Origin of the sequence: Streptomyces sp. NPDC048514 (assembly GCF_043199955.1) — a bacterium.
Classification (GTDB): Bacteria; Actinomycetota; Actinomycetes; order Streptomycetales; family Streptomycetaceae; genus Streptomyces.
In genome coordinates, this window is record NZ_JBICWT010000004.1 from 171,852 (window position 1) to 227,967 (window position 56,116).

Genomic DNA, 56,116 nt, shown 5'->3' on the forward strand with positions numbered 1-56,116 from the left:
GCAGGACGCCGACGCCGCCCTGGCGGGCCATCGCGATCGCCATGCGGGACTCGGTCACCTTGTCCATGGCGGCGGACAGCAGCGGGATGTTGACCCGCACGTTCTTGGAGACGTACGAGGCGGTGTCGATCTCGTCGGGTGCCATGTCCGACGAGCCCGGCAGCAGCAGCACGTCGTCGTAGGTCAGCCCGAGTGTCGCGAATTTTCCGGGCACTCCGTCGACGTTGGCAGTCATGACACCTTCCCCAAATGGCCTTGATCGGTGCGGATGTCCATGCTAACGGGAAGCGCCGCCAGCAAATTCCACGGTAGTGGTCGGCTTCAGGCTTCGTATGTTCGTACGGAACCGTGCGCGAGCTTGTTCATCCGAGAGCGGCGCCGAAGGCGCCGTGGCGGGCCGGCGCGGGGCGCGCCGCCGATGTGCGCCGGTGCGGCGGGGCGCCGCCACGGCGGGAAGCGGTGCGCCTACTGCTCGGCGAGGGCGCGCAGGCGGCTGAGCGCCCGATGCTGTGCGACCCGGACCGCCCCGGGTGACATTCCCAACATCTGCCCCGTCTCCTCCGCGGTCAAGCCCACGGCGATGCGCAGCAGGAGCAGCTCGCGCTGGTTCTCGGGAAGGTTGGCCAGCAGTTTCTTGGCCCACTCGGCGTCGCTGCTGAGCAGGGCGCGCTCCTCGGGGCCGAGGGAGTCGTCCGGGCGCTCGGGCATCTCGTCCGAGGGGACGGCCGTGGAGCCCGGATGGCGCATCGCGGCGCGCTGCAGGTCGGCGACCTTGTGCGAGGCGATGGCGAAGACGAACGCCTCGAAGGGGCGGCCGGTGTCCCGATAGCGGGGCAGGGCGAGCAGAACCGCCACACAGACCTCCTGGGCGAGGTCCTCGACGAAATGGCGCGCGTCGCCGGGAAGCCGCGACAGCCGGGTGCGGCAGTAGCGCAGCGCCAGCGGGTGGACGCGGGCGAGCAGATCGTGAGTCGCCTGCTCGTCCCCGTCGACGGCGCGATGCACGAGCGAACCGATCACCCCATGGGCCGTGCCCGCCTCGTCGTCGCGCATCGGTCCATGGTGCCTTGCGGCCGTCCGGTCCGTCGCATCGTGCTCGTGGTTGTGCACCGAAGCGTTATGAGCAGGTGCGCCGGCACTCATCCCCTGCGCCCTCCCCTTCCGCTCGATCGACTCGTCCCCGAGAGACTCCACACCTCCAAGGATGCGGCATCCGCGCCGAAACGAGCAGCGCGCGTGCGGCGGGTCGCCTTGCGCATCGACCGCCGGCGCATTCGACCAGGTCGTACGCCCGGCCCGCGCACGGCCGGATCGGACCCGCCCCGGCCCCGCCGGGCGGCCCCGTCACGCGGGCCTCCACCGGTGCCCGGTACGGGACTTGGGCGGCGCGGCGACCGCGACGGTGCCCGGCCGCGCCAGGGCACGCGCCGTGCCCGGGCGGCCGGGACACCCGTCGCCGAAGTGATTCACGCCTCGTCGCGAGCCGGGCCGGACCCGGCCCGGCGGCGCGGGCACGCAGTGCGACCCCGGTCCCGCACGGGACCGGGGGACCTGCCGACGGCCCACCGCGCGTGCCCTCTTGGGCGGGCCGGGCGCGCCGCCGGTGGGCCACCGATGCCGGGTGGCCCCGCGTCCGCGAGGGACGAACCGCAAGCCGCCCGGGTCGCGGCGCGCCGCCCGGTCTCCGCCGGGGGAGGCGGAGCCGGCCCCGCTCCCGGGGGTGGGCCCCCGCGAGGTCCGGTCGCGCCTGCCCCGCAGGGCCGCACATGGCCTACCGGACCAGTCCCCAGCGGAAACCGAGCGCCACCGCGTGGGCCCGGTCCGAGGCGCCGAGCTTCTTGAACAGACGCCGGGCGTGGGTCTTCACCGTGTCCTCGGAGAGGAACAGCTCGCGGCCGATCTCGGCGTTGGAGCGGCCGTGGCTCATGCCCTCCAGGACCTGGATCTCGCGCGCGGTGAGCGTGGGCGCGGCGCCCATCTCGGCCGACCGGAGCCGGCGCGGTGCGAGCCGCCAGGTGGGGTCGGCCAGCGCCTGCGTCACCGTGGCGCGCAGCTCCGCGCGCGAGGCGTCCTTGTGCAGATAGCCCCGGGCGCCGGCGGCGACCGCGAGCGCCACACCGTCGAGGTCCTCGGCGACGGTGAGCATGATGATGCGGGCGCCGGGGTCTGCGGACAGCAGCCGGCGCACGGTCTCGACGCCGCCCAGGCCGGGCATGCGTACGTCCATCAGGATGAGGTCGGAGCGGTCGGCGCCCCAGCGGCGGAGGACTTCCTCGCCGTTGGCCGCCGTCGTCACACGCTCGACGCCGGGCACGGTCGCGACCGCGCGGCGGAGCGCCTCTCGGGCAAGCGGGGAGTCGTCGCAGACGAGGACGGATGTCATGACCGCCCTCCGCAGCTGATGCGCGTCACCTTGAGCCTCCAGGCTGGTACGGAATCGTCACCTGTGCGGTCGACCGTCTCGGACGCCTGCCCGAGCGCTTGTGTTTTCAACCGCCTCCGCACTCTCAACGACGGTCACTCGAAAGAGTTACGGGGCTGCGTGCCGTCTTCGGCACTCTACGTGAGGGCGCCGACACGGTGCAGACATGCCCAACGGACTCTCAACTTTTCATCACGACCAATGCCCCATTTAGCCCTTTTTCTTCCCGTTTCGCAGTGTCCGGGGCTAGATTCGCAATGAGTCATATTTTCATCTCCTTAGACCGGAGATGTACGGTCGATGGCACCGTATCCGCCCAGAACGGCTACAAGGGGTCACGTAATGGCAGATTTCTCCCGCCTTCCCGGACCGAACGCGGACCTATGGGACTGGCAGCTGCTGGCTGCCTGCCGCGGTGTGGACAGCTCGCTCTTCTTTCACCCTGAGGGCGAGCGCGGGGCGGCTCGGAGCGCTCGCGAGAACTCGGCCAAGGAGGTCTGCATGAGGTGCCCGGTCCGTGCGGAGTGCGCGGCACACGCTCTGGCGGTACGCGAGCCGTACGGAGTGTGGGGCGGCCTGACCGAGGATGAGCGTGAGGAGTTGATGGGACGGGCCCGCAATCGCCTGGTGTCGGCATCGACCACCAGCGGCGGCGCCGCCCCTAACCACTGAAGGAACGTTTTTGCACCCGCGGCCCCCCGGGTGCACCCGATCCCCCGTCCATGGGCACGTTCGCGCGTGCCCATGACTCTGCCGGCGGACCCCTACGAGCGCCCGGCGGACCGAGCCGCCCTGGCGAGGTGTTCCAGCGTCGCGCCCACGGTCGGCACCTGTGCCAGATCGGGCAGGGTGAGGGCGACGATCTCCCGCCGTACCGCCGGTTCCAGCCGTACCGCCCGCACGCCCCTCGGCCGGACCGACTCCACCGCCAGCTGCGGCAGTACAGCCACCCCGAGGCCCGCGCCGACCAGGCCGACCACCGCCGGGTAGTCGTCGGTCGCGAAGTCGATGCGGGGGGCGAACCCCGCGCCCTCGCAGACCTGCACGAGCTGGCCGCGGCAGCGCGGGCAGCCCGCGATCCAGGGCTCCTGGGCCAGCTCGCCGATGGCCACGCTCTCGGCGCGCGCGAGCCGGTGCCGCTCGGGCACGAGGGCCACCAGCCGGTCCGTCAGCAGCGGCCGGACCACCAGGTCGTCCCAGTCCTCGGCGACCGCCGCGCCCTCGTAGCGGAAGGCCAGGGCCAGGTCGCAGTCGCCCTCGCGCAGCAGTTCCACGGACTTCGGGGGCTCGGCCTCCTCCAGGGAGACGCGGGTGCCCGGGTGGGCGGCGCGCAGGGCGGCCAGGGCGGTGGGGACCAGGGCGGAGCTGCCGCTGGGGAAGGAGACCAGCCGGACCCGGCCGGCCCTGAGGCCCGCGATGGCCGCGACCTCCTCCTCGGCGGCGGTGAGCCCGGCGAGGATGCCCGAGGCGTGCCGGACCAGCGCCTCGCCGGCCTGGGTGAGGCGCATCTCGCGTCCGGTGCGGACCAGCAGCGGGGTGCCGACGGAGGCCTCCAGGGCCTTCATCTGCTGGCTGACGGCGGGCTGGGTGCAGCCCAGCTCGCGCCCCGCCGCCGAGAAGGAGCCGGTGGTGGCGACGGCGCGCAGGACGCGGAGATGACGGGCCTCGATCACCCTTCGAGCATAAGGCCCGCTTGGAGAAGGTGCCGCATATTCGCTCGACGCTTTGAGATGGGCTGCCGTACGGTTCGGGCATGAAGCTTCTCTCCGTCAATCTGGGACGCCCGCTGGCGGTGCCGTACACGGACCAGCCGGAAGGCCTGACCGGCATCGACAAGCGACCGGCCGACGGGCCGGTCCTGGTGGCGGCGCCGGGACCCGCGGGGAGCGCCGGGAGCGGGGTCGCCGGGGACACCGTGTGCGACCTGCGGCACCACGGCGGCGACGACCAGGCGGTGTACGCGTTCGCGCGCGAGGACCTCGACGAGTGGGAGCGCGAACTGGGCCGATCGTTGGCCAACGGCTGTTTCGGGGAGAACCTGACGACGGACGGGCTGGACGTCTCCGGCGCGCTGGTCGGCGAGCGCTGGCGGATCGGTCCCGAGCTGGTGCTGGAGGTGACCTCGGGGCGGATTCCGTGCCGCACGTTCCAGGGCCATCTGGGCGAGCGGGGATGGGTGAAGAGATTCACCCGGAAGGGCGCGACCGGCGCCTATCTGCGGGTGATCGAACCGGGTGGGATCCGCGCGGGCGACGCGATCGAGATCGTGCACCGGCCGGCGCACGGGGTGACGGCGGCGATGCAGTTCCGCGCCGTCACCACCGAGCGGGAGCTGCTGCCGCGGCTGCTGGCCGCGGGCGAGGCACTGCACGCGCAGACGCTGGCGGCGGCCCGCAAGTACGTGGAGCGCCACGGCGGCTGAGGGGGCGTCGGTGAAGCCGTCCCGGCGTCCGCCGTGGCCGGCGGGCGCCGTCGGTCCCGGTCACTACCCTTGGGCCATGACAACGGCTCTGATTACGGGATCGACCGCGGGGATCGGCGCCGCGTTCGCGCGGCGGCTGGCGGCTGACGGGCATGACCTCGTCCTGGTGGCGCGGGACACCAAGCGGATGCGCGAGCAGGCGACCGAACTGCACGACCGGCACGGCATCGAGGTGGAGGTGCTGACCGCCGACCTCTCCGGGGACACGGGCATCGAGGCGGTCGCCGACCGGCTCGGCGACCGGAGGAAACCGGTCGACCTGCTGATCAACAACGCCGGCTTCGGCCACAAGGGCCGCTATCTGGACGTCCCCATCGCGGACGAGCTGAGGATGCTCAAGGTGCACTGCGAGGCGGTGCTCCGGCTGACGTCCGCGGCCTCCTCGGCGATGCGCGAGCGCGGCCGGGGCGGGGTCGTCAACGTCGCCTCGGTGGCCGCCTTCGTGCCCCGGGGCACGTACGGGGCGTCCAAGGCGTGGGTCGTGCAGTTCACCCAGGGCGCCGCGAAGGACCTGGCGGGCACCGGGGTGCGGCTGATGGCGCTGTGCCCGGGCTTCGTGCGCACCGAGTTCCACCAGCGGGCCGGAATGGGCACGGACGGCATCCCGGGGTGGATGTGGCTGGACGCCGACAAGCTGGTCTCGGCCGCGCTGGCGGACCTGGCGCGGGGCAAGTCGCTGTCCGTCCCGGACCCCCGGTACAAGGCCCTGATGGGTCTGGTGAAGGTGACGCCCCGTGGGCTGGTGGGAGGCATCTCCACCAGGACCGGCCGCAAGTACGGGCCGCGGTAGCGGGACCGGTGGCGCCGCCGTCCCGGTGGGCGGACGGGGACGACGGGGCGGACGGGGACGCGGGAAGGACGGGGACGGAAGCGCACGAGGGCGACGCGGACAGGGCCGGACGGACCGGCTGGCTGGACGTCCGCGGCCGCGGCCGCGTTCACGTTCACGGGCGACGTCCGCGGCCACGTCCACGGTCACGGGCGACGTCCGCGGCCACGTCCACGGTCACGGCCACGTCCGGGGCCGCGTTCACGGTCATGGCCACGGTCCGGAAGGCCCGGAGCGATGGCGGCGGACAGGGCGAAGGCCCGGCACCGTGTCGGTGCCGGGCCTTCGCCGAAGAGCGTCCGGATCAGTGGCTGTGGCCGTGGCCGTGGCCCGCGTCGGCCGGCTCCTCTTCCTTCTTCTCGACGACCAGGGTCTCGGTCGTGAGCAGCAGGGAGGCGATGGAGGCGGCGTTCTCCAGGGCGGAGCGGGTGACCTTGACCGGGTCGATGACGCCGGCCTTGATCAGGTCGCCGTACTCGCCGGTGGCGGCGTTGTAGCCCTGCCCCTTCTCCAGGTCCTTGACCTTGGAGACGATGACGTAGCCCTCCTGGCCGGCGTTCTCGCCGATCCAGCGCAGCGGCTCGACCACGGCGTTGCGGACGACCGCGACACCGGTGGCCTCGTCGCCGGTCTTGTCGAGGTTGCCCTCGAGGACCTTGGAGGCGTGCACCAGAGCGGAGCCACCACCGGAGACGATGCCCTCCTCGACCGCGGCGCGGGTCGCGGAGATGGCGTCCTCCAGACGGTGCTTCTTCTCCTTCAGCTCCACCTCGGTGGCGGCGCCGACCTTGATCACGCACACGCCGCCGGCCAGCTTCGCGAGGCGCTCCTGGAGCTTCTCGCGGTCCCAGTCGGAGTCGGTGTTCTCGATCTCGGCCTTGATCTGCGCGACGCGGCCGTGCACGTCCTCGGTCTTGCCGGCGCCGTCGACGATCGTGGTGTCGTCCTTGGTGACGGTGACGCGGCGGGCGGAGCCGAGCACGTCGAGACCGACCTGGTCGAGCTTGAGGCCGACCTCCTCGGAGATGACGGTGGCGCCGGTGAGGGTGGCCATGTCCTGGAGCATCGCCTTGCGGCGGTCACCGAAGCCGGGGGCCTTCACCGCGACGGCGTTGAAGGTGCCGCGGATCTTGTTGACGACCAGCGTCGACAGGGCCTCGCCCTCGACGTCCTCGGCGATGATCAGCAGCGGCTTGGAGGCGCCGGCCTGGATGACCTTCTCCAGCAGCGGCAGCAGGTCCGCGATGGCGCCGATCTTGCCCTGGGTGATCAGGATGTACGGGTCGTCGAGGACGGCCTCCATACGCTCCTGGTCGGTGACGAAGTACGGGGACAGGTAGCCCTTGTCGAAGGCCATGCCCTCGGTGAAGTCCAGCTCCAGCCCGAAGGTGTTGGACTCCTCGACGGTGATGACACCGTCCTTGCCGACCTTGTCCATCGCCTCGGCGATCAGCTCGCCGACCTGCTGGTCCTGGGCGGACAGCGCGGCGACGGCGGCGATGTCGGACTTCTCGTCGATCGGGCGGGCCGTGGCGAGCAGGTCCTCGGAGACGGCCTTGACGGCGGCGTCGATGCCCTTCTTCAGGGCGGCCGGGGAGGCACCGGCGGCGACGTTGCGCAGGCCCTCGCGGACCAGCGCCTGGGCCAGCACGGTGGCGGTGGTGGTGCCGTCACCAGCGATGTCGTTGGTCTTGGTGGCCACCTCCTTCACCAGCTGCGCGCCGAGGTTCTCGTACGGGTCCTCGATCTCGACCTCGCGGGCGATCGTGACACCGTCGTTGGTGATGGTCGGGGCGCCGAACTTCTTGTCGATGACGACGTTGCGGCCACGGGGGCCGATCGTCACCTTCACCGTGTCGGCCAGCTTGTTGACGCCGCGCTCGAGGGCGCGACGGGCGTCCTCGTCGAACTTCAGGATCTTCGCCATGACAGCGGGAGCCCTCTCACAAATCTGTGGGTTAAAAAGACACTGCGCCCCGGGCGCCCGGCTTCGTAATCGGTTGCGGGGGCCAGGGGCGCAGCTTCAGAGCAAAGGTCTGCTCGAGGTGGTGGCTACTTCTCGATGATCGCGAGCACGTCGCGAGCCGAGAGGACGAGGTACTCGTCGCCGTTGTACTTCACCTCGGTGCCGCCGTACTTGCTGTAGAGGACGACGTCGCCGACCTTGACGTCGAGCGGCAGGCGCTCGCCGTTCTCGAATCGGCCCGGGCCCACGGCGAGGACGGCGCCCTCCTGGGGCTTCTCCTTCGCGGTGTCCGGGATGACCAGGCCAGAGGCCGTGGTCTGCTCGGCGTCCAGCGGCTGGACCACAATGCGGTCCTCGAGCGGCTTGATGGCAACCTTGGAGCTGGCGGTCGTCACGATCCGACCTCCCCCTTCGGAGATCTCACGGGGTTAACTGTCTGAGGTGGCGACCAGGTCGATCCGTCGTCGCGGGTGCCGGACCTGCCCGTCGCTTATTGGCACTCTCCGGTGGGGAGTGCCAGAGCCGAGACTATGACTGCGATTAGCACTCGGTCAAGCGGAGTGCCAATGCGGTGCGGCGCGTCGGCCGGGTTTCGGGTGTGCGCGAGTGATTTGCGCCGGTGGGCGGCCCTGCCTCACCCACGGGCGGTCGCCTACAGGTAGTCCTCCAGCCGGCCCACCGTCAGGCCCCGCTGCTGCACCCCCCGCAGGATCCGCGTCGTGCGTTCCCGCAGGGTCGGGCCGGTGGACTCGTCCGGGCCGACCAGGACGATGTCGCCGGGGCGGAGGCGGTCGCCGCCCCGGCCGAAGACGAGGTCGCCCGGGGTCATCGCGGCGCGCCAGAGCACGACCGCGGAGATCCCGCAGTCGGCCGCCGCACGCAGGGTGGTGGTGTCGTACGTGCCGTAGGGCGGCCGGAAGAGGCGGGGGCGGACGCCCAGGCGGGACCTGAGCCGGTCCTGCTGGCCGCAGATCTCGGCACGCTGCGCGCCGTAGGGCCGCCCGGCGAGCGCGCGGTGGTCGAGCGTGTGGTTCTGGATGCCGGCGCCGAGCCCGCGCAGCCGCGCGAAGTGGCCGTAGCCGGGCCCGGCCACGCTGTCCGTGAGGAACATGCTGACCGGCAGCCGGAGTTCACGGACCATGTCGACGAAGCGGGGGTCCTGCTCGGCGCCGTCGTCGTAGGTGAGGAAGACGACCCGGTCGCGGGTGGAGACGCGGTCCAGGACGGGGGGCCGGGCGCGGCCCGCCGGGTCCGGCGCGAGGGTGAGGGGCCGGGCGGCGGGCCGGGGCGGGCGGCGCAGGGGCTCGGTCAGGCCCCAGCGGCGGTAGGACAGGTCGGGGGCGGGGCCGTGCGGGCGCACCCCTTCGGCCGCCTTCTTGCCGAGGCGTTCGATGGGGTCGACGGACTGGGCGCAGCCCGCGAGGAGGAGGGCCGCGGCGAGTGCCGCGGCCGGGCCCCGCGCCCGCCTCACAGGTAGTCCTCCAGGCGGGCCACGGCGTAGCCCTCGCGCGTGACCTTGTTCAGGAAGCGGCGCATGTCGTCGACCATCGTGCCGTCCCAGTCGTCCCGGCCCCGGAAGTGGGTGAGGACGATGTCGCCGCGGCGCAGCCGCTGGTCGTCCTCGCGGTACTCCCAGTGGTCGACGAAGACCTCCTCGTTCCAGATCGGCGCGTACTTGATCCCGCAGGACTTGGCGGCGACCAGGGTGTCCTGGTTGTAGTTGCCGTAGGGCGGCCGGAAGACGGTGGGCGCCTTGCCGAACTGCCGCTTCATGATGTCCTGCATGCCGCAGATCTCGTCCTTCTGCTCCTCGTAGGACAGGCCCGGCAGGTAGGGGTGGTGCAGCGTGTGGTTGTTGAGGGTGTTGCCGTAGGACCGCATGGTGCGGAAGTAGGCGTAGTCGTCCTTCACCAGGTAGTTGCTGAGGAAGGCGGTGTACGGGATCTTCAGGTCCCGCATCATGGCGAGGAACTTCGGGTCCTTCTCCGCGCCGTCGTCGATCGTGAGGAAGACGACCTTCTGCTCGGTGGGGACCGTGGTGAAGACCGGCGGCAGGTCCCAGTCCTCCTGGTGGTCCACCTCGAACCCGTCGCGGGCGTGGATCTTCGGCCTGGTCGCGGGCGGCGCCGGAGGCGTGAGCGGGACCTGCTCCAGTCTCCAGCGCCGGGCCGCGGCGACCATGCGGGTGTGTTCGGCGGCCTGGCGGGCCTCGGGGCCCAGGGCCTGGGCGGGCTCTCCCTCGCCGCGCACGGCGCGCACGGAGTCGGGCCCGGCGCAGCCGGACAGGAGGGCGGCGGAGGCAAGCGCGGTGGCTCCGCAGGCGAGGGCCAGCTTCCGGCGTACACCGAAAGGTGCCCTGCTTTTGTCATTTTGTACTACTTCTCGCATGGTGCCGGATCCTCCCAGGCCGGGGCCCGGATCCCGGCCCGACACCGCCGCCGGAGGCGGACCATCCACCGACTGGCCGACAATGACCGGGTGAACGACCTCACCCTCCTCCTCACCCCCGAAGGCCGCGCCCTCCTCGACGAGGTGCGCGACACCGAGCCGGCGCGGGAACTGGCCGTGGCCACCCGGCTGCGCCGCGACCACCCGGCCGAGCTGGTGTCGGCCGCGCTCGGCCAGGCCCGGCTGCGGCAGCGGGCGGCGGCGAAGTTCGGCGCCGGGGACGCCGGGCGGATGTTCTTCACGCCGAACGGGGTCGAGCAGTCGACGCGGGCCGCCGTGGCCGCCTACCGGGCGCGGCGGCTGACCGGCCTGGGCGTGACCTCGGTGGCCGACCTGTGCTGCGGGATCGGCGGCGACGCGATCGCGCTGGCCCGGGCCGGGATCCGGGTACTGGCCGTGGACCGGGACCCGCTGACGGCGGCCGTGGCGCGGGCGAACGCCGAGGCGCTGGGGCTCGCGGACCTGATCGAGGTGCGCGAGGCCGACGTCACCGAGGTGGACACCGCCGGCTACGACGCCGTGTTCGTGGACCCTGCCCGGCGGGGCGGACGGGGCCGGATCTTCGACCCCGAGGCGTATTCGCCGCCCCTGTCCTGGGCGGTCGGCGCGGCCCGTACGGCACCGCGCGCGGCCCTGAAGATCGCCCCGGGTGTCCCGCACGAGGCGGTGCCCGCCGAGGCCGAGGCCGAGTGGATCTCCGACGGCGGGGACGTGAAGGAGGCGGTGCTGTGGTTCGGCACCGGGGCGCCGGGCGCCGTACGGGCCACGCTGCTGCCCGGCCCGCGCACCCTGCTCGGACGGGGGCTGCCCGATCCCGGAGTGCGGCCGGTGGGCCGGTACCTGTACGAACCCGACGGTGCCGTGATCCGCGCGCACCTGGTCGCGGAGGTGGCCGAGGAGGTCGGCGGCGGACTCCTCGACGCGACGATCGCCTACGTCACCGCCGACGAACTGCGGCCCACCCCTTTCGCCACGGCCTACGAGATCACCGACCGGCTGCCCTTCAACGTCAAGAAGCTGAAGGCGCTGCTGCGGGAGCGGCAGGTGGGCACGCTGACCGTGAAGAAGCGCGGCTCCGCGGTCGAGCCGGAGGAACTGCGCCGGAAGGTCCGGCCGCAGGGACCGAACGCGGCGACCGTGTTCCTCACGCGGGTGGCGGGGGCCCCGACGATGCTGATCGGCGCACCCGCACAACCACCGCGCCGAGACCCGCGGACCTGACACCCGGTCCGGGCGGCGCCGGGTCCGGGCTATCGCAGTGAGGCCCACAGGTCGTCGGCCGACGGCTGCTTCGCCACCACACGGTTGGGGTCGGAGGGAGCCGGGACGACCGGCATCATCACCGTCTCCACCCGGTCGGCCGTCAGGCCCTTCAGGCTCCGGCCGAGGCTCATCAGCCCGGTCAGGGAGCCGAGTCCGGTGTCGGTGGTCAGGCTCGCGGTGGCCGTGTTCGCCACCCGGTACAGCTCGACCGGGTCGGAGAGCAGGTCGGTGGCGGCGATCTGCTCCAGCACCGCTCTGACCAGTTTCTGCTGCAGGCCTATGCGGCCGAGGTCGCTGCCGTCGCCTATGCCGTGCCGGGTGCGGGCGAGAGCCAGCGCCCGGGTGCCGTCGAGATGGTGCGGGCCGGCCCCGAGGTGCAGGTGGGACTTGTCGTCGTCGATGTCCTGGTCGATGGTGACGTCGACACCGCCGAGCGCGTCCACCAGCTCGGCGAAGCCGGAGAAGTCGATCTCGATGTAGTGGTCCATGCGGACGTCCGTGAGCGACTCGACGGTCTTCACCGCGCACACCGGCCCGCCCACCGAATAGGCGCTGTTGAACATGGCCCCGTACGCCGTCGCCGTCGAACCGCCGGAGGCGAGCGGGCAGGAGGGACGGGTGACGAGGGTGTCGCGCGGGATGCTGACGACGGTGGCCCGCGTCCGGCCCGCGTCGATGTGCACCACCATCGCGGTGTCGGAGCGGGCGCCGGAACCGTCACCGCCGCCGAGCGCCTGGTTGCCCTCGCCGCTGCGGGAGTCGGAGCCGAGGACCAGGATGTTCAGGGAACCGGTCGGCAGCGGGGAAGGGGCTGCCGAGCCGCTCGCGGGCGGGGTGGTCACCGCCCGGGCGGGCCGGTCGTCGCCGAGCGCGCTGTTGATGTCGACGCTTGTGATGTTGCCGTCGAGGTGCCAGTACGCCCAGCCGCCGGCAACCGCCGCCGGCAGCAGGGCCCCTGCCAGGGCGAGGCCGGCGATCCGCACTGCTCTCGGCCGCCTGCCCACCGGACCGCCCGCGCCGCCCTGCTTCTCGTGTCCCGTCACGGCAGGAAGGTAAGTCCGGATTATTAGCAGACTGTTAGCGGAAGCGCCGGAACGGCTTTCTTCGGGAATTCTCAGGTACGGATGCCCGTGAACGACGAGAACCCCGCCCTCGGCGAACCGGGGGCGGGGTCTTCATGGAGCGCCGGGCAGGCCTTGCACCTGCATCTCCCCGCAGGAAGCGGGACGTCTTTCCTTGGACCACCAACGCATCGTGTCCGGACCGGATTTCCGGCCGTTCACGTGTGATGATCATAGCGCAGCCGGAGCGGATCCTCCAAGCTCAGTCGTCCGCCACCGCCTCGAACCGCCACCGGTGCACCGGACGTGCCACCAACTGCGCTTCGGGATCGGGCAGTTCGGGCAGCGAGGCCTCGTACGGCGCATCCCACCAGGTGATGACCAGTACCCGGTCGCCCGGCGCGCGGAAGGTCTCCCGCCGCACCGGCTGCCCGGGGAGGTCCTGCGTGCGCGCCCAGCCCAGCAGTTCCTCCCCCCGGCCCTCGGCGGCCCGCGCCTCCCACATCAGCGCGACCGTCATGAGTAGAGGTTCTCCTTGCTGACCTCGTGCACATGGTCGTGCCCGGGCACGTGCGGATCGGTGACCGGCAGGGAGGAGTCGGCCGACAGGTCCCAGTCGGAGGCGGCCCGGTTGCGGGCGACCATCTCGGCGCCGAGCGCGGCCACCATCGCGCCGTTGTCCGTGCACAGCTTGGGGCGCGGGACGCGCAGCCGGATGCCGGCCGCCTCGCAGCGCTCCTGGGCCAGGGCGCGCAGCCGGGAGTTGGCGGCCACGCCCCCGCCGATCATCAGGTGGTCGACGCCCTCGTCCTTGCAGGCGCGGACCGCCTTGCGGGTCAGGACGTCGACGACGGCCTCCTGGAAGGAGGCGGCCACATCGCGGACCGGGACTTCCTCGCCGGCCGCGCGCCGGGCCTCGATCCAGCGGGCCACGGCCGTCTTCAGGCCGGAGAAGGAGAAGTCGTATGCGGGGTCGCGCGGGCCGGTCAGACCGCGCGGGAAGGCGATCGCCGCCGGGTCGCCCTCCTTGGCGTACCGGTCGATGACCGGGCCGCCCGGGAAGCCCAGGTTCAGCACGCGGGCGATCTTGTCGAAGGCCTCGCCGGCCGCGTCGTCGATGGTCGCGCCCATCGGGCGGACGTCGGAGGTGATGTCCTCGGACAGCAGCAGGGAGGAGTGGCCGCCGGACACCAGCAGGGCCATCGTGGGCTCGGGCAGCGGCCCGTGCTCCAGCTGGTCCACGCAGATGTGGGAGGCGAGGTGATTGACGCCGTACAGCGGCTTGCCGAGGGCGTAGGCGTACGCCTTCGCCGCCGAGACGCCGACCAGCAGGGCACCCGCGAGGCCGGGTCCCGCGGTGACCGCGATGCCGTCGAGGTCCTTCGCCGTGACGCCCGCCTGCTTCAGGGCGCGGTCGATGGTCGGGACCATCGCCTCCAGGTGCGCCCGGGACGCCACCTCGGGCACGACACCGCCGAAGCGGGCGTGTTCGTCGACGCTGGAGGCGATGGCGTCCGCCAGCAGGGTGGTGCCGCGGACGATGCCGACGCCGGTCTCGTCGCAGGAGGTCTCGATGCCGAGGACGAGGGGTTCGTCAGTCATTGGTCTCGGTTCCTTGTACTGGGGAGGAGGCCGTGGCGGAGCCGCCGTCGGAGGCTGTGTCCAGGCGCATGACCAGGGCGTCCACGTTGCCCGGCTGGTAGTAGCCGCGCCGGAAGCCGATGGGCTCGAAGCCGAAGCGCTCGTAGAGCTTCTGGGCGCGGACGTTGTCGACCCGGCATTCGAGCAGCACCTCGTGGCACTCGAAGGCGGTGGCGGCGCGCAGCAGATCGGCGAGCAGGCGCCCGCCGAGGCCGGTTCCCTGCTGGTCACGGGAGACCGCGATGGTCTGCACGTCACCCTGATCGCCGGAGGCGACGAGGCCCGCGTAGCCGACGATGCGGCCGCCGGACTCGGCCACGAGGTAGCGCCGGCTGGCCGCGGGGCCCCGGGAGTGGGCCAGCTCGGACCAGAACATGCCCCGGGACCAGGCGTCCTCGGGGAACAGGTCCTTCTCCAGCTCCAGGACCGGGTCGATGTCCCACCAGCGCATCTCGCGCAGTCGGGGGGTTGCCGGCTGAGTCACTTGGGGGTGACCACCTTGTAGTTCTTGGGAACCTGGGCGTCCGGGCGGCGCAGGTACAGCGGCCGGGCCGGCGACAGTTCCCCACCCGCGGCCAGCCGCTCGGCGGCGAGCGAGGCGAGGGCGGCGGCGGACACGTGCTCGGGCTCGTGGACGCTTTCGAACGTGTCCGGGTAGAGCAGAGCGCCCGCGCCGACCGCGGGCAGCCCCGCGACCTGCTCGGCGATGTCGGCCGGCCGGCTCACGGCCGGGTCGGTCAGCCGGGTGCGCGAGTCGGCGTACTTGGCCCAGTAGACCTCCTTGCGCCGGGCGTCGGTCGCGACGACGAAGGGGCCCTCGGCGATGTCGGCGGCGTGGGCGAGGCCGTCCAGCGTGCACACGCCGTGCACCGGGACGCCCAGCGCGAGGCCGAAGGTGTCGGCGGTCATCAGACCGACCCGCAGACCGGTGTAGGGCCCGGGGCCGATGCCGACGACGATGCCGGTGACCGCCTCCAGCTTGAGCCCGGCCGCGGCGAGGGTCCGGTCGACGGCCGGCAGCAGCAGCTCTCCGTGCCGGCGCGCGTCCACCTGGCTCGACGAGGCGATGACGTCCGTGCCGTCGTGCAGTGCGACGGTGACGGCGGGTGTTGCGGTATCCAGAGCGAGCAAGAGCACGCGAACAGCCTACGGCGCCCGCGCCGCCCGCATGGCCCTCCGGGGCACACGGTCACTGGCTGCTACGGTCTGTACGAAGTACGACATATCGCACGAGGCAGAGGTGGGAGCACGTGGCAGGGACCAGCGCGGGGATCGTGGCCGGCCTCACCGCGGCGGCCGTCGCAACGGTCGGCTTCCTCGCCTACCAGGCCCAGGCGACGGCCCCGGCGGGTCCCGGCGGCAGGCCCGGGCCGAGCGCGTCGGCCGCGGCGGCCGCCTCCAAGGCGCCCCGGGACCGGCGCAACCCGACCGCCCTGCCGAGCGGCTCCGGTGCGGGTGAACGGGTCGTGTACTCGGTGGACGACGACCGGGTGTGGCTGGTCGACGAGCGCAACCGGGTACAGCACACCTTCCGGGTGAACCCGGGCACCCTCGACCCGCTGCCCGGCACGTACTGGGTGTCGTCCCGCTCGAACGCGGTGACCGGCACCGACGGCCTCCCCATCGAGCATGTCGTGCGGTTCACCAGCATGGACGACGTGGCGATCGGTTTCAGCGCGGTGGTGGGCGACGGCTCGCCCACGGTGGCCGACCCCGGCGTGAAGACGGGCGGCATCCGGGAGACCCGGGCGAACGGCAACCTGATGTGGCAGTTCGCGACGATCGGCGTGCCGGTGGTCGTGATCCGCTAGGCGGCCTGCTGGGACTCCCGGCCGCGCTCCGCGCCCGCTTAGGCGGCCTCGCGGCGTTCCCCGGCGGGCTCGGGGGCGCTGTGCAGCGGTTCCGGGGCGCGCGGCGGCCGGGAGACCGCGTCCGCGGCCGCGCACGACGCCAGCAGCTCGCGCATGCACGTCCCGGCGGGCAGGCCCGGGCGGGGCCGCGGCGCGGGGCGGGGAGCGGTCATGAACGCCTCCTGAGGTGCGGGGGCGAGCGAAGTTAGGCACACCTAACTACGGCCTGGCCTCCATGTCACCACGCCCGGGTCGTCCCGCGCAATACGGTGCCGACGACTTGTCGGAAAGCCGGTGCCTCAGACCGTGAGGGGTTCCAGAGCGGCGTCCGACCAGCGCTCCCCGAGGCCGGTCAGCGTGACGTGCCGGACCTCGTCGGTGGTGTCCCCCACGGCCCGGTGGATGACCACCTGGAGCCGCTCCTCGGTCAGGTCCTCCACCTTGCCCTCGCCCCACTCCACGACGATCACCGAGTCGGGCAGGGAGACGTCGAGGTCCAGGTCCTCCATCTCGTCCAGGCCGCCGCCGAGCCGGTAGGCGTCCACGTGGACCAGGGGCGGGCCGTCCCCCAGGGAGGGATGCACCCGGGCGATCACGAAGGTCGGCGAGGTGACCGCCCCGCGCACGCCCAGCCCCTCGCCGAGGCCGCGGGTCAGGGTGGTCTTGCCCGCGCCGAGTTCCCCGGAGAGCATCACCAGGTCGCCCGCGCGCAGCAGCCCGGCCAGCCGCCGGCCCAGCTCCCGCATCTGCTCGGGCGAGGTGATCGTCAGCCGGGTCTCAGCGCGGTTGCGCGGTGCCGCTGGTACTGCTGCCGGATGTTCCATAGCCACTTACGGTAGCTCCTGCCGGCACGGCGCCCGCGCGGGTGAGCAGGTCGGCGAGGCGGTCGGTGACCACCTCGGGGTGTTCCAGCATCACCAGGTGCCCGGCGTCCGGCACGAGCACCAGCTCGGCGTCCGGGAGCAGGTCGGCGATGGCCTCGCTGTGCTCGCTGGGCGTGACCAGATCCTGCACGCCGGCCAGCACGAGCACGGGCATGTCCCGGAAGCAGTCGAGGGCCTCCGTCTTGTCGTGGTCGGTGAAGGCCGGGTAGAACTCGGCGACCACGTCGATCGGCGTGGACTCGATCATCCGTTCGGCGAACCGCTCGACGGCCGGGTCGACGTCACGTCCCGCGAACGAGTACCGCTTGATGATCCCGGCGAACAGGTCCGCGGTGGCCCGGCGCCCCTTCTCCACCAGCTCCGCCTGCTGCCCGAGCGCCCTCAGCACTCCGGGCAGGATGCGGCGCACCGCGTTGACGCCGGCCACCGGAAGGCCGAAGTTGACCTCGCCGAGCCGGCCGGACGAGGTGCCCACGAGGGCGGTGGCGACGACCCGGTCCCGGATCAGTTCCGGGTACTGGGCGGCCAGGGCCATCATGGTCATCCCGCCCATGGAGTGACCGACCAGCACGATCGGCCCGTCCGGTACGGCCGCGTCCAGGACGGCCTTCAGATCGCGGCCGAGCTGGTCGATGGTGAGCGGCACCCGGTTCTGCGTCTGGTCCACGCCCCGCCCGGAGCGCCCGTGGCTGCGCTGGTCCCAGTGCACGGTGCGGACGACCCCGCGCAGGGCGGCCCGCTGGAAGTGCCAGGAGTCCTGGCTGAGGCAGTAGCCGTGGCAGAAGACGACGGTGACCGGGGCGGGCGCCTTGCGTCCGAAGAGCCGGCGCCGGCGCGGCGAGACGTTCGGGCCCGGGTCGGGCTCGGCCTCGTCGACCTCGTAGTACAGCTCCGTGCCGTCGTCGGCGTACGCCTTCTCGGGGCGGCCGCGCAGGGCGCCGTAGGGGCCGGCCGAGTCCAGCGCGAGCCGGGCCCTGCGGCGCATCCCGCGCCCCACCGTCATCCGCTCGATGGCGACGCCGGCCGCCGCGCCGGCGGCCAGCACGCCTATCGCGGCACCGGCGATGCCGGTCGCCCTGCGCCAGCTCGCGGCCGCCTCCGCGGCGGAGGCTGCGGCCGCCGAGGCGACGATCTCCGCCACGGCCTCCGCGCTGCTCTCGCTCACGTACCGCTCCTCTTCGCCGTACTGCAGTTCGCCTGTGTGGGTGACATGGATGATGCCGGTGTGTTGCTCGAGCGCGGCCTGAGTGCGCCGTCGGAGGCGACCCGGCCGTCCCCTGGACGGGTTACCCGGGTTCTTCCTCGTTCACATGGACGCGCGGGACCCGGGTTCCGATGCGCGTGACGATCTCGTACGCGATCGTGCCGCACGCCTGCGCCCAGTCCTCTGCGGTGGGCTCGCCCCGGTCGCCGGGCCCGAACAGCACGGCCTCGGCGCCCGCCTCGGGCTCGTCCCCGCCCAGGTCGACCACGAACTGGTCCATGGCGACCCGGCCGGCGACCGTCCGCCACTTGCCGTCGACCAGCACGGGACCGGTTCCGGACGCGTGCCGCGGGATGCCGTCCGCGTAGCCGACCGGCACCAGGCCGAGGGTGGTGTCGCCGGCGGTGACGTAGTGGTGGCCGTAGCTCACGCCGTGCCCGCCCGGCACGTGCTTGACCAGGGCCAGCGAGGCGCTCAGCGTCATCACCGGGCGCAGCCCGAGGTCGGCCGGGGTGCCCAGCTCCGGGCTGGGCGAGATGCCGTACACGGCGATGCCCGTGCGGACGAGGTCGAAGTGGGTCTCGGGCAGGGTGAGCGTGGCCGGCGAGTTGGCGATGTGCCGCACCTCGGGGCGCACGCCCTGGCCCTCGGCGTACGCCACCATCTCCCGGAACCGGTCGAGCTGGGCGGCGATGGACGGGTGCCCGGGTTCGTCGGCGCAGGCGAAGTGGGACCACAGTCCGGTGATCCGGACCAGCCCGTCGGCCTCGGCGCGCAGGGCCCCGGCGACCAGCCCGGGCCAGTCGGCGGGCTGGCAGCCGTTGCGCCCGAGCCCGGTGTCGGCCTTGAGCTGCACCCGCGCGGTCCGGCCGGCCGCGCGGGCGGCCGCGACGGCCTCCCGCAGCGCCCACGGCCCGCTCAGCGAGACGTCGATGTCGGCCTCGATCGCCTGCCGCCAGGGGCCGCCGGGCACCCAGAGCCAGCACAGCATGCGGCCCGGCAGGCCGGCCGCGCGCAGCGCCAGGGCCTCCTCGGGCGTCGCCGTGCCGAGCCAGTCCGCGCCCGCGGCGCGGGCCGCGCGGGCGCAGGGCACCGCCCCGTGTCCGTAGCCGTCGGACTTCACGACGGCCATCAGGGCCGCGCCCGGGGTGCGGGCGCGCAGGGCCCGCACGTTGGCGCGCAGGGCACCCAGGTCGATCTCGGCGCGGGCGCGCAGGGGGGCGGTCGGCACAGTTGCAGTCTCACTCATGGCGCCCCCAGTGTCTCAGAGGGCCGTACGGGCCTCCGGTGCCGTGTCAGGTACCCGGCCGCCGCCCCCACACGTAGACGTGGTCGCCCTTCTTCAGCACGCCCCACAACTTGCGCGCGTCGCCCAGCTTCAGGTTGACGCAGCCGTAGGAGCCGACGGTGGTGTAGATGCTGCCGTACACGGCGTGGAAGGCCTGGCCGCCGTCGAAGAACTGGGCGTACGGCATGGGCTGGCCGTACAGCGTGGAAACGTGGTTCTTGTGCCGCCAGTAGACGGTGTGCCAGCCCTTGCGGGTGACGAGCCCCTTGCGCCCGCTGCGCATCGGCACCGGCCCGAACACCACCTTGGCGCCCTTCTGCACCCAGGTGAGCTGCCGGTCCAGATCGACGCAGGCGACCCGGTACGACTTCACCGGGCACTTCCCGGCCGCGTTCGGGTTCTTCCGGGCCGAGATCAGCATCATCGTCGACCAGGTGACGGGCCCGGCGAAACCGATGGCGGGCTTGATCTTGTGCTGGAGCTGGAAGGCACGGACGGCCTTGCAGTCGGCGGCGGACTGCTTCCCGTCCACCTTCCGCTTCAGCCACCGCTCCACCTGCCGCTGGTACGGCCCGGTCTGCTTGCTGCAGGTCACCTTGGCGACGGCGTCCGCGAGCGGCACGTACTCGACCAGGTCGTACGTCCCCGGCGCCGCCGCCCTGGGCTCGACGGCGTCCTCCTGCGCGCTCGGCCGGTACGGCTTCGGCGGCAGCGCCTGGTCGGGGGTGTCGAACTGCCAGGGCTGCCCGGGCCGGGGCGCCACACCGGGCACCAGCCCGGAGCCGGGAGCGGACGGTGCGGGAGTGGCCCACGGGGCGGCCGCCGGAGACACGCCCGCCTCGGCGCCGCCGTGCGCCGGTACGGCGGTGGCCGCGGCGGTCCCGGTGAGCGGGAGGGCCGTGGCGGTGGCGAGCAGCACCGCGGCGCCCCGGTGCGCGATTCGTCTGCTGATCATGCGATCAGCCAAACGCGTGGTCCCACCGGATCGGTGACGCCGCGCGGCCGGGTCACCCGAGGGGGTGGACCCGGGTGCAGGGGGGCACCGCCGTCCACCGCGGGTGCGTGGGGGCCGGTCGCGCCGTTCCCCGGGTCCTCGGGCGCGGGAGTGCGGGGCGTGGGACTTCGGGTCGGGGTGTTTCGGGGCGGGGTGTCTCGGGATGGTCAGTCGGTGGTGCTGCGCCAGGCCTGGGGGATGTGCGCCGCTACGTCGTGTGCTCCCGTCGGGGCGTCCCGGGCCGCGAAGCGGCCGGCCAGGCCGTGCAGGTACGCGGCCGCGCTGCCCGCGTCCAGGGCCGGCAGTCCCGTCGCCAGCAGTGATCCGGCGAGGCCCGACAGCACGTCCCCGCTGCCCGCCGTGGCCAGCCAGGGGGTGCCCGTGGCGTTCACCCGCACCGGGCCGCCCCCGGCGTCGGCCACCACGGTCGTCGAGCCCTTCAGCAGCACGGTCGCCCGGTACACCGCCGCCAGTTCCCGTACCGCGGCCAGCCGTGCGCCCTCGACCTCCTCCCGGCGCACGCCCAGCAGTGCGGCGGCCTCCCCCGCGTGCGGGGTCATCAGCGTCGGCGCCGTACGCGCCCGCACCGCGTCCCGCTCGGCCAGCCGCAGCCCGTCGGCGTCGAGGAGCACCGGCACCTCCGACTCCAGGACCTGCGCCACGGTCGCCGCGTCCTCCCCGGCCCCCGGGCCGACCACCCAGGCCTGCACCCGCCCGGCCTTGGCGGGCCCCGTGTCGGACACGAGCGTCTCCGGGAAGCGCGCGAGGACCGCCTCCCCCGCCGGCCCGACGTACCGCACCGCTCCCGCACCGCCGCGCAGGGCTCCGGAGACGGCGAGCACCGCGGCGCCCGGGTACCTCGCCGACCCGGCGGCGATCCCGACCACCCCCCGCCGGTACTTGTCGCTCTCGGCGGCCGGCACCGGCAGCAGCCGCGCCACGTCCGTGTGCTGCAACGCCTCCAGCTCGCCCTCGGGGGGCAGTTCCAGCCCGATGCCGACGAGCCGCACCACTCCGGCGTGCTCCCGTGCGGGGTCGACCAGCAAACCGGGCTTGTACGCGCCGAAGGTGACCGTGAGATCCACCCGGACGGCGGCCCCGCGCACCTGCCCGGTGTCCGCCTCGACCCCGCTGGGCAGATCCACCGCCACCACGGCGGCGCCCGAGCCCGACACGGTCTCGACGAGCCGCGCGGCTTCGGGCCGCAGGCCGCCCTTGCCGCCGATCCCGACGATCCCGTCGACCACGAGGTCGGCCCGCCGGATCAGCTCCTCGACGGCCGCCGCCGCGGCGACGGTGCCGCCGGCCCGCCGCAGGGCGGCGAGTCCCCCGGCGTGTACCCGCTCCGGCGAGAGCAGGACGGCCGTGACCCCCGCCCCCCGCCGTGCCAGCCGCGCGCCCGCGTACAGCGCGTCGCCGCCGTTGTCCCCGCTGCCCACGAGCAGCACCACCCGACTTCCGTACACCCGTCCGAGCAACTCCGCGCAGGCGGCGGCGAGACCCGCGGCCGCCCGCTGCATCAGGGCGCCCTCCGGCAGCCGTGCCATCAGTGCCCGTTCGGCCGCTCTGACCGTCTCCACGCTGTACGCAGTACGCATGGCACCGAGTCTGCCCCCGATCTCCCGGCCGCCACACCCGGGCCGGTCAGCTCTCGGCGACCACCACCGCCGAGGCCACGCCCGCGTCATGGCTCAGCGACACGTGCCAGGACCGCACGCCCAGTTCGGCCGCCCGGGCGGCGACGGTCCCCTGCACCCGCAGCCGCGGCCGCCCGCTGTCCTCGACGTAGACCTCGGCGTCGGTCCAGTGCAGCCCGGGCGGCGCGCCCAGCGCCTTGGCCAGTGCCTCCTTGGCGGCGAAGCGGGCCGCGAGCGAGGCGATGCCCCGCCGCTCCCCGCTGGGCAGCAGCAGTTCCCGTTCCACGAACAACCGGTCCGCCAGTCCCGGCGTCCGCTCCAGCGACGCCCGGAACCGATCGATCTCGGCGACGTCGATCCCGACTCCGATGATGCTCATGCGCGGCAGCCTACGGTCGTGGCCGGGTGCCCGGCGGCGGGTCGGCACGGCCCGTCTACGCTCCGGGCATGGCATCGCAGACCTATCTCTCCGACCTTTTCTCGCTGGAGGGCCGTGTGGCCCTCGTGACCGGGGGCAGTTCCGGCATCGGCCGGGCCGTCACCGGGGCGCTGGCGCGGGCCGGCGCGCGGGTGGTGATCGTGGCCAGGGGCGAGGGCAGACTGGCGGAGACGGTCGACGAGTTGCTCGCCGACGGGTGCCGGGCCGCCTGGGTGAGCGGGGATCTGAGCACCCGTGAGGGGGTGCGCGCGGCGGCCGAGGAGGCGGCCGGCGTGTTCGGGGAGCCCGACATCCTCGTCAACTGCGCCGGGGTCAACCTCAGGCCCCCGATGGGCGAGCTGGGCGACGACGTCTGGGACACCACCATGGCGGTGAACCTGGAGGCCCCGTTCCTGCTGGGACAGCGGTTCGGACCGGGGATGGCCGAGCGCGGCTTCGGCCGGATCATCCACGTCACCTCCCAGCAGGCGCACCGTGCCTTCGTGCAGAGCGGCGCCTACGGCGTCTCGAAGGGGGCGCTGGAGTCGCTGGCCCGTTCCCAGGCCGAGGCGTGGTCGCGGCACGGCGTCACGTGCAACACCCTTGTGCCGGGGTTCGTGATGACGCCGCTGAACGCGCGTCTGTCGTCCGACCCCGAGCGGGTGGCGGCGCTCGCCGCTCGGACGATGACCGGGCGCAACGGGCTCGCCGAGGACTTCGAGGGGGCGGCGGTGTTCCTCGCCGGGCCGGCGTCCGCGTACGTCACCGGTCAGTCGGTCTTCGTGGACGGCGGCTTCTCGGTCCACTGAGCCGGGCCGTACGGCACGGGGGCGACCGGTACGGGGCCGGCCGGGCCCGGCGGCGGGGGCCGGCAGCCCGGTGCGACGACGTAGGCCGGCTTGCCGGTTCCCGCCGCCTGCGCGGAGGCCGGGCACCGGGGGGCCGACCGGTACGGGGGCCGACCGGGCCCTGCGGGGAAGGGGGTTGCGCGGGGACCGCCGCACCCCCGTTTCCGGGGGGCGGGACGACGGCGGTCCCCGCGAGGGACGCGGGCCGGGTCAGGGCCGGGCTTGCGCGTCCATGGCGTCCAGGGAGGTCCGGGAGCCGCTCCGGAGGTCCTTGACGCCGTTCGCCGCCGGCCCGGGCGAGGAGCCTGCCCAGTGCTCAACGCCTGGGTGGTGCTCCCACTGCCCTGCCGACACCCACCAATGTGCCGGACCCGTGTTAAGCGGGTGCTGCGCGCACGTGACGCCCTCGTAGCACTTCCGAATCGGCCCGATCGGCCGCGGTCACCACAAGTTCGCCCGGCTCACGCGCAGTTCACCGGAGGTTCCTCACTTGTTGCCGCCCTTGGCCAGGAAGGCCAGCAGGTCCTGACGGCTGACCACGCCGGTCGGCTTGCCCTCGACCAGGACGATCGCGGCGTCCGCCGAGCCCAGCACCGTCATCAGGTCGCCGACCGCCTCACCGGAGCCGACCTGGGGCAGCGGGCCGCACATGTGCTTCTCCAGCGGGTCGTCGAGGAAGGCCCGCTTGCTGAACAGGGCGTCCAGCAGCTCCCGCTCCACCACCGAGCCGACGACCTCGGCGGCCATGACGTCCGGGTGACCGGCGCCCGGCTTGACGACCGGCATCTGCGAGACGCCGTACTCGCGCAGCACCTCGATGGCCTGGCCGACGGTCTCCTCGGGGTGCATGTGCACCAGGGAGGGGATGGAGCCGTGCGCCTTGTCGCTCAGCACGTCGCCGACGCGGGCGCTCGGGCCCTCGTCCTCCAGGAAGCCGTAGTCGGCCATCCATTCGTCGTTGAAGATCTTGCTGAGGTAGCCGCGGCCGCTGTCCGGGAGCAGCACGACCACGACGTCGTCCGGGCCGAGCCGCTCGGCGACGCGCAGCGCCGCGACGACGGCCATGCCGCAGGAGCCGCCGACCAGCAGGCCCTCCTCCTTGGCGAGGCGGCGGGTCATCTGGAAGGCGTCCTTGTCGGAGACCGCGACGATCTCGTCGGCGACGGTGCGGTCGTAGGCCGTCGGCCAGAAGTCCTCACCGACGCCCTCGATCAGGTACGGCCGTCCCGAACCGCCGGAGTAGACCGACCCCTCCGGGTCGGCGCCGATCACCTTGACGCCGCCGTCGGAGGCGTCCTTCAGGTAGCGGCCGGTACCGGAGATGGTGCCGCCGGTGCCGACGCCCGCCACGAAGTGGGTGATCTTGCCTTCGGTCTGCTCCCACAGCTCGGGGCCGGTCGAGTGATAGTGCGAGAGCGGGTTGTTGGGGTTCGAGTACTGGTCGGGCTTCCAGGCGCCGGGGGTCTCCCGCACCAGCCGGTCGGAGACGTTGTAGTACGAGTCCGGGTGCTCGGGGTCCACGGCGGTCGGGCAGACGACGACCTCGGCGCCGTAGGCGCGCAGCACGTTGATCTTGTCGGTGCTCACCTTGTCGGGGCACACGAAGATGCACTTGTACCCCTTCTGCTGGGCGACGATGGCCAGCCCCACGCCGGTGTTCCCACTGGTCGGCTCGACGATCGTGCCGCCCGGCTCCAGTTCCCCGCTCCGCTCGGCGGCCTCGATCATGCGCAGGGCGATGCGGTCCTTCACGGATCCGCCCGGGTTGAAGTACTCCACCTTGGCCAGGACGGTCGCCTGGATGCCCCTGGTCACGTTGTTGAGCCTCACCAGCGGGGTGTTGCCGACGAGGCTGATCATCGAGTCGTGGAATCGCACCGTTGTCTCCGGTTGCTTGCAAAAAACAGTGTCGTAGTGGTGCCGCCAGCCTAAGGCCCCCGGGTGACGGGGAAACGGTCGTTCACTCCTTGTGGAGATTGGCACACGGTCTGTACGGGGCAAGGAGTGGATGTACGGCTACGAGGAGGTGGCGGCGGCGCATGACGAGCATGTCGAGGGCGAGAGTGGCCCGGCGGATCGCGGCCGGAGCGGCGTACGGCGGTGGCGGCGCCGGACTGGTCGGGGCGGCGGCCGTCGGTCTGGTGCTGGCGGAGCTGCGGCTGGCCCGGCGCCATGTGGGCAACGGCGGCGCGGGCCGGGTCCCGGTCGCCGAGGGCGTGTACGGGCACGCGTACGACATTCCCGGTGAGCCGCCGCTGCGGCTGGCGATGCTCGGGGACTCCACGGCCGCGGGGCAGGGCGTGCACCGGGCGGGCCAGACGCCGGGGGCGCTGCTGGCGTCGGGGCTGGCGGCGGTGGCGGAGAGGCCGGTGGAACTGCGCAACGTCGCCCAGCCCGGGGCCCGGTCCGACGACCTGGACCGTCAGGTGGCGCTGGTGCTCGCCTCGTCGTCCCCGGTCCCCGACATCTGCGTGATCATGATCGGGGCGAACGACGTGACGCACCGGATGCCGCCGACCCGTTCGGTACGGCACCTGTCGTCGGCGGTACGGCGGCTGCGCACGGCCGGCGCGGAGGTGGTGGTCGGCACGTGCCCCGACCTCGGCACCATCGAGCCGGTTCAGCAGCCGCTGCGGTGGCTGGCGCGGCGGGCCTCGAGGCAGCTGGCGGCGGCCCAGACGATCGGGGCGGTGGAGCAGGGCGGTCGCACGGTCTCGCTCGGGGATCTGCTGGGCCCGGAGTTCGAGGCGAATCCGCGGGAGCTGTTCGGGCCGGACAACTACCACCCCTCGGCGGAGGGGTACGCGACGGCGGCCATGGCCGTCCTGCCGACGGTGTGTGCGGCGCTGGGGCTGTGGCCGGCGGCGGAGGAACGGCCGGACGTGTCGCGCCGCGAGGGGTTCCTGCCGGTCGCCCAGGCCGCGGCGGAGGCCGCGTCGGAGGCCGGTACGGAGGTCACGGCGGCGATGCCGACGGGGCCGCGGGGGCCGTGGGCACTGCTCAAGCGGAGGCGGCGGCGCCGGGTACCGGAGGCCGAGCCCGCGCGCCCGTCGGTGTGACGGCCACGGTGCTCCGATCCGGGGGGGAGGCGGCCTCGGGGCGGAGCACCGCGGTGCGACGGCGAGGTGAGGGGGGCGAGGTGAGGGGTGGGGCCCGGGGGGTGGGGCCAGGGGGGCGACGGGGCGGGGCGAGGGGGCGGGGGGCACGCCGGGCAAGCAAGCGCTTAGTAAATTGCGGCCAGTGTCACACCGCGACACCAGTGACCTGGACCATACGTACGGGTAACTTCCCAACCGGCCCTGCCCAACTCCGTCCACTGGAGCCGTGATGCCCGAAGCCGTCATCGTCTCGACCGCCCGCTCCCCCATCGGCCGCGCCGTGAAGGGCTCTCTCAAGGACCTGCGCCCCGACGACCTGACGGCCACGATCATCCAGGCCGCCCTCGCCAAGGTTCCCGAGCTGGACCCGAGGGACATCGACGACCTGATGCTCGGCTGCGGCCTGCCCGGCGGCGAGCAGGGGCACAACCTCGGCCGGATCGTCGCCGTGCAGATGGGCATGGACCACCTGCCGGGCTGCACGATCACCCGCTACTGCTCCTCCTCCCTGCAGACCTCCCGCATGGCGCTGCACGCCATCAAGGCCGGCGAGGGCGACGTCTTCATCTCCGCCGGCGTCGAGACGGTCTCCCGTTTCGCCAAGGGCAGCTCCGACGGGCTCCCGGACACGCACAACCCGCTGTTCGCCGAGGCCGAGGCCCGGACCGCCGCCGTCGCCGGGTCCGAGGGCTCCACCTGGCACGACCCGCGCGAGGACGGCCTGCTGCCCGACCCGTACATCGCGATGGGCCAGACCGCCGAGAACCTGGCCCGCGCCAAGGGCGTCACCCGCCAGGAGATGGACGAGTTCGGCGTCCGCTCACAGAACCTCGCCGAGGAAGCCGTCAAGAACGGCTTCTGGGAGCGCGAGATCACCCCGGTGACCCTGCCCGACGGCACCGTGGTCAGCAAGGACGACGGCCCCCGCGCCGGCGTCACCCTGGAGGGCGTCCAGGGCCTCAAGCCGGTCTTCCGCCCGGACGGACTGGTCACCGCCGCCAACTGCTGCCCGCTCAACGACGGTGCCGCGGCCGTCGTCATCATGTCCGACACCAAGGCCCGCGAGCTGGGCCTGACCCCGCTCGCGCGCATCGTCTCCACCGGCGTCTCCGGCCTCTCCCCGGAGATCATGGGCCTCGGCCCGGTCGAGGCGAGCAAGCAGGCGCTGCGGCGGGCCGGCCTGACCGTCGGCGACATCGACCTGGTCGAGATCAACGAGGCCTTCGCCGCCCAGGTGATCCCCTCCTACCAGGAGCTGGGCATCGACCTCGACAGGCTCAACGTCAACGGCGGCGCCATCGCCGTCGGCCACCCCTTCGGCATGACGGGCGCCCGGATCACCGGCACGCTCATCAACTCGCTGCAGTGGCACGACAAGCAGTTCGGCCTGGAGACGATGTGCGTCGGCGGCGGCCAGGGCATGGCCATGGTCATCGAGCGCCTCAGCTGACCCACCGTCCGTAGCGAATCGGCCACGTTGCGTCGGCCGACGGCCCGGACCCCGGGGACCACCCGGGCTCCGGGCCTTTCCGTGATCCAATCTCCCCCATGATGTGACCTATCTCCCTCGCCGGAGCCATCTGTGCAGGTCAGGGCAGTTCCAGTCGAAACCTCACGACCAATGTCCTGTCCGTTTCGTGACGTTACGCACTGACAGCTGGTTAGTCCGCCCTTCAAGCTGATGTAGGAAGTCGGGGGGTCGACTTTGAACCGGGAGTACGTCAGTGAGCGCCATGCCGATCGCCTTGCTGCTCACCACGGCCGCCACGGGCGCCGTGGGCGTCGCCGTCCTGCGCACCGTCCTGAAGCTGCGCCGCCAGATCGCCGAGCTGCACGCCCAGCTCGCCGAGAACCACGCCGCCGCCACGCGCGCCCTGCTGCCGAACGCCCGCAGTCACGCGGAGGCCGAGCAGATACGCGTCGCCGTGGCCGAGGCGCTGGCGGAGGAGCGGGAGCGGGAGCTGGCCGAGGCGCGTGCCTTCTGGGCCGCGCAGGAGGCCCGTGACGCCTCCGACGCGCCGTCGCTGCTCGGCCTGCCGGACGCCGACCTGTTCCTGCCCCGGCAGTCCGACTTCGCCGGCCTGGAGCCGGTGTCCGAGCCGACCACCGACGCCGACGAGTTCTCCGGGGAGTCCCCGGAACTGGCCGCGGCCCGCCGCCGGCACCCTTCCCACCCGGACTTCGTCCCGGTGCAGTCGCCTGTCGTGAACGACCACGAGCGGACGGTGTCCTCGCTGGAGCAGCTGGCCGCCGACCGCGTCGGGCTGTCCGACGTACGCCCGGGTCCGCTCGGCACCCTCGACGTCTACGTCTTCGCCGACGGCACCACCCTGTGCATGACGCCGGGCCATCGCGAGACGGCGGACCGGCTGGCCTCGGCCCTGGATGCGGGTGAGATGCCGTACCTGCTCGGCGGCTCCGGCGTCTCCGGCGCCTACACCCTCACGTTCGCGTGCGGCGAGGAGACGGTCTACATCCTGGCCGACCGGGTCATCGCGTCCCTCTGACGCACACCCCGGCGCGCCCCTGTCGCCGCCAGGCCCCGGCGCCCGGCGCTGATGCACACCCCCCTGGCGCCCCCGGCGCTGAGTCACACCCCGGCGCCCTGGCGCTGATTCACACCCTGGCGCCCTGGCGCTGATTCACACCCTGGCGCCCTGGCGCTGATTCAGGCACTCAGTCACACCCCGGCGCGTTTGCGCGCCTCCTCCACCCGGCGCACCGCGTCGGCCACCTCGCCCTCGTCGCGCAGCACCAGCGCCAAGTCGTGCGCGGCGACGAGGACCTGGTCGGCGGCCGCGAACATCCCCGCGTCGGGCATCTCCCGGGGATCGGCGCCCGGCTCCTCCACGCTCTGCGCCCAGCGGGCGAACTCCCGGGCCAGCGCCAGCGCCTCGGCCGCCGCGCTGCGCTGCAGCCGGCTCTGCGGTGCCGCCCGCAGCCGGTCGGCGAAGTGATCCACTGCTTGGGTCAGGGGCGTCGTATCAACCACGCGCCGAGCGTAACGTGCCGCACTGTTGCCAATACGCGAACGCTCAGGCACGGTGTCGTGAAGGACCGGCTTACATCCCCTTTGCGTTCGGAGGCGCCGATGTCCCAAGTCTTCTCCGAGGAGACCCATCGCAATCTGCTCGCCCGCATCCCGCACTGCACCGGTCGTGAAGTCTCCGACTGGCTGCGCACCGTCGAAGAAGGCCCCGCTCTCTTCCGCTTCGAGGAAAAGGTCAGCTGGCTCCGGCACGAGTACGACCTGGCGTACGGCCACGCCAAAGCGCTCGTGCACGAGTACGACCTGAGGAGGGCAGCGCGCAAGCTGCTCTGAACGCCGAAGGGCCCCGGGCGGATCGCCCGGGGCCCTGGGTACGACCGGCGAACCCGCTAGTCGCTGCTGCTGAAGATCGCCACCAGGCGCAGCATCTCCACGTAGATCCACACCAGGGTGAGGGTGAGGCCGAACGCGGCGAGCCAGGACTCGTTGCGCGGAGCGCCGTAGGCGATGCCGTCCTCGATCTGCTTGAAGTCGAGGGTCAGGAAGAACGCGCCGAGCAGGATCGCGAAGATGCCGACGAGCGCGCCGAGCGGGCCGAAGCTGCGCAGACCGCCGCCGTCGGCGACGCCGAAGACGACCAGCAGCAGGTTGACCGCCATGACGACCACGAAGGCCATCGCGATGGCGAGACCGATGCGGGCGTAGCGGGCGGTGACGCGGATCCAGCCGGCCTTGTAGATCAGCAGGGTCGCGCCGGAGACCGCCATCGTGCCGAGCACCGCCTGGAACGGGGCACCGCTCCAGCGGCTGTTGTACATCTCGCTGATGACTCCGAGGAAGACGCCCTCGAAGGCGGCGTACCCGAGGATCAGCGCGGGCGACGGGGTGCGCTTGAAGCTCTGGACCATGGCCAGGACGAACGCGATCAGCGCGGAGCCGATGGCGAGGCCGTAGCTGGTCGTCGAGACCGGCAGCAGCGCCCAGGCGAGGGCGGCGCCGACGGCGACCGTGCCGAGCGTGATCGCCGAGCGCGTGACGACGTCGTCCATCGTCATCCGGTCGGTGGTGGCCGGGGCCTGCGGCGGGGCACCTGCCTGCACGCCCTGCTGGGCGTACGGGTTCTGCGCGTACGGGTTCTGCGCGTAGGGGTTGCCCTGTGCGTACCCGGCCTGCGGTGCGGTGTTGAAGCCGGCGTAGCCGTTGTCGCGGCTGAACCCCCGTCGCGAGAAGACCGGGTTACTGCTCCTCATTTCACTCCTCCATGGCCACCCTGCGTGGCCTTGGCTCAAGAGTAATGGATTGGCAAAGGATCGTCCGTACTACTTGGGGAGGATCTTTCCCTCGCCTTGCTGGGCAACACGCTACGCGGACGGGTGATTCCCGGCCACGGAGATCCGCACTCCGTGACGAATCCGCAGCACTGCGGCGATGCGGCGGCATCGCGGAGGCCCTGCCGGCGGAGCCCTCACCCCGGCGGGAAGCCTGTGCAGGCGTGCCGCCGGCCCCCGACTCTCCGGCCGTACCCGTACCCGTATCCGTATCCGTACCGGTGTCGGCGGTCGACGTCGGACGGGTGGGCGCCGTGTGCCATCCGGCTGAAGTCGGCGATCCGCTCGGTTGCCGCGGGCCCGCCGCAGGGGACGTCACTACCGTCGCGCCGCCCGGCGTGCACAAGCCACTCACGACGACCGTTCGCGTCACTTTGCGTCGACAGGTTGTTCATGACGGCCCTGCGAACGGGTCACAGCCGCAGGAGGACGTAATCCATGAGGCACCTTCTCCGGGGTTCCGCGATCATCGTCGGCCTGCTCTCGGGCGCGGCCGCCGTGCCACTTCCCGCGTACGCCGCGCCGGACGTCACCGTCGCGTGCGGCGACACGGCCGGCCTGATCCGGGCCGTCACCGCTCTCGACGGTCCGGGTGGCACGATCCGGCTGGCCGACGACTGCGTCTACGCGTTCGAGGGCGCGTACGGCACCAGCTCCGACGCGCTGCCGCCGGTCACGGGGAACGTCACGATCGAGGGCGGGAACAGCACCCTCATGCGCTCGACCGACTCCGCGACGCGCTTCCGCGTCCTCGAGGTGTCCGCCACGGGCACCCTGCGGCTCCACGCCGTCCAGGTCCGCGCCGGGGACGCGGCCTTCGGCGGCGGCATCCAGGTGCATGCCGGCGGACGGCTGACCCTGGAGGACAGCACGGTCGGCGGCAACCGGGCGGCCGGCTACGGCGGCGGCATCTACAACCAGGGGACGACCACGCTCCGTCGCAGCAGCGTCTCCGGCAACGTCGCCGACTTCGGCGCGGGCATCGAGAACGCGGACGGCGCCCGGCTGACCGTCGGGTACAGCACGATCGACGGCAACCAGGCCACCACCGAGGGCGGCGGAATCGACAACAGCGCCGGCACCCTGACGGTCGAGGCCAGCACCCTCGCCCACAACCGCGCACGTGACGAGGGCGGCGGCGCCGTCTCCAGCCATGGGGCCTCGCACGTGACCCTGACCGACAGCGTGCTGTCGGACAACACCGCGGGCCTCGACGGCGGCGCCGTCGAGAACGGCGCCGGCGCGGCGCTGAAGGGCACCCGCACCACCCTCCAGGAGAACCGGGCGGGCCGCGACGGCGGTGGCGTCAGCAACGAGGGGACCGCGGACCTCGACCAGGTCCAGGTCACGCAGAACTCCGCCGGACGTGACGGGGGCGGCATCAACAACGAGACCGGTGCGGCCGGCGGCACCACCGCGGCCCTCGCCCTCGGCCACAGCACGATCGCCGGCAACCGGGCCGTACGCCACGGCGGCGGGGTCAACGACCGGACCGGCTCCGGCACGGCCCTCCAGGACGGCGGCGTCGCCGGAAACCGCCCCGGCAACTGCTTCCCCCTGAACACCGTCCCGGGCTGCCGGGACTGAGAGCGGCCTCTCGGGACGGAGGCCGGTTTTCCGGAACGGAGAGGCCGAAGGACGGGGAGGAAGCGATCGGCGGGCCGCTGCCGGAACCCTCCCGGAGGTGGCCCGCGGCCCGTACGAAAGTCATCGGTAGTGCCCGGAGCCGGACTTGAACCGGCACGCCCGCGAAGGGGCAGCGAGGTTTAAGCTCGCCGTGTCTGCATTCCACCATCCGGGCAGGCCATGGGCTCCGCATCGAGGTTCCGAGCCTATCGGGAGGCATCCCCCGGACAGCGGAACAGCGGACCGATGTTGTCTTATTTTATTGGCGCCTGAGGGTGCATCAGCCCCCGGTACAGGCCATCCGCACTTGCCAATAGCGTGACGTGGCCCAGGTACGCGCGCACGCGAAATGACGGAATTTCACCTACCGAACGAGGGCGCTCCACCTGTTATGAGTGCGACCCGAGGTCAGGGTCACCCGTCCTCCCCAGGTATGACACGGGCCCGCTCCATCCGACCGGAGTCGCCCCCTGGAACCGGAACAGCGACTGACTACACGGGCGCTCGCGGCCGGGACGATGAATGAGTCCCCACGAACAGACGCCGTCCCGACAGGAGCACTCCCCCGTGACCACCACACCCACCGCCGGCCGGGCCACCGCCGTGGCCGCACGCGCCACGGAGCTGTCGAAGATCTACGGGCAGGGTGAGACCCGGGTGGTCGCCCTGGACCGGGTCTCCGTCGACTTCCGGCAGGCCGAGTTCACCGCGATCATGGGCCCCTCCGGCTCCGGAAAGTCCACGCTGATGCACTGCGTGGCCGGCCTGGACACCTTCTCCGAGGGGTCGGTGCGCATCGGTGACACCGAGCTGGGGAAGCTGAAGGACAAGCAGCTCACCAAGTTGCGCCGGGACAAGATCGGCTTCATCTTCCAGGCCTTCAACCTGCTGCCCACGCTGACCGCGCTGGAGAACATCACCCTGCCCATGGACATCGCCGGGCGGAAACCGGACAAGGCGTGGCTGGACCGGGTCATCCAGATGGTCGGGCTGTCCGGGCGGCTGAGCCACCGGCCCTCCCAGCTCTCCGGGGGCCAGCAGCAGAGGGTGGCCGTCGCCCGCGCCCTCGCCTCCAGGCCCCAGATCGTCTTCGGTGACGAGCCGACCGGCAACCTCGACTCCCGCTCCGGCGCCGAGGTGCTCGGCTTCCTGCGCAACTCCGTGCGGGAGATGGGCCAGACGGTGGTCATGGTGACCCACGACCCGGTCGCCGCCGCCTACGCGGACCGCGTGGTCTTCCTCGCCGACGGGCGGATCGTCGACGAGATGTACGCGCCCACCGCCGACTCCGTCCTCGACCTCATGCGCAGTTTTCCGGGGAGCAAGCCCCAGACCCCCGAGTTCGACGTGAAGGGCCGTGCCAGCTGATGTTCCGCACCGCCCTGCGCAACGTCCTCGCGCACAAGGCCCGGCTCCTGATGACCGTCCTCGCCGTCATGCTCGGCGTGGCCTTCGTCTCCGGGACGCTGGTCTTCACCAACACCATCTCCGACGCCTACCAGAAGAGTTCCGCCAAGGGCTTCGACCACGTCGACGTCGCCGTCCGGCCGGAGTACCAGGACTCCGAGGGCGACAAGGTCGGCAAGGCCCCCGAACTGACCCGCGCGCTGCTGGACAAGGCCGGGAAGGTCCCGGGCGCCGCCTCGGCGACCGGGATCGTCAGCGGCTTCACCGCCGTCGCCGACCGGGACGGCAAGCTGGTCGGCGGCGACTGGCAGTCCGCGGGCGGCAACTACTGGGGCACGAAGGACGCCCGGTACCCGCTGGTCGGCGGGCACGCCCCGCACGGCAGGGACGAGGTACTGCTCGACTCCAGGACCGCCGAGCGCGCCGGCTACAAGGTCGGCGACACCGTGCGGCTCTCGGTCGACGGTCCCGTCCTCACCCCGCGCGTCGCCGGCGTCTTCACCACCGACGACGGCAACGTGGCGGCGGGCGGCAGCCTCGCCCTGTTCGACACGCCGACCGCGCAGCAGCTGTTCGGCAAGAAGGGCACGTACGACGAGATCGACGTGCGGGCCGCCGCCGGGACCGGCCAGTCGGCGCTCAAGGCCGAGCTGGACAAGGCCCTGCCCGCACACCTGGTGGAGACCACCACGGGCAGGCAGCTCGCCGACGACCAGGCGCAGACCATCTCCGCGTCGATGAGCGGCCTGAAGCAGACCCTGCTGGTGTTCGCCGGTATCGCGCTGTTCGTCGGCACGTTCATCATCGCCAACACCTTCACCATGCTGGTCGCCCAGCGCACCAGGGAGCTCGCCCTCATGCGAGCGGTCGGCGCCTCCCGCCGCCAGGTCACCCGGTCGGTGCTCATCGAGGCGTTCGCGGTCGGCGCAGTCGCCGGTGTGACCGGTCTGGCCGCGGGTGTCGGCATCGGCGCCGGTCTGCGCGGCCTGCTGGGCTCCTTCGGCGCGAGCATGCCCGACGGGCCCCTGGTGATCAGTGCGGGCACCGTGGCGACCGCTCTCGCGGTGGGCGTCTGCATCACCGTGCTCGCCGCCTGGCTGCCCGGCCGCCGGGCCGCGAAGATCCCGCCGGTGGCGGCCATGAGCAGCGTGCACGCCAAGGCCACCACGAAGTCGCTGGTGCTGCGCAACACGCTGGGCGCGCTGTTCGCCGCGGCCGGTGTCGCAGTGGTCCTCACGGGCACCACGATGGACGCCGACTCCGGCCAGGGGGCGATGGGCCTCGGCGCGGTCCTGCTCATCGTCGGTGTGTTCGTGCTGACCCCGCTGCTGTCCCGCCCGCTGATCGCGGCCACCGCCCCGGTGCTGCGCGTGTTCGGTGTCTCGGGCAAGCTGGCCCGCCAGAACTCGGTGCGCAACCCGCGCCGTACCGCGGCCACCGCCTCCGCGCTGATGATCGGCCTGACCCTGATCACCGGCATGACGGTGATGGCGGGCAGCCTGCAGACGGCGATCGACAAGATGGCCAGTTCGGCGATCCGCGCGGACTACGTCGTCTCGATGGCCAACAGCAGCTCGCTCTCCCCGGACGTGGCGGGCAAGCTCGCCGCCGCCGACGGCGTCACCGCGAGCAGCCCGCTGCGCAACGCCGAGTCCCGCATCGACGGCAAGACCGAGTACCTGACCGGCGTTAACGGCGCCTCGATCGGCAAGCTGACGGACCTGAAGGTGGACGACGGCTCGTTCACGGTGGCCGGTACCCGTGCGGTCGTGGACAAGGACCGGGCCGAGGAGTACGGCTGGAAGGCCGGTTCCCGGTTCACCGTCCACTTCGAGGACGGCAAGGCGCGCAGGCTGACGGTCGCCGGCGTCTACGAGGGCAACGACATGATCAACGGGATCATGCTCGACAACAAGGTCCTCACCCCGCACGTGAGCGACCCGTCCGACATGCAGGTCATGGTCAAGACGGCGGGCGGCGCCACGGACGCGGCCAAGGACAGGCTGGTGAAGGCCCTCGGCGCCAACCCGGCCATCAAGATCCAGGACAAGCAGGACATCTCCAACGAGATCGCCAAGATGTTCACGCTGATGCTGAACATGGTCTACGGCCTGCTCGGCATGGCGGTGATCGTCGCGGTCCTCGGTGTCATCAACACGCTGGCGATGTCGGTCTTCGAGCGCTCCCAGGAGATCGGCATGCTCCGCGCCGTCGGTCTGGACCGCAAGGCGGTCAAGCGGATGGTGCGCCTGGAGTCCCTGGTGATCTCCCTGTTCGGCGGGGTGCTCGGGATCGGCCTGGGCGTGTTCTTCGGCTGGGCGGCCGGCGAGCTGCTGGGCACGAAACTGCCGACCTACGAACTGGTCCTGCCCTGGGGCCGGATGGCCGTCTTCCTGCTGCTGGCGGGGACGGTCGGCGTGCTGGCCGCGCTGTGGCCGGCCCGGCGGGCGGCCCGGCTGAACATGCTGGCGGCCATCAAGGCCGAGTAGCCGGACAGCGGTACGAGGACGGGCCCCGCTCCAACCCATGGAGCGGGGCCCGTGCCGTGTCAGCCGTGCCAGACGCGGGGGCGCAGCGGCAGCCCGGAACTGCCGGACTCCGGGGAGCGGACCGCCAGGACCTGGTTGACGCCGATGCGGTTGCGTTCGAAGGCGAGCGCGCAGGCGGCCATGTACAGCAGCCAGACGCGGGTGCGGCCGGGGCCGGCGAGCCGGACCGCACGGCCGTGGCCGGCCGTCAGGTTGCCGACCCACTGGCGCAGGGTGCGGGCGTAGTGCTCGCGGATGGACTCCACGTCCCGCACCTCGAAGCCGGCGCGTTCCAGCTGGGTGACGGTGGTGCCGAGCGGGGCGAGTTCGCCGTCGGGGAAGACGTAGGCGTCGATGAACGGATCCACCTCGTACGCCGACTCGTCCCGCTGGGGACGGCGGGCGATCTGGTGGTTGAGCAGCCGGCCGCCGGGCCGGAGCAGCGCGTACAGCTGGTTCGCGTACTCCAGATAGCGTTCGGCACCGACGTGTTCGGCCATGCCGATGGAGGAGATCGCGTCGAAGGGGCCGTCCACGAGGTCCCGGTAGTCCTGGACGCGGATCTCCACCCGGTCCGTGAGGCCCTCGTCGGCGACGCGCTTACGGGCGTAGGCGGCCTGCTCCTGGGAGAGGGTGATCCCGACGACGCTCACGCCGTGCTCGCGGGCCGCGTGGACGGCCATGGAGCCCCAGCCGCAGCCGACGTCCAGCAGCCGCCGGCCCGCCGTCAGGCCGAGCTTGGCGCAGACGAGTTCGAGCTTGTCGCGCTGGGCCGTCTCCAGGGTGCCGCCGTCCTCCCAGTAGGCGCACGAGTACACCATGGAGGGGCCGAGGACGATCTCGTAGAAGTCGTTCCCGACGTCGTAGTGGTGGCTGATGGCCCGCTTGTCGGAGCGCCGGGTGTGCAGCCGCCGGTGGGGTCTGCGGATCTCCTCCCGGGGCGGCGCCGGCGGGAAGGGGGGCCCGGCGAGCTTCAGCAGTCCGCGGGCGGCGGTGCGTACTTCGGGGTCGCGCACCGCCTGGACCAGGGTGCGGGCGTCCTCTCCGCGCTCCCACACCAGCCCGGCCATCATGTCCAGCGCGGTGTAGAGGTCTCCCTCGATGTCCAGGTCTCCGGCCACCCAGGCGCGGGCCAGGCCCAGTTCCCCCGGTTTGAACAGCATGCGGCGCAGTGCCCGGCGGTTGCGGATGACGAGTGCCGGCGCGTCCGGCGGCCCGTCCAGGGACCCGTCCCACGCCCGCACCCGCATGGGCAGCGGCGTTCCCAGCATCTGCTCGGCAAGACTCCTCAGCCGCGACGCGGCGTCGGCCATGGCGCACACCTCCAAGACGACGATCCCGGATGTCCGTTCACCACGTAAACACCGCGCGGCGCCCGGCGCAGTCCCGCAAAGGAGTTACAACTGGGCAAAACAGCTGTAGTGGGCACGCAGATCGGCCGCGGCACAACGCCGAAGGACCTCCCGCACCACGGATGGCGGGAGGTCCTTCGGGTGGCTCGACGACCGGTCACCGACCGGCGGCCGTGCGCCGTCGTCCGGGCGTCAGGAGGCCTTGGCCTTCTCCTCGGTCTTCGCGGCGGCGACCGGGGCGGGCTTGGCGGCCTCGTAGAACTCCTCGCGCGGGTTCTCCATGGCGCCCAGGGAGACGACCTCGCGCTTGAGGAACATGCCGAGGGTCCAGTCGGCGAAGACGCGGATCTTGCGGTTGAAGGTCGGCATCGCCATGCCGTGGTAGCCACGGTGCATGTACCAGGCGAGGCGGCCCTTGAGCTTGATCTTCACCTTGCCCATGACGATCATCGCCACGCCCTTGTGCAGGCCGAGACCGGCGACCGCACCCTTGTTGGCGTGCTCGTACTCCTTCTGCGGGAAGCCCCGCATACCGGAGATCACGTTGTCGCCGAGGGCGCGGGCCTGGCGCAGCGCGTGCTGGGCGTTGGGCGGGCACCAGGCGTTCTCGTTGCCCGCCTTGCGGCCGACGAGGTCCGGGACCTGTGCGTTGTCACCGGCGGCCCAGATGTAGTCCGTGCCCTTGACCTGGAGCGTGGGCTCGCAGTCGACGTGGCCGCGCGGGCCGAGGGGCAGGCCGAAGCGGGCGAGCGCCGGGTTCGGCTTGACGCCGGCCGTCCACACGATGGTGCTGGAGTCGACCTCGAGCCCGTTCTTCAGCACGACGTGGCCGTCGACGCAGGAGTCCATGGAGGTGGAGAGGTAGATCTCCACGCCGCGGCTCTCCAGGTGCTCCTTGCCGTACTGGCCGAGCTTGGGGCCGACCTCGGGAAGGATCTTGTCGGCGGCGTCGACCAGGACGAAGCGCATGTCCTCGCGGGACACGTTCTTGTAGTACTTGGCCGCGTCCCGGGCCATGTCCTCGACCTCGCCGATGGTCTCCGCACCCGCGAAGCCACCGCCGATGAAGACGAAGGTGAGCGCCTTGCGGCGGATCTCCTCGTCGGTCGTGGAGTCGGCCTTGTCCAGCTGCTCCAGGACGTGGTTGCGCAGGCCGATGGACTCCTCGATGCCCTTCATGCCGATGCCCTGCTCGGCGAGGCCGGGGATCGGGAAGGTGCGGGAGACCGCGCCCATCGCGATGACCAGGTAGTCGAAGGGCAGCTCGTACGCCTCGCCCACCAGGGGGGCGATCGTGGCGACCTTGCGGTCCTGGTCGATGGTGGTGACCCGGCCGGTGAGGACCTCCGCCTTCGGCAGCACGCGTCGCAGCGGGACGACGACGTGGCGAGGGGAGATGTTGCCGGCGGCGGCTTCGGGGAGGAAGGGCTGGTAGGTCATGTACGACCGGGGGTCGACGACCGTGACGGTCGCCTCGCCGTAGCGCATCTTCTTGAGAATGCGCCGAGCTGCGTACAGGCCTACGTACCCACCGCCTACTACGAGGATCCTGGGACGCTCCGTGGTGCTCATGCCATCGAGTATCCACCTGCCTCAGGGGGGCTGCTCGTGCGCCCCTTCACAAGCTTCGACGGGGCCTGTGCTAAACTCCGCGGCCCGCGTGACGCAGGTCATGGACCGGCGCGGGAACCGCGGGGCGGTTCGACCCGTTGTCAAGGCCGTGTGAGCTGCCCATCCAGGTCATCGGGACCCTCGCGAGCCACCTCGGCAAGGCGCCTCGGGCACCCTCCGAAAACCCCTCCGCGATGCTCTTGTGAGGGCGCCCGGAGGGCCGTTCGGACCCCGGATGGCCCTCCGGAGGCCCTTCGGCCCCTCATGGGGACCGAATTCCTTGTGAAGAACTTCACGAACTTTTCCGACGGCGCGTCGTCGTGGCGCCCGGATGCCCCCCGGAGACCCGCTCACACGTTATCCAACCTGCTCACCGGAGGCTACTCACCAGTAGCAAAGGGGCCGGAAAGAACCCCTTCGTCAGCGGCTGCGGCTACGGCTGCGGCTGCGGCTACGCCATCGACCACGCGATGCCGTCGAGGATGTCGTGCTCGCTCACCACGACCTCCCGGGCACCGATCCGCTCCATGATCGCGAGCAGGACGAGGGCGCCCGCGCCGATCACGTCGACCCGGCCCGGGTGCATGGACGGGATCGCCGCGCGCTCTGCGTGCGTGGAGCGCAACAGCCGCTCGGTGATCTCGCGGACGCGGTCGTACGGGACACGGGAGTGGTGGATGCGCTCGGAGTCGTACTCCGGCAGGCCCTGGTCGATCGCGGACACGGTGGTGACCGAGCCGGCGAGACCGACCAGCGTCCGCGCCTCGCGCAACGGGACCGTCCGCTCGGCGAGATCCAGGGCGGCCTCGATGTCGGCCCGCATGGCGGCGATCCGGTCCTCGGAGGGCGGGTCGCTCACCGCACCCTCGTGCACCAGGTGCCGCTCGGTCATCCGCACGCAGCCGACGTCCACGGACCGGGCGGCCCGCACGTGGTCGTCGCCGACGACGAACTCGGTGGAGCCGCCGCCGATGTCCACCACCAGGTAGGGCCTGGCGAGGTCGTGGCGGCCCGTCAGCTCCTTGGTGGCTCCGGTGAAGGAGAACTCGGCCTCCTGGTCGCCGGTGATGACCTCCGGCTCCACCCCGAGGATGTCGAGCACGCCCCGCACGAAGTCGTCCCGGTTCTCGGCGTCCCGGGAGGCGGAGGTGGCGACGAAGCGCAGCTTCTCGGCGCCGTGCCGCTTGACGATGCCGGCGTACTCGCGGCAGGCGGCGAAGGTCCGCTGGAGCGCCTCGGGGGCGAGCCGGCCGGTGCGGTCGACGTCCTGGCCGAGCCGCACGATCGTCATCCGCCGGTCCAGGTCGGTCAGTTCGCCCGTCGCCGGGTCGGCGTCCGCGACCAGCAGCCGGATGGAGTTCGTACCGCAGTCGACGGCGGCGACACGGGTCACTTCGCGTCCTCCTCGGTGGCGCCCGGCGCTTCCTCGGTGGCGCCGGGCGTCACGCACGGACCCTTGCTCCACCACTCCGGCAGCATCGCGATCGCCTCGTCGCCGAGCGGGTTCACGCCCGGGCCCGCGGCCAGCGAGTGGGCCACCAGGACGTGCAGGCACTTCACCCGGTCCGGCATGCCGCCGGCGCTCGGGAAACCCTGGAGCACCTCGATCTCGTCCCGGCGCCGGATGTAGTCCTCGTGCGCCGCCCGGTAGGCGGCGGCCAGCTCCGGGTCGGTCTCCAGCCGCTCCGTCATCTCCTTCATGACCCCGTTCGCCTCCAGCGTGCCGATCGCCGAGGCGGCGCGCGGGCACGTCAGGTAGTACGTCGTCGGGAAGGGCGTGCCGTCGGGCAGCCGCGGTGCCGTCTCCACGACGTCCGGCTGACCGCAGGGGCAGCGGTGCGCGATGGCCCTCAGACCCCGTGGCGGGCGGCCCAGCTGCTGCTTGAAGGCCTCGACGTCGGCGTCGGTGGGCTCGGTGCGCTCAGTGGGCGGCGGAGGCTTGTGCATGACTGCTCTTCGAAGACTTTCTGTGGGTTCACTGGTCGGAGGCGTCGGACTTGTCGACCCCGTCCCAGACGTTCGCGTACCAGGGCCGGTGGGCGGCGCCGGTGTCGGTGCGGGACTGCTTGGCCGCGTCCGGGTCGACGACCACGTACCCGGTCTCACCGGGCTTCACGTAGTGCAGCCGGCGCCGGACCTGCTGCTCGGCGTAGGAGTCGTCCTGCCAGCGCGCCTTGAGGTCCCGCAACTGCTCGACCCGCCGGCGCGCCTGCTCCTGCTGCCGCTGGACGTCGGCGATCTGCGCCCGCTGCGAGACGTACTGCCGCATCGGATAGGCGAGCGCGACGACCAGCGAGCACAGCACGAGCGCGAGCAGCGCGGCGCGGCCGGTGAGCCGCGATCGGCGGGCCTGCCGCTTGGTCTGGGAGCGGTAGACCCTGGCCGCGGTCTGCTCACCGAGCGCCCGCAGCCTGGTCGCGGTGGAGAACCGGTCACGGTCCTTCACGGCCATCTTCCCGCCTCCCGTTCACACACGCGCGTACGTCCCCGGACACGGTACGGGACCGGGTACGGGGACGTACGTACGACTGGCTAGGACTTGGCCCGGGAAGGTTCAGCCCGTGCCGTGCCCGACGGTCCGCACGGCGGACGCGCGGGGAGGGCTCAGCCCTTGAAGCGGGGGAAGGCGCTGCGCCCGGCGTACACCGCGGCGTCGTCGAGGATCTCCTCGATGCGCAGCAGCTGGTTGTACTTGGCGACGCGCTCGGAGCGGGCCGGGGCACCGGTCTTGATCTGGCCGCAGTTGGTGGCGACGGCCAGGTCGGCGATGGTGACGTCCTCGGTCTCGCCGGAGCGGTGGGACATCATGCACTTGTAGCCGTTGCGCTGGGCCAGCTCGACGGCGTCCAGGGTCTCGGTCAGCGAGCCGATCTGGTTGACCTTGACCAGCAGGGCGTTGGCGGCGCCGTCCTCGATGCCGCGGGCGAGGCGCTCGGGGTTGGTGACGAACAGGTCGTCGCCGACCAGCTGGACCTTGTCGCCGAGCTTGTCGGTGATGACCTTCCAGCCGGCCCAATCGTCCTCGAACAGCGGGTCCTCGATGGAGACCAGCGGGTACGCCTCGACCAGCTCGGCGTAGTACTCGGTCATCTCCTCGGCGGAGCGGTTCTTGCCCTCGAAGACGTAGGAGCCGTCCTTGTAGAACTCGGACGCGGCGACGTCGAGCGCCAGGGCGATCTGCTCGCCGGGGGTGTAGCCGGCCTCCTTGATCGCCTCCAGGATGAGGTCGAGGGCCTCGCGGTTGGAGCCGAGGTTCGGGGCGAAGCCGCCCTCGTCGCCGAGACCCGTGGACAGGCCCTTGTTCTTCAGGACCTTCTTCAGGGTGTGGTAGACCTCGGCACCCCAGCGCAGCGCCTCGGAGAAGGACTCCGCGCCGATCGGGGCGATCATGAACTCCTGGATGTCCACGTTGGAGTCGGCGTGCGAGCCGCCGTTCAGGATGTTCATCATCGGCACCGGCAGCAGGTGCGCGTTCGGGCCGCCCAGGTAGCGGAACAGGGGCAGGTCGGACGCCTCGGAGGCGGCGTGGGCGACGGCCAGGGAGACGCCGAGGATGGCGTTGGCGCCGAGGGAGCCCTTGTTGTCGGTGGCGTCCAGGTCGAACATGGCCTGGTCGATCAGGCGCTGCTCGGTGGCGTCGTAGCCGACCAGCTCGGGGCCGATCTGCTCGATGACGGCGAGGACGGCCTTCTCGACACCCTTGCCCTGGTAGCGGTTCGAGTCACCGTCGCGCAGCTCGATGGCCTCGAAGGCGCCGGTGGAGGCGCCGGACGGGACGGCGGCACGACCCGTGCTGCCGTCGTCGAGGCCGACCTCGACCTCGACCGTGGGGTTGCCTCGGGAGTCCAGGATTTCCCGGGCTACGACGACGTCGATGGACGGCACGAGCATCTCCTTCTTGGATGTGACGCTGGAAGCGCGGGGCCGGCTGCCTCGCGGCTGGGCCTTGCGACTAGAGCCTAACCGCCCCCGGGGCGTCGGCCACCGACCGACCGTCCCGTGGACAGTGAGGGACACGCAGACGGTACCCATTGTTCACTGTCGGAACAAAGAGGGGTACCGGTGAAGAACAGGGAAAGCGCGGGGGCCGGCGCCTGGAAACGAAAAACCCCGCCCCGGCGCGTACGGGGGAACACGCGCCGGGGCGGGGAGCCCGTGGGGACGGGGGTGGCCCTCACGGGGTCTTCGGGGGACGGGCCGGGGAGGTGAGGGCGCCGCACCGTGGCCGGCGGCCCGCTGCGGCTCCGGGTGCCGCGGGACCGGGCCCGCCGTCACCTCGGGTGCGGCGCGGCCGAGGCCCGCTGTCACCTGAGGTGCGGCCGGGCGCGGCCCGCTGTCACCTCAGGTGCGGGCGTGCGAGGCCCGCTGTCACTTCAGGTGCGGGCGTGCGAGGCCCGCTGTCACTTCAGGTGCAGCAAGGGCGCGGCCCGTGCGGGGCCCGCTGTCACTTCAGGTGCAGCTGCTGACCCGGGTAGATGAGGTCGGCGTCCTGGACGATGTCCTTGTTCAGTTCGAACAGCTTCTGCCAGCCGCCCTTGACGCCGTGCTTCTGGGCGATGGTGCCGAGGGTGTCACCCGTGACGACCTTGTACTCGCCGTCGCCCTTCTTGACCTTCTTGCCGGTCGGGGTGGTGACGGTCTTGCTCGCGGCCGGACGCTCGGCGGACCGGGACGCGGCCTGGTCGCCGGTGGAGCGGGTGGTGGTGCCGCTCGACGAGGTGGTCTTCTTCGACGCGGTGTCGCCGGACGGCGCGGCCGGGGCGGAGCCGCCGTTGGGGGTGCTCGACAGGCCCGTGCCGCAGACCGGCCAGGCGCCCTTGCCCTGGGCCGCGAGGACCTTCTCGGCCACGGCGATCTGCTGCGCCTTGCCGGCCTTGTCGGCGGTGGCGGCGTACTGCGTGCCACCGTAGGCGGCCCAGGTGGAGGCGGAGAACTGCAGGCCGCCGTAGTAGCCGTTGCCGGTGTTGATGGACCAGTTGCCGCCGGCCTCGCACTGGGCGACCGAGTCCCACTCGGAGGTGGTGGCGGCGGAGGCGTTGCCGGCCGCCATCAGCGGGGCGGCGACGGCGGCGCCGGTGACACCGGCCAGCGCGACGGCGCGGACGGCCTTGGACGGACGACGGTGCTTGCCCTTGCCGGAAAACAGCATGGATCGATCCCCTCACCGACGCCTGCGAGGTGAGCTGTCGGGTTCGGGCCGATTGAGTTGCCCGGCCGCACTCCCGCTTGCGCGGAGTGCGGCTTCACCCCCAGCCGGTGCCAGCTCAACTGCTGGTCCCGGCACCTACCTTGGGTCCCCCGCTCCTGCCTTCGGCGCTTGACGCGACGACTGTTCCCGGGCAATCGCTGGCAGGATTCGGCGTTGCGACTGCCGGGGCTCGTGGTGACGAGCGGCCTTGACCGTAGACACGCGATCGACGGAATTTCAAAGACGATCAGGGCTTCTGAGACTCATCCCACACTTTCACCAAACCGGACATCAGCGTCGAATCAGGGCGTCAACTACGGCTGCTTTTCGCCCGTTTCGGGACCGACTTCCAGGGTCTGACCGGCAGTGATGCGGTTCGGGTCGGCGCCGATGGCCTTCTTGTTGTCGGCATAGAGCGCACGCCACCCTCCGTCGACCTCCAGGGAGTCGGCGATGGAGGCGAGCGAGTCGCCCTCGCGGACGGTGTAGGTGCCCGGTTCGCGGGAGGCGTGCCGGCCCGCCAGGGTCCCCTCCTGACCGTTTGTCACCCTTTCGTCCGCGCTCTCTCCGCGATGACGTCCGCCCTGCGTGAGGGCGCCGGTGTCGACGAGGCTCCAGGAACCGGCGTTCTGCCGGTAATTGCCCGAGTTGTCGGCACCGGGGGTGGTGACGGTCGAGTCGTCGCGCTTCTGCGGTTTTCCCGCGCCGGGCGAGGTGGACTTGTCCGACTCGGGCTTATTGGTACCGGTCGAGCCGGAGTCGGTGCCGGCATCGGTGCCGGCGTCCTTGCCCGGACCGGACGCCGGCGCGTCCGGCGAGCCGCTGGAGGAGTCCGAGCCGGAACCGGAGCCTGAGCCGGAACCGGAACCGGAGCCGGTGTCCTTGCCGGAGTCACTGCCGGGGTCCGAGGTCGACGCATCCGGCAGACCGGACGAGTCGGAGTCGCCGGCCGAACCGGACGAGTCGGGCGAACCACCGGTACCGCCGGAGCCGCCGACCCCCGTGTCGACGTCCACGGAGCCCGAGTTCGACGTCAGCCCGGACAGCAGGGCGCACGTGGCCCAGGGCGTGGTGCCCTTGTCGGCGAGGATCTTCTCGGCGACGGCGATCTGCTGCGAACGGCTGGCCTGGTCGGCGCTGTCCGCGTACTGGACGCCGCCGTACTTGTCCCAGTCGTCCTGCGATATCGCCAGACCGCCGTAGTACCCGTTGCCGGTGTTCGCGCTCCAGGAGCCGCCGCTCTCGCACTCGGCCACCTTGTCCCACGTGGTGCCGTCGGCGGCGTTCGCGCTCGCGGCGCCGAGCAGCGGGATGGCGATCGCGGAGCCGGTCACTCCGGCCGCGACGAGGAGGGCCGGAGCCTGACGGGGGCGACGGTGACGACCGTTCCCGGAGAGCATGCGGAAGCCTTTCGTGCGACAGCGGGGGCCGGCACGGCGGATGACACTCGTCGCCGCGCTGATGGGTGAACGTATAGGCAGACGATCACTTGTCACAAGTTAATGCCGCACAGATCACGTGAAGATCACGGTTGGAACGTCCGCCGTGACTACCGTTGCGCGGCGCCGCCGGGGGCCGCCGTGAACTCCACGGGCAGGGTGCGCAGGCCCCGCATGATGAGTCCGCCGCGCCAGCGCAGTTCGGCCGGGTCCGCGCCGAGCCGCAGGTCGGGCAGGCGGGTGAGCAGGGTGGACAGCGCGGTCTGGCCCTCCAGACGTGCCAGCGGCGCACCGAGGCAGTAGTGGATGCCGTGACCGTAGCCGAGGTGCTGGTTGTCGCGGCGGGCGAGGTCCAGGACGTCCGGGTCGGCGAACCGCTCCGGGTCCCGGTCGGCGGCGGCGAGCACGACGAGGACCGGGTCGCCCGGCGCGATGTGCTGCCCGCCGACGGTGAGCGGCTCGGTGGCGAACCGCCACGTGGCCAGCTCCACCGGCCCGTCGAAGCGGAGCAGTTCCTCCACACCGGTCGCCAGCAGGTCCGTCTCCCCCCGGGCCAGGGACTCCTGCAGCCGCCGGCGTTGCCCGGGGTGGGTGAGCAGGGCGTAGGTGCCGTTGCCGATGAGGTTGACGGTCGTCTCGAACCCGGCGAACAGCAGGATGAAGGCCATGGCGGCGGCCTCGTTCTCGGTGAGGTGCTCACCGTGGTCCGAGGCGCGGATGAGGGCGGAGATGAGGTCCTCGCCGGGCGCGGGCTCGGCGGGCAGCGCCGCGCGCTTCCGGTGGATCAGCTCGGCCAGATAACCCCGCATCTTCTTCACCGACCTGGCGACCCCGCCCCGGGGCCCGCCGCCGTGCCGGATCATCATGCCCGCCCAGTCCCGGAAGTCGTCCTGATCCTCGCGCGGGACACCGAGCAGGTCGCAGATGGCGTAGATGGGCAGCGGGAAGGCGAAGTCGTGGATGAGGTCGGCGGAGCCCGTCAGGGCGAACCGGTCGATGAGCTGGTCGGTCAGCTCCTGCACCCGGGGGGCGAACTCGGCGACCCGGCGGGGGGTGAACGCCTTGCTGACGAGCCGGCGCAGCCGGGTGTGGTCCGGCGGGTCGATGTTCAGCAGATGCGTCATCAGCTCGGCCTTGCGCTCGCCGGGGATGCCGGTCTTCCCCTTGGCGTGCGCGGGCTCGTCGTGATGCGCCGGGTTCTTGCTCAGCCGCTGGTCGGCCAGGGCCTGCTTGGCATCGGCGTACCGGGTGACCAGCCAGGCCTCCACGCCGCTGGGCAGCCGGGTCCGGTGCACGGGCGCGTGCTCGCGCAGCCAGGCGTAGGCGGGGTAGGGGTCGGTGGCGAACTCCCAGGTGAAGAGGTCCGGCGCGCCGTCCGGGGCGGTGGAGGGGAGGGGCTGGTCGGCGGTCGAGGGGCGGGGCTGGTCGGTCACCCTTCGACGGTATCCGGCCGCTCCCGGCGGCCGGGCGGCGCGTCCCGTCGCGGCCCCCGCGCCTGCGGCGTGTCCCGGTGTTCGTCCTAGGCCTCGTCCGGGGCCGTTCCCTCCGTCACCCGTATCGCGTCCCGGTAGGTGCGGGCCACCGCTCGCAGTGCCGCTTCCGGGTCGACGCCGGCCGCTTCGGCGCGGACCGCGAGCGCGAGGAGTTCGTAGCCGATGCCCTCCCCCTGGGGGAGGGGCACGTCCAGGTGTGCGGTGCGGGCGCGGGACGCGAGCTTGGCGGCCAGGGCCAGGCCGGGCTGGCCGAGGGGGACGCCCTCCGTGACCGAGGTGCGCCGCTTCTCCTCCGCCTTGGTGCGCAGCCAGTGCTCCTTGACGTCCTCGGGAGTCTCGGCCGTCTCGTCGCCGAACACGTGCGGGTGGCGGTGGATGAGCTTGGCGACGATGCCCCCGGCCACGTCGTCGACGGAGAACGGCGCGTCGAGGTCCTCCTCGGCGATGCGGGAGTGGAAGACGACCTGGAGCAGGACGTCGCCCAGTTCCTCGCGCAGTTCCTCGCGGTCGCCGGTTTCGATCGCCTCGACCAGTTCGTACGCCTCCTCGATGCCGTACCTGGCCAGGCCCCGGTGGGTCTGCCGGGAGGACCACGGGCATTCGGCGCGGATGCGGTCCATCACCTGGACCAGGTCCAGGAGGCGGGCGCCGGGCAGGTCGTAGGAGGCGGGCAGCAGCTCCAGCTCCGGCATCGGGACGCGCCCGGAACCGGCCAGCCGGGCCAGGCCGTCGGTGAGCGCGGGCTCGCCCTCCCCCGTCGCCACGACCACGACCGTGCGGCCGCCGGCGCAGGCGTCGACCAGCTCCTGCGCGGTGGGGGACGCCTCCACCACCGCCGTCCCGGCCTCCCGCAGATACGGCAGCTGCGGATGGGCGCCGTCCGCGCACAGCACCGCGTCGGCCTCGCGCAGGGCCTGCCAGGCGGGCCACGACAGCAGGCCGGGAGCCACCCGGTGGCTGGTGGTGAGCAGGACGATGCGGCCGGGGTCGTGGCCCGCGGGGCCGGCGGCGGTGGCTTCGGAGCTGCTGGATGCGTTCACGATCCGAACGTAACCCACCGCGGGGCGGAGCGGTTTTGGTTGTCCACAGGGGCCGGCGATTCCTGTGACCGTATGACCGACAGGCTCCGGCCACGCCCCGGTCTCAGCCGTGCCGTCCTCGCGTCAGGGGCCCGCGAGGGGCTACGCCATCCTCCGGAGCCGGAGCGTGCGCACACCCTCCCGCGCCGCGGGGCCTGGGTCACGCGCACCCTCCCGCATCGCGGGGCCGGAGCGTGCGCACACCCTCCCGCGCCGCGGAGCCGGAGCGTGCGCACAGCCTCCCGCATCGCGGGGCCTGGGTCACGCGCACCCTCCCGCATCGCGGGGCCGGGGCGGTCGCTACGTCGTGAGCGGCTGGTCGGCGGCCGTCGTGACCTCGTGCACCCAGGGCGTCTTGGCGTCCACCCGGCCGCTCTTCTGGACGTCCCAGGAGCCGTAGCGCGGATTGAGGTTCACGTGGAGTTCCGCGGAGGCCTTGGAAAGGGCCTTCCAGAAGGGCGGCTGGGTGGTGTCGGTGCCGAGCTTCGCCGCGAGCTTCTGCGCCTCCAGCTGCAGGCGCAGGTTGTCGTCGAGGCGCGCGGGCGCGATGCCGTACTTCTGCAGCCAGGCGGTCTCCAGTCCCTTGGCGCCGCCGGCCTGCTGCTCCAGGCCCGCGCGCATCTGCTGGAGCTCCTTGCGGGTGACCGAGACGCCCTCGTCCCGCGCGGCCCGGTGCAGCACCTGGTCGAGGACCATGTTGTGCAGGGTGTCGCGGGTGAGGCTGCCGGTGGAGGAGACGACCTGGTCGTACTGGGTGTCGTCCGACACCGCCGCCCGCTGGGCCTTGCGGACCTCGTTGACCCGGTTCTCCAGCTGGGAGACGGTGATGCGCTGCCCCCCGACCACCGCGGCGGCGCCCGGGTGCGCATCGTTTCCGCATGCGGTGAGGACGGGTGCCGGGACGGCGATCGCGGCGGTGAGGACGAGCGCGGTGCGGCGGCGGCGGTGCAAGGAGACCTCCCAGGGAGATTGTGCGACGGTGCACAAAGTCTTGCGGTGATCGATGGTAGGCAGTGGGCAGGCTGCGGCCAACCCATTCGACCAACGATTCGCGCGCCCTTCGGGCACCCCCGCGCCCGCCCGGAAGGCCTTCCGGCTCCGGAGCCGGTCCGCCCCGGGCTTCGATCACCGCATCAGCCGGTGATGGCCACCGGGGCGTCCCACATGTCACGGTCGACGGTGAGCGTCACGCCGCCGTGGGTCTCCTTGCTGTTGACGAGGTACTGGTGGCCGCGGCTGTGGCTGGTGAACTGGGTGGCGCCCCACGGCCAGTCCGACGTGGTCGTCTCCTTCTTGTCCCACAGCGCGTACCAGAGGTTGCCCGGCAGATCCGTCTTGTTCTCGGCGGTGGCGATCGCCTTGGCGCTGGAGCTGCTGAAGCCGTAGTAGCCGTACCGGTAGGTCTTGGCGCGCAGACCCTTGCCGAAGGCGCGTACGTACGTCAGCACGGCGTCGTTGCACGCCTTGTTCGTGCTGTCGTACGCCTCCATGTCGAGGTAGATCGGGCTGCCCGCCTTCATGCCGAGCGCGGACGCCTTGCTCACGGCGTCGGCGGCGTCCTTCGCGCCGAGGGAGGCGGCGGTCGAGGCGGTCAGCTTCTCCGGGTTGGAACCGGACTGGCAGGGCGGCTGGGCGCCCACGTAGAGGGGGATGAGTTTCCAGCCCAGGGCGTTGACCGACTTCACCCAGGAGGCGGTGAGGTTGGGCTGGCCGCAGCCGCGGTTCCTGCCGCCCACATAGACCGCGGCGGCGCCGTAGTAGCCGGTGTGCCAGGCCTTCATGGCCGACAGGGAGGGCGCGGTGCAGGTGTCGAACGCCCGTCCCGTGAAGGTCTTCTGCGCGGGCCAGGTGGTGGCCGCCATGGAGGCCTGCGCGGCGATGCCGGCCCCGGCGACGACGGCCGCTCCGGCCACCGCCCACGTGATGTGTCTGCGCTTCTTCGACTGCCGATGGCCGGCCATGAACCCCACCCCTGATGTCTGTGCGATGCCCTACGGTGCGCGGCGGGCCGCGGGCCCACGCCGCCTTCCAGCCGCCTCCGGTCGCTTCCAGCCGCCTTCACGGCCTCGTCGAACCGCGCCGTCCGGTGAAAACGAAGCGCAACGTATCCGGCGCCGTCCCTGCTTTCGGGAAACCCGGACCCTCGGATTTCGCAAGATCCTTCCAAGGGCCGGCAAAGTCTAACCCCGCACCTGTCCCAGCCATTGCAGCGTGCGCCGGACCTCCACGGCCATCGGATGGCCGGGACCGTGCACCCGCTCCACGTCCATCACCAGCCGTGCGAGCGTGTCGTGCGCGGCCGGCCGGTCACCGAGGGCGAGCAGCAGATGGCCGATGCGCCGGCGGACGTCGTGGGCGAGCTGCGGGTCGCCGGAGACGTACCGGTTCTCGTAGTACGGCAGCAGCGCCCGGTACTCGGCGAGCGCCGCCGCCGGTTCGCCGAGCTGTTCCAGGCACTGCGCGGCCTCGTAGCGGAAGCGCAGGGACTGCGGGTCGGCCTGGCCGGCCTCGGCGGCGCGTTCGTCGGCCAGACGGCGCAGTTCGGGCAGTGCGCGCCGGTACTGGCCGTCGTCCATGAGCGTGGCCGCGTACTGCTTGCGCAGTGTGCGCACCACCGGGGAGTGCTCGCCGTGCTGCTCGGCCGCCGCGGGCAGGATCGTGCCGAGGATGTCGACGGCCTGGGTGATGCGGCCCTCTCCCAGCAGCCGCTTTACCTCGTCCACGGCCGCGGCCACATCCGGCTTGTCGGCCACCGGCGGCGCGGGCGCGACGGGAGCGGGCTGGGGCGCGGGGGTCCGCGCACGGTCTGGCCAAGGGGCGTGCGGGCGCAGGAAAGGGCGCGTGGGGTCCAGAGGCGCCCCCGTGGGCATCCCGCGCGCGGGCAGGAGCAGCGCCAGGTCCTCGTACACCTCCTGTGCGGACGCCGGACGGTGCTGCGGGTCCTTGGCGAGCAGCCGCAGGACGAGGGCCTCGAGCGCCTCGGGGACCTCGGGGCGTATGCGGCGCACGGGCAGCGGCGGCTCGTACAGGTGCCGGTGCAGCACACCGAGCGCCGTGGAGCCCACGAACGGCACGTCCCCGCTCAGCAGTTCGTGCATCAGCACGCCCAGCGCGTACAGATCGGTGTACGGGCCGACCGCGCCGCCCATCGCCTGTTCGGGGGCCATGTAGGCGGGCGAGCCGATCGGTGAGCCGGTGTGGGTGAGGCGAGTGGTGTCCGTGTCCATGACCGAGGCCACGCCCAGGTCGAGGACGGTGACCGTGCCGTCCTGCTTCACCATCACGTTCCGCGGCTTGAGGTCGCGGTGCACGATCGGCACGGCGTGCACGGCGCTCAGCACGGCGCACAGCTGCGCGGCCACCGCGACCGCCCACTGCCACGGGTACGGGGTGTGTTCGGCGAGGTGGTCGGAGAGGTCGGCGCCGTCCACGTACTGCATGACGAGGAACAGCTCCTCGCCCGCACTGCCCGCGTCGTGCACCGTGACCAGGCCCGGGTGGTCCACCTGCGCGGTCACCCGGCATTCCCGCACGAACCGGCGGCGCAGTTCGTCGGCCTCCTGGCCCGCCACCTTGTCCGGGCGCAGCAGCTTCACCGCCACCCGCCGGTCGAGCCGCTGGTCGTAGGCCGTCCAGACCTGGCCCATGCCGCCCTGCCCGATGAGCGTGGACAGTTCGTACCGGCCGGAGACGACACGTCCCGTCGCCACGGTCACCTTCCGCCCTCGTGGCCGGCGTCCTGCCTGCCGTCGTGGCCGCCGCCCGGCTCGCCGTCGCGCCGGACGCCGTGCTGGCGCAGGTAGTCGCTCAGCTCGTCCAGTTCGGCCCGCACCTGGTCGATCCGGGCGGGCGCCGGGCGCCGGGACGGCGGGGTGGGAGACGGGGGCCGGGGCACGGGCGTGTGCGTGTGCGGGACGGGCGTGTGCGGGACGGGCGTGTGCGGCACGGGCGTGTGCGGCACGGGCGTGTGCGGCACGGGCGTGTGCGGCACCGGCGTGTGCGGCACCGGCGGCGGGGTGTGCGGGCCGGTGGGAGCCGGCTGGGCCGTGGAGTGGTGGGGCACGGCCGGCGCGGTCGCCGCCTGCGTCCCGCTGTACGGGTTCGCGGGGCCGGGGTAGCCGTACGCCGGTGCCGACCGCTGGGCCGCGTACGCCTGCTGCCGCATCATGAAGTGACGTATGTCCGCGGCCAGGTAGTACGCCGTCGCGCAGACGAGACCGCCCAGCAGCAGCAGCATGCCCACGTAACCGCCGGTGGTGTTGACCTCGTCGCCGGGCTCGGTCGCCAGCAGCGTGAGGCTGAGGACGTCGGCCGCCAGCACCGCCACGAACAGGCCCCAGTCCAGCGACCGGCGCGTGACGAGCGCCAGCCGCAGCAGCATCGCCCAGCTCAGGAAGCCGATGCTGAAGAACCCGAGCACCACGAACAGCACGCGCAGGAAGACCAGCCAGCCGGTGTGCGGCGGCTGCTTCACCGGCTGTCCGTAGCCGAGGCCTTGCATGGCTGCTCCTGTTGCCTGAAGTGGGCGTGCACGTCCGCCCCACGCGCTCCGCTGGGCGGGCGACGCCGGTCGGCCGATTATCGCTTCGAGCATATGGCCCAGCACGGACATGCGGGCGGGCCTGTACCGAACCGTTGTCCGGCACCCCGGTCGGCCGGTGGTCGGCCGGTGGTCGGCCGGTGGTCGGCCGGTGGTCGGCCGGTGGCTGGCCGATGGTCGGCCGGTGGTCGGCCGGTGGTCGGCCGGTGGCTGGCCGATGGTCGGCCGGTGGCCGAACAGCGACGGTGGGCCGTTCAGTCGGGGGTGACCGTGCCTTCGGGGGTGACCGTGCCTTCGGGGGTGACCGTGCCGTCGGTGAGGCCGTCGTACATGCCGCGCACGAGTTGCTCCCCGAGCCGGCTCGCATGGCGCAGCGCCCGCTCGAACTCGTCGAGTGCGCGGAAGCGTGCGCCGTAGCGCCGTTGTTCCTCCAGCGGGAGCCGGGGCAGCTGCAGGCGGCGCACGTCCAGCCGGGTCGCGGTGGAGGCGTAGCTGCTGGCCTGCCGGTTGTTGGCGGTGCCCCGCAGGAACCCGGCCAGGAACCAGGGGTCGAGCGCCGTGCGATCGGGGCGCAGGAGCACCAGGTTGCGCCCCAGGACGGCGCCGCCGGTCGCCTCGTCGATCACCCGCGCCACGGAACCACCGCCGAGCACCGGTACGACGACGTCGCCCGGTTCGGTCAGCACGGCCTCCTCCTCGCTCTCCGGGAGCGTGCCCGACGGTGCGGTTCCGGCGAGGACGTCGTGGTCGGTGAGAACGGGCACGCGCGCGTGCCCGCCGTTCCCGCCGGCACGCATCACCAGCGCGCTCCCGCGCGCGAGTTCACCGACGGTCGTGAGCGGCCAGCGCGCGGGCGGCGCGGGGTCGGCGGGAGGCGGAGTGAGGTCGGCGGTCAGGCGCAGGGTCGCGCCCAGGCGTTCGCGCACCGCCGTGAGCTGCTCCGCGCCGTCGGCCATCGCCGGCGGCGGCAGATGGCGGGCGGGGGCCAGGTCCACGTCGTCGTCGAGGAGTTCGATGACCGCCACGGAACGGGCCAGTCCCCGCCGCTCGTCCAGCCGTCCCGCGCGCGCGAAGGCGCGCCAGGCGTCCAGGACGGCGTCGCGCACCGCCGGCCAGTCCGGACCGTTCCGCCCCTCCCCGGCGAACCTTCCGGTGTCCACCAGCAGGATCTCGGGCGTCACCGGCGACCGGCCGGGCCGGCGCAACACCCACAGATGCAGCGGGATGTTGTACGGCGGCGCCGCCCCCACCGGCAGCGCGACCACGGCCCTGAGCGCGCCCCGCCGCAGCAGGTCGGCACGGATCCGGCGCCCGGAACGGCGGGAGGCTGCGGCCGGCGGCATGAGCAGGACGGCCGTGCCGCCGTCGGTCAGCCGGGCCAGCGCGTGCTGCACCCAGGCCAGCTCGGACTCGGTCCGCGCCGGGAAGCCGTACTCCCAGCGGGGGTCGTAGGCGAGTTCGTCATGGCCCCAGTTGCGCTCGTTGAACGGCGGGTGGCACAGCACCGCGTCGGCGCGCAGCTCCGGGTAGGCGTCGGCGCGCAGGGTGTCGCCGGCGGTCCCGCGCACGGTGGCCCGCGAGTGCAGCGCCAGCCGGAGCGCCGTGAGCGCGGCGAGGTCGGGGGCGCTGTCCTGGGCGTACAGCTCCTGACCGGGCCGGGTTTCCACGGCACGCAGCAGGGCGCCGGTGCCGCAGGCCGGGTCCAGGACGCTGCGGGCGGGGCCGGCCAGCTCCGCCATGAGGCCGGCGAGCTCGGCCGGGGTGAGCGTGTACTGGCGCGGGTTGGCGTCCAGGTGCCGCCCCAGCAGGAATTCGAAGGCCTGACGCGCCCCGACCTCGGCGGCCAGCTCGGCGGACCCGCGCAGGAGCGGTGCGGAGGGGAGGAGCTGGGGGCCGGTGGGGGTGCGGAGGGTCGGAGGACGGCGGGCGGGTGTGCCGGGCGGGGCGGGGGCGCGGGGAGTGACGGGGGCGCCGGAGGTGGCGGGGGCGCCGGACGTGGCGGGCACGCTGTGAACGGCGGGTGGGCTGTGAACGGCAGCCGGCGTGCCGGGGGCGGTGGCGGGCGCGCCGGGCGTGCTGTGAGCGGCTTGGGTGTTGTGAACAGTCGACGGGGTGTTCACAGGGTGTGCCGGGCGTTCGGTGTTCACAGTCTGCGGGGCTGGTGACGGATTCCCACGCGTCGTTGCGGGTGCTGCGTTCACAGTGGGCTCGGTCGGCGCGGCGTCCACGCCCGGTGCGTCGTCAGCGGTGTTCACACCGGTCGCGGCGTCCGCGGACCGGTCGCCGTGAACCGCTCGACCGGACGCGAGCCCGAAGCGCGGGGTCAGCACCTGCTCCAGCGCGCCGGGCAGCACCGCGGCCATCCGCGCGTCGGAACCGGCGCTCACATCGAGCCAGACCGTCGGGCGCTCGCAGATCAGCAGCAGCGCGCAACCGGCGTGCACCAAGGCGGTCAACGGGCCCTCGGGATGACCGGCGAGCTGCTGCCAGACGCGTTCACGCAGCGGAACCTCGGCGAGTTTGCCCTGCTTGCGCAGCCAGGCCTCGACCTCGGCGAGAGCGAAGGACGGGCTGGTCTCGCTGCCGCCGACCGGCCTGGGGAAGTCGGCGTGCCGCCGGCGCCAGTTGCTCACGGCGGCACGGCCCACTCCGGCGAGCCGCGCGATACCGGCCGCGGTCACCTCTGTCGCGTTGTCCTGCACCGGCCCCGCTCCCCTCGTCCCGTGTGTGCGCCGAGCATACCGGCGTACAGGAGATCGGACTTCACGACCGTGTACTCGACTCCACGCGTGAACCGTGTTGACTCGGTTCACAAGCTCTGATCTTATTGACCCAGCGAACGAGCGGCCACCGGAGGGGGTGGCCGTCGCTTCGGGGAGGGGTTCGCTATGGGCACGAAGGCCAAGATCGCGCTCGGCGCCGGCGTCGGGATCGTCGTCATCGGTGCCGTGTCTGCCAACGCCGGCAGCGACGGCAGCGACGGCAAGGACCGTGGACCGAGAGGCACCGGCAAGGCCTGCGCGGCCTCCGCCGAGCACGAGTCCGGCGCCGAGGCCGGAGGCGGATCGAGCGGCAAGAAGGGCTCGGGGGACGCTGGGAAGGCCGCCGAGAAGAAGGCCGCGTTCGACGGCGTCGGCGAGTACCAGGTCGGCTCCGACGTGAAGCCCCGTACATACCGCACGACCGGTGACACCGACGGCATG

General features: G+C 72.4%; 52 protein-coding genes, 1 tRNA gene and 1 riboswitch (2 of these 54 only partly in view). Of the genes, 14 read left to right on the top strand and 39 right to left on the bottom strand.

Annotated features, from left to right (window positions below):
* The 3 genes from guaB to ACGFT2_RS09550 all read right to left on the bottom strand — a co-directional run.
* Nucleotides 1-235: the start of an IMP dehydrogenase gene (gene guaB, locus ACGFT2_RS09540; RefSeq protein WP_393275233.1), read on the bottom strand. 1,274 nt of this gene lie to the left of the window's left edge; the window shows 235 of its 1,509 coding nt (coding positions 1-235); its start codon is at nucleotides 233-235; the stop codon falls past the left edge of the window.
* Between the two features lie 230 nt (nucleotides 236-465).
* Nucleotides 466-1,053 (bottom strand): sigma-70 family RNA polymerase sigma factor, encoded by a 588-nt coding sequence (locus tag ACGFT2_RS09545; RefSeq protein ID WP_353600544.1) that lies wholly within the window; start codon nucleotides 1,051-1,053, stop codon nucleotides 466-468.
* Nucleotides 1,054-1,771: 718 nt separating this feature from the next.
* Complete coding sequence (locus ACGFT2_RS09550) at nucleotides 1,772-2,383, bottom strand: response regulator transcription factor (protein ID WP_003948568.1); 612 nt, start codon at nucleotides 2,381-2,383, stop codon at nucleotides 1,772-1,774.
* A 381-nt stretch (nucleotides 2,384-2,764) separates the two neighbouring features.
* Between ACGFT2_RS09550 and ACGFT2_RS09555 the strand changes: the two genes are divergently transcribed.
* Nucleotides 2,765-3,094, top strand: a complete 330-nt coding sequence (locus ACGFT2_RS09555; RefSeq protein WP_393275236.1) for a WhiB family transcriptional regulator — start codon at nucleotides 2,765-2,767, stop codon at nucleotides 3,092-3,094.
* Between the two features lie 92 nt (nucleotides 3,095-3,186).
* On the opposite strand, the gene ACGFT2_RS09560 is transcribed toward ACGFT2_RS09555, so the two are convergent.
* Nucleotides 3,187-4,095, bottom strand: a complete 909-nt coding sequence (locus ACGFT2_RS09560; protein ID WP_393275238.1) for a LysR family transcriptional regulator — start codon at nucleotides 4,093-4,095, stop codon at nucleotides 3,187-3,189.
* 80 nt (nucleotides 4,096-4,175) lie between these two features.
* Here ACGFT2_RS09560 and ACGFT2_RS09565 point away from each other — a divergent pair, with 80 nt between their 5' ends.
* Both ACGFT2_RS09565 and ACGFT2_RS09570 read left to right on the top strand, forming a co-directional pair.
* Nucleotides 4,176-4,844, top strand: a complete 669-nt coding sequence (locus ACGFT2_RS09565; RefSeq protein WP_393275241.1) for an MOSC domain-containing protein — start codon at nucleotides 4,176-4,178, stop codon at nucleotides 4,842-4,844.
* A gap of 76 nt (nucleotides 4,845-4,920) precedes the next feature.
* A complete protein-coding gene (locus tag ACGFT2_RS09570; RefSeq protein ID WP_393275243.1) occupies nucleotides 4,921-5,694 on the top strand; it encodes an SDR family NAD(P)-dependent oxidoreductase in 774 nt (257 codons plus the stop codon).
* Between the two features lie 343 nt (nucleotides 5,695-6,037).
* Here the strand turns inward: ACGFT2_RS09570 and groL are convergent, their stop codons facing one another.
* From groL to ACGFT2_RS09590, 4 genes are all read right to left on the bottom strand, one after another.
* Nucleotides 6,038-7,660: a chaperonin GroEL gene (gene groL, locus ACGFT2_RS09575; RefSeq protein WP_393275245.1), complete on the bottom strand. Its 1,623-nt coding sequence runs from the start codon at nucleotides 7,658-7,660 to the stop codon at nucleotides 6,038-6,040.
* A 125-nt stretch (nucleotides 7,661-7,785) separates the two neighbouring features.
* A complete protein-coding gene (gene groES / locus ACGFT2_RS09580) occupies nucleotides 7,786-8,094 on the bottom strand; it encodes a co-chaperone GroES (RefSeq protein ID WP_004955293.1) in 309 nt (102 codons plus the stop codon).
* Between the two features lie 257 nt (nucleotides 8,095-8,351).
* The gene (locus ACGFT2_RS09585) at nucleotides 8,352-9,170 is read right to left on the bottom strand and encodes a polysaccharide deacetylase family protein (protein WP_393275247.1); all 819 of its coding nucleotides are present in this window, start codon (nucleotides 9,168-9,170) and stop codon (nucleotides 8,352-8,354) included.
* A complete protein-coding gene (locus ACGFT2_RS09590; RefSeq protein WP_393275249.1) occupies nucleotides 9,167-10,087 on the bottom strand; it encodes a polysaccharide deacetylase family protein in 921 nt (306 codons plus the stop codon). Before ACGFT2_RS09590 ends, ACGFT2_RS09585 begins: the two co-directional genes overlap by 4 nt.
* 90 nt (nucleotides 10,088-10,177) lie before the next feature.
* On the opposite strand from ACGFT2_RS09590, the gene ACGFT2_RS09595 reads away from it, so the two are divergent.
* Complete coding sequence (locus ACGFT2_RS09595; RefSeq protein WP_393275251.1) at nucleotides 10,178-11,368, top strand: methyltransferase domain-containing protein; 1,191 nt, start codon at nucleotides 10,178-10,180, stop codon at nucleotides 11,366-11,368.
* Between the two features lie 29 nt (nucleotides 11,369-11,397).
* On the opposite strand, the gene ACGFT2_RS09600 is transcribed toward ACGFT2_RS09595, so the two are convergent.
* From ACGFT2_RS09600 to tsaB, 5 genes are all read right to left on the bottom strand, one after another.
* Complete coding sequence (locus ACGFT2_RS09600) at nucleotides 11,398-12,453, bottom strand: LCP family protein (protein WP_393275253.1); 1,056 nt, start codon at nucleotides 12,451-12,453, stop codon at nucleotides 11,398-11,400.
* Nucleotides 12,454-12,733: 280 nt separating this feature from the next.
* On the bottom strand, nucleotides 12,734-12,991 hold the full coding sequence (locus ACGFT2_RS09605) for a hypothetical protein (protein WP_393275255.1): 258 nt from the start codon (nucleotides 12,989-12,991) through the stop codon (nucleotides 12,734-12,736).
* Nucleotides 12,988-14,073: a tRNA (adenosine(37)-N6)-threonylcarbamoyltransferase complex transferase subunit TsaD gene (tsaD, locus tag ACGFT2_RS09610; RefSeq protein WP_393275257.1), complete on the bottom strand. Its 1,086-nt coding sequence runs from the start codon at nucleotides 14,071-14,073 to the stop codon at nucleotides 12,988-12,990. Before tsaD ends, ACGFT2_RS09605 begins: the two co-directional genes overlap by 4 nt.
* A complete protein-coding gene (gene rimI / locus ACGFT2_RS09615) occupies nucleotides 14,066-14,563 on the bottom strand; it encodes a ribosomal protein S18-alanine N-acetyltransferase (RefSeq protein WP_393276297.1) in 498 nt (165 codons plus the stop codon). The genes tsaD and rimI overlap by 8 nt, the downstream gene beginning before the upstream one ends.
* Before the next feature lie 29 nt (nucleotides 14,564-14,592).
* Complete coding sequence (tsaB, locus tag ACGFT2_RS09620; protein ID WP_393275259.1) at nucleotides 14,593-15,249, bottom strand: tRNA (adenosine(37)-N6)-threonylcarbamoyltransferase complex dimerization subunit type 1 TsaB; 657 nt, start codon at nucleotides 15,247-15,249, stop codon at nucleotides 14,593-14,595.
* Between the two features lie 113 nt (nucleotides 15,250-15,362).
* Here tsaB and ACGFT2_RS09625 point away from each other — a divergent pair, with 113 nt between their 5' ends.
* Nucleotides 15,363-15,923, top strand: coding sequence for a hypothetical protein (locus ACGFT2_RS09625; RefSeq protein WP_393275261.1), 561 nt, complete (start codon nucleotides 15,363-15,365; stop codon nucleotides 15,921-15,923).
* Between the two features lie 38 nt (nucleotides 15,924-15,961).
* Here the strand turns inward: ACGFT2_RS09625 and ACGFT2_RS09630 are convergent, their stop codons facing one another.
* The 7 genes from ACGFT2_RS09630 to ACGFT2_RS09660 all read right to left on the bottom strand — a co-directional run bounded on the left by ACGFT2_RS09630 (nucleotide 15,962) and on the right by ACGFT2_RS09660 (nucleotide 22,348).
* Nucleotides 15,962-16,135, bottom strand: coding sequence for a hypothetical protein (locus tag ACGFT2_RS09630; protein ID WP_393275263.1), 174 nt, complete (start codon nucleotides 16,133-16,135; stop codon nucleotides 15,962-15,964).
* 126 nt (nucleotides 16,136-16,261) lie between these two features.
* Nucleotides 16,262-16,786: a tRNA (adenosine(37)-N6)-threonylcarbamoyltransferase complex ATPase subunit type 1 TsaE gene (gene tsaE, locus ACGFT2_RS09635; protein WP_393275265.1), complete on the bottom strand. Its 525-nt coding sequence runs from the start codon at nucleotides 16,784-16,786 to the stop codon at nucleotides 16,262-16,264.
* Nucleotides 16,740-18,011 (bottom strand): alpha/beta fold hydrolase, encoded by a 1,272-nt coding sequence (locus ACGFT2_RS09640; RefSeq protein ID WP_393275267.1) that lies wholly within the window; start codon nucleotides 18,009-18,011, stop codon nucleotides 16,740-16,742. Before ACGFT2_RS09640 ends, tsaE begins: the two co-directional genes overlap by 47 nt.
* A gap of 121 nt (nucleotides 18,012-18,132) precedes the next feature.
* Complete coding sequence (gene alr, locus ACGFT2_RS09645; protein ID WP_393275269.1) at nucleotides 18,133-19,299, bottom strand: alanine racemase; 1,167 nt, start codon at nucleotides 19,297-19,299, stop codon at nucleotides 18,133-18,135.
* A gap of 46 nt (nucleotides 19,300-19,345) precedes the next feature.
* The gene (locus tag ACGFT2_RS09650) at nucleotides 19,346-20,293 is read right to left on the bottom strand and encodes a L,D-transpeptidase family protein (protein ID WP_393275271.1); all 948 of its coding nucleotides are present in this window, start codon (nucleotides 20,291-20,293) and stop codon (nucleotides 19,346-19,348) included.
* A 206-nt stretch (nucleotides 20,294-20,499) separates the two neighbouring features.
* Nucleotides 20,500-21,930 carry an NAD(P)H-hydrate dehydratase gene (locus ACGFT2_RS09655; protein WP_393275273.1) on the bottom strand — a complete coding sequence of 477 codons (1,431 nt, stop codon included), beginning with the start codon at nucleotides 21,928-21,930 and terminating at the stop codon, nucleotides 20,500-20,502.
* Nucleotides 21,931-21,976: 46 nt separating this feature from the next.
* The gene (locus ACGFT2_RS09660) at nucleotides 21,977-22,348 is read right to left on the bottom strand and encodes a holo-ACP synthase (RefSeq protein WP_393275275.1); all 372 of its coding nucleotides are present in this window, start codon (nucleotides 22,346-22,348) and stop codon (nucleotides 21,977-21,979) included.
* Between the two features lie 68 nt (nucleotides 22,349-22,416).
* Here ACGFT2_RS09660 and ACGFT2_RS09665 point away from each other — a divergent pair, with 68 nt between their 5' ends.
* The gene (locus ACGFT2_RS09665) at nucleotides 22,417-23,196 is read left to right on the top strand and encodes an SDR family NAD(P)-dependent oxidoreductase (RefSeq protein ID WP_393275277.1); all 780 of its coding nucleotides are present in this window, start codon (nucleotides 22,417-22,419) and stop codon (nucleotides 23,194-23,196) included.
* A gap of 525 nt (nucleotides 23,197-23,721) precedes the next feature.
* On the opposite strand, the gene ACGFT2_RS09670 is transcribed toward ACGFT2_RS09665, so the two are convergent.
* Nucleotides 23,722-25,113 (bottom strand): cystathionine beta-synthase, encoded by a 1,392-nt coding sequence (locus tag ACGFT2_RS09670; protein ID WP_393275279.1) that lies wholly within the window; start codon nucleotides 25,111-25,113, stop codon nucleotides 23,722-23,724.
* 161 nt (nucleotides 25,114-25,274) lie between these two features.
* On the opposite strand from ACGFT2_RS09670, the gene ACGFT2_RS09675 reads away from it, so the two are divergent.
* The 3 genes from ACGFT2_RS09675 (at nucleotide 25,275) to ACGFT2_RS09685 (ending at nucleotide 28,840) form a co-directional block, all read left to right on the top strand.
* Entirely contained in the window at nucleotides 25,275-26,294 is a 1,020-nt protein-coding gene (locus ACGFT2_RS09675) for an SGNH/GDSL hydrolase family protein (protein ID WP_393275281.1), read from the top strand.
* 268 nt (nucleotides 26,295-26,562) lie between these two features.
* On the top strand, nucleotides 26,563-27,783 hold the full coding sequence (locus ACGFT2_RS09680; RefSeq protein ID WP_393275283.1) for an acetyl-CoA C-acetyltransferase: 1,221 nt from the start codon (nucleotides 26,563-26,565) through the stop codon (nucleotides 27,781-27,783).
* Between the two features lie 274 nt (nucleotides 27,784-28,057).
* Complete coding sequence (locus ACGFT2_RS09685; protein WP_393275285.1) at nucleotides 28,058-28,840, top strand: hypothetical protein; 783 nt, start codon at nucleotides 28,058-28,060, stop codon at nucleotides 28,838-28,840.
* 173 nt (nucleotides 28,841-29,013) lie between these two features.
* Here the strand turns inward: ACGFT2_RS09685 and ACGFT2_RS09690 are convergent, their stop codons facing one another.
* Complete coding sequence (locus tag ACGFT2_RS09690) at nucleotides 29,014-29,325, bottom strand: hypothetical protein (RefSeq protein WP_393275287.1); 312 nt, start codon at nucleotides 29,323-29,325, stop codon at nucleotides 29,014-29,016.
* A 99-nt stretch (nucleotides 29,326-29,424) separates the two neighbouring features.
* Between ACGFT2_RS09690 and ACGFT2_RS09695 the strand changes: the two genes are divergently transcribed.
* Complete coding sequence (locus ACGFT2_RS09695; RefSeq protein WP_353600518.1) at nucleotides 29,425-29,655, top strand: DUF4287 domain-containing protein; 231 nt, start codon at nucleotides 29,425-29,427, stop codon at nucleotides 29,653-29,655.
* Nucleotides 29,656-29,711: 56 nt separating this feature from the next.
* On the opposite strand, the gene ACGFT2_RS09700 is transcribed toward ACGFT2_RS09695, so the two are convergent.
* A complete protein-coding gene (locus ACGFT2_RS09700) occupies nucleotides 29,712-30,572 on the bottom strand; it encodes a Bax inhibitor-1/YccA family protein (protein ID WP_393275289.1) in 861 nt (286 codons plus the stop codon).
* A gap of 516 nt (nucleotides 30,573-31,088) precedes the next feature.
* Here ACGFT2_RS09700 and ACGFT2_RS09705 point away from each other — a divergent pair.
* Nucleotides 31,089-32,237, top strand: a complete 1,149-nt coding sequence (locus ACGFT2_RS09705) for a right-handed parallel beta-helix repeat-containing protein (protein WP_393275291.1) — start codon at nucleotides 31,089-31,091, stop codon at nucleotides 32,235-32,237.
* 130 nt (nucleotides 32,238-32,367) lie between these two features.
* Here the strand turns inward: ACGFT2_RS09705 and ACGFT2_RS09710 are convergent.
* Nucleotides 32,368-32,451, bottom strand: a tRNA-Leu gene (locus tag ACGFT2_RS09710).
* Between the two features lie 392 nt (nucleotides 32,452-32,843).
* Between ACGFT2_RS09710 and ACGFT2_RS09715 the strand changes: the two genes are divergently transcribed.
* Nucleotides 32,844-33,644, top strand: coding sequence for an ABC transporter ATP-binding protein (locus ACGFT2_RS09715; protein WP_393275293.1), 801 nt, complete (start codon nucleotides 32,844-32,846; stop codon nucleotides 33,642-33,644).
* Nucleotides 33,644-36,172: an ABC transporter permease gene (locus ACGFT2_RS09720; RefSeq protein WP_393275295.1), complete on the top strand. Its 2,529-nt coding sequence runs from the start codon at nucleotides 33,644-33,646 to the stop codon at nucleotides 36,170-36,172. Before ACGFT2_RS09715 ends, ACGFT2_RS09720 begins: the two co-directional genes overlap by 1 nt.
* Before the next feature lie 59 nt (nucleotides 36,173-36,231).
* Here ACGFT2_RS09720 and ACGFT2_RS09725 read toward each other — a convergent pair whose 3' ends face one another.
* From ACGFT2_RS09725 to ACGFT2_RS09795, 15 genes are all read right to left on the bottom strand, one after another.
* Nucleotides 36,232-37,524: a class I SAM-dependent methyltransferase gene (locus tag ACGFT2_RS09725; protein ID WP_393275297.1), complete on the bottom strand. Its 1,293-nt coding sequence runs from the start codon at nucleotides 37,522-37,524 to the stop codon at nucleotides 36,232-36,234.
* Nucleotides 37,525-37,755: 231 nt separating this feature from the next.
* On the bottom strand, nucleotides 37,756-39,135 hold the full coding sequence (locus ACGFT2_RS09730; protein ID WP_393275299.1) for an NAD(P)/FAD-dependent oxidoreductase: 1,380 nt from the start codon (nucleotides 39,133-39,135) through the stop codon (nucleotides 37,756-37,758).
* 490 nt (nucleotides 39,136-39,625) lie between these two features.
* A complete protein-coding gene (locus ACGFT2_RS09735; protein WP_393275301.1) occupies nucleotides 39,626-40,567 on the bottom strand; it encodes an exopolyphosphatase in 942 nt (313 codons plus the stop codon).
* Entirely contained in the window at nucleotides 40,564-41,121 is a 558-nt protein-coding gene (locus ACGFT2_RS09740) for a DUF501 domain-containing protein (protein WP_393275302.1), read from the bottom strand. Before ACGFT2_RS09740 ends, ACGFT2_RS09735 begins: the two co-directional genes overlap by 4 nt.
* Before the next feature lie 28 nt (nucleotides 41,122-41,149).
* Nucleotides 41,150-41,626, bottom strand: coding sequence for a septum formation initiator family protein (locus ACGFT2_RS09745; protein WP_393275304.1), 477 nt, complete (start codon nucleotides 41,624-41,626; stop codon nucleotides 41,150-41,152).
* A gap of 152 nt (nucleotides 41,627-41,778) precedes the next feature.
* Nucleotides 41,779-43,059, bottom strand: a complete 1,281-nt coding sequence (gene eno, locus ACGFT2_RS09750; protein ID WP_393275306.1) for a phosphopyruvate hydratase — start codon at nucleotides 43,057-43,059, stop codon at nucleotides 41,779-41,781.
* 559 nt (nucleotides 43,060-43,618) lie between these two features.
* Nucleotides 43,619-44,323, bottom strand: a complete 705-nt coding sequence (locus ACGFT2_RS09755) for a transglycosylase family protein (RefSeq protein WP_393275308.1) — start codon at nucleotides 44,321-44,323, stop codon at nucleotides 43,619-43,621.
* Between the two features lie 4 nt (nucleotides 44,324-44,327).
* Nucleotides 44,328-44,500, bottom strand: a riboswitch (cyclic di-AMP (ydaO/yuaA leader).
* Between the two features lie 176 nt (nucleotides 44,501-44,676).
* Nucleotides 44,677-45,762 carry a transglycosylase family protein gene (locus ACGFT2_RS09760; RefSeq protein WP_393275310.1) on the bottom strand — a complete coding sequence of 362 codons (1,086 nt, stop codon included), beginning with the start codon at nucleotides 45,760-45,762 and terminating at the stop codon, nucleotides 44,677-44,679.
* A gap of 149 nt (nucleotides 45,763-45,911) precedes the next feature.
* Complete coding sequence (locus tag ACGFT2_RS09765; protein ID WP_393275312.1) at nucleotides 45,912-47,234, bottom strand: cytochrome P450; 1,323 nt, start codon at nucleotides 47,232-47,234, stop codon at nucleotides 45,912-45,914.
* 86 nt (nucleotides 47,235-47,320) lie between these two features.
* Nucleotides 47,321-48,334 (bottom strand): nucleoside triphosphate pyrophosphohydrolase, encoded by a 1,014-nt coding sequence (locus ACGFT2_RS09770; RefSeq protein WP_393275314.1) that lies wholly within the window; start codon nucleotides 48,332-48,334, stop codon nucleotides 47,321-47,323.
* Nucleotides 48,335-48,673: 339 nt separating this feature from the next.
* Nucleotides 48,674-49,324, bottom strand: coding sequence for a SurA N-terminal domain-containing protein (locus ACGFT2_RS09775; protein ID WP_393275316.1), 651 nt, complete (start codon nucleotides 49,322-49,324; stop codon nucleotides 48,674-48,676).
* A 182-nt stretch (nucleotides 49,325-49,506) separates the two neighbouring features.
* A complete protein-coding gene (locus ACGFT2_RS09780; RefSeq protein WP_393275318.1) occupies nucleotides 49,507-50,334 on the bottom strand; it encodes a glycoside hydrolase domain-containing protein in 828 nt (275 codons plus the stop codon).
* 219 nt (nucleotides 50,335-50,553) lie between these two features.
* Complete coding sequence (locus ACGFT2_RS09785) at nucleotides 50,554-52,047, bottom strand: protein kinase (RefSeq protein ID WP_393276300.1); 1,494 nt, start codon at nucleotides 52,045-52,047, stop codon at nucleotides 50,554-50,556.
* A gap of 38 nt (nucleotides 52,048-52,085) precedes the next feature.
* Entirely contained in the window at nucleotides 52,086-52,874 is a 789-nt protein-coding gene (locus tag ACGFT2_RS09790; RefSeq protein ID WP_393275320.1) for a hypothetical protein, read from the bottom strand.
* Nucleotides 52,875-53,167: 293 nt separating this feature from the next.
* Nucleotides 53,168-55,615, bottom strand: coding sequence for an N-6 DNA methylase (locus ACGFT2_RS09795; RefSeq protein WP_393275322.1), 2,448 nt, complete (start codon nucleotides 55,613-55,615; stop codon nucleotides 53,168-53,170).
* A 186-nt stretch (nucleotides 55,616-55,801) separates the two neighbouring features.
* Here ACGFT2_RS09795 and ACGFT2_RS09800 point away from each other — a divergent pair, with 186 nt between their 5' ends.
* Nucleotides 55,802-56,116, top strand: the 5' portion of a protein-coding gene (locus ACGFT2_RS09800) for a hypothetical protein (protein WP_393275325.1). The gene runs 126 nt beyond the window's last position; the window shows 315 of its 441 coding nt (coding positions 1-315); it begins with the start codon at nucleotides 55,802-55,804; its stop codon lies off the right edge, out of view.

Bases quoted from the DNA above. Each gene is read 5' to 3' on its own strand.
- ACGFT2_RS09545 (WP_353600544.1), bottom strand. From the start codon at position 1,053: ATGCGCGACGACGAGGCGGGCACGGCCCATGGGGTGATCGGTTCGCTC.
- ACGFT2_RS09550 (WP_003948568.1), bottom strand. From the start codon at position 2,383: ATGACATCCGTCCTCGTCTGCGACGACTCCCCGCTTGCCCGAGAGGCG.
- ACGFT2_RS09555 (WP_393275236.1), top strand. From the start codon at position 2,765: ATGGCAGATTTCTCCCGCCTTCCCGGACCGAACGCGGACCTATGGGAC.
- ACGFT2_RS09565 (WP_393275241.1), top strand. From the start codon at position 4,176: ATGAAGCTTCTCTCCGTCAATCTGGGACGCCCGCTGGCGGTGCCGTAC.
- ACGFT2_RS09570 (WP_393275243.1), top strand. From the start codon at position 4,921: ATGACAACGGCTCTGATTACGGGATCGACCGCGGGGATCGGCGCCGCG.
- groL (WP_393275245.1), bottom strand. From the start codon at position 7,660: ATGGCGAAGATCCTGAAGTTCGACGAGGACGCCCGTCGCGCCCTCGAG.
- ACGFT2_RS09590 (WP_393275249.1), bottom strand. From the start codon at position 10,087: ATGCGAGAAGTAGTACAAAATGACAAAAGCAGGGCACCTTTCGGTGTA.
- ACGFT2_RS09605 (WP_393275255.1), bottom strand. From the start codon at position 12,991: ATGACGGTCGCGCTGATGTGGGAGGCGCGGGCCGCCGAGGGCCGGGGG.
- tsaD (WP_393275257.1), bottom strand. From the start codon at position 14,073: ATGACTGACGAACCCCTCGTCCTCGGCATCGAGACCTCCTGCGACGAG.
- rimI (WP_393276297.1), bottom strand. From the start codon at position 14,563: ATGCGCTGGTGGGACATCGACCCGGTCCTGGAGCTGGAGAAGGACCTG.
- ACGFT2_RS09630 (WP_393275263.1), bottom strand. From the start codon at position 16,135: ATGACCGCTCCCCGCCCCGCGCCGCGGCCCCGCCCGGGCCTGCCCGCC.
- tsaE (WP_393275265.1), bottom strand. From the start codon at position 16,786: ATGGAACATCCGGCAGCAGTACCAGCGGCACCGCGCAACCGCGCTGAG.
- alr (WP_393275269.1), bottom strand. From the start codon at position 19,299: ATGAGTGAGACTGCAACTGTGCCGACCGCCCCCCTGCGCGCCCGCGCC.
- ACGFT2_RS09650 (WP_393275271.1), bottom strand. From the start codon at position 20,293: ATGATCAGCAGACGAATCGCGCACCGGGGCGCCGCGGTGCTGCTCGCC.
- ACGFT2_RS09655 (WP_393275273.1), bottom strand. From the start codon at position 21,930: ATGCGTACTGCGTACAGCGTGGAGACGGTCAGAGCGGCCGAACGGGCA.
- ACGFT2_RS09660 (WP_393275275.1), bottom strand. From the start codon at position 22,348: ATGAGCATCATCGGAGTCGGGATCGACGTCGCCGAGATCGATCGGTTC.
- ACGFT2_RS09665 (WP_393275277.1), top strand. From the start codon at position 22,417: ATGGCATCGCAGACCTATCTCTCCGACCTTTTCTCGCTGGAGGGCCGT.
- ACGFT2_RS09675 (WP_393275281.1), top strand. From the start codon at position 25,275: ATGACGAGCATGTCGAGGGCGAGAGTGGCCCGGCGGATCGCGGCCGGA.
- ACGFT2_RS09680 (WP_393275283.1), top strand. From the start codon at position 26,563: ATGCCCGAAGCCGTCATCGTCTCGACCGCCCGCTCCCCCATCGGCCGC.
- ACGFT2_RS09695 (WP_353600518.1), top strand. From the start codon at position 29,425: ATGTCCCAAGTCTTCTCCGAGGAGACCCATCGCAATCTGCTCGCCCGC.
- ACGFT2_RS09700 (WP_393275289.1), bottom strand. From the start codon at position 30,572: ATGAGGAGCAGTAACCCGGTCTTCTCGCGACGGGGGTTCAGCCGCGAC.
- ACGFT2_RS09705 (WP_393275291.1), top strand. From the start codon at position 31,089: ATGAGGCACCTTCTCCGGGGTTCCGCGATCATCGTCGGCCTGCTCTCG.
- ACGFT2_RS09720 (WP_393275295.1), top strand. From the start codon at position 33,644: ATGTTCCGCACCGCCCTGCGCAACGTCCTCGCGCACAAGGCCCGGCTC.
- ACGFT2_RS09725 (WP_393275297.1), bottom strand. From the start codon at position 37,524: ATGGCCGACGCCGCGTCGCGGCTGAGGAGTCTTGCCGAGCAGATGCTG.
- ACGFT2_RS09730 (WP_393275299.1), bottom strand. From the start codon at position 39,135: ATGAGCACCACGGAGCGTCCCAGGATCCTCGTAGTAGGCGGTGGGTAC.
- ACGFT2_RS09740 (WP_393275302.1), bottom strand. From the start codon at position 41,121: ATGCACAAGCCTCCGCCGCCCACTGAGCGCACCGAGCCCACCGACGCC.
- ACGFT2_RS09745 (WP_393275304.1), bottom strand. From the start codon at position 41,626: ATGGCCGTGAAGGACCGTGACCGGTTCTCCACCGCGACCAGGCTGCGG.
- ACGFT2_RS09755 (WP_393275308.1), bottom strand. From the start codon at position 44,323: ATGCTGTTTTCCGGCAAGGGCAAGCACCGTCGTCCGTCCAAGGCCGTC.
- ACGFT2_RS09760 (WP_393275310.1), bottom strand. From the start codon at position 45,762: ATGCTCTCCGGGAACGGTCGTCACCGTCGCCCCCGTCAGGCTCCGGCC.
- ACGFT2_RS09780 (WP_393275318.1), bottom strand. From the start codon at position 50,334: ATGGCCGGCCATCGGCAGTCGAAGAAGCGCAGACACATCACGTGGGCG.
- ACGFT2_RS09790 (WP_393275320.1), bottom strand. From the start codon at position 52,874: ATGCAAGGCCTCGGCTACGGACAGCCGGTGAAGCAGCCGCCGCACACC.